Source organism: Pseudoalteromonas sp. APC 3355 (assembly GCF_030407615.1).
Classification (GTDB): Bacteria; Pseudomonadota; Gammaproteobacteria; order Enterobacterales; family Alteromonadaceae; genus Pseudoalteromonas; species Pseudoalteromonas distincta.
The window spans coordinates 1-57671 of sequence record NZ_JASDDB010000003.1 but is presented as its reverse complement, the minus strand read 5'-3'; the positions used below and the strand labels follow the sequence as shown (position 1 = coordinate 57671).

Sequence of the window (57671 nt, the reverse complement as noted above, 5' to 3'; positions counted from 1 at the left end):
GTTTCTTAATTTCAGGCTCACTCAAAGGAGACTCATTACTTATTTGAACTTCTTCGACTAAACTAGGTAAGTTTAATAAGGTTTTAGCGCTACTGTAGAGCCTATCAAGTATTTGCTTTTCTTCACTTTTTGATAGTGAAAATGGAGCTTGCGCACAAGTATTTATATTTTCATCGAACTGCTGCATAAATTCAGGAAGGCGTTTGATAAGTGAATGCGAAGCAAATAATCCCAAAGGTACATATCTAAAAAATTCTTTTTGGTACCCGTCTTTATTAATCCCGAGCTTAGAGGCTGCTAATTCAAAATCGTCTAAATCAAGTAGGATTCTATCAATCCGTTTATGGTGCATTACATTTACTATTTCTTCTAATGAATTTACTTCTACCTCAGCAATAATATTCTGAGTTTTAAACCAATTTGCTTGATAACTTCCTCTTACTGCACCATAACGCATTTTATTTTTTGGTTTATTAATGCTCTCTGGGTGAGTAAACCAGTACCAGCTTTCTAAAAAGATGGGGGATGATATACGTCCATAAGCTTTCATTTCAGGCATTAAATGGGTTGTGAAATATCCATCTAAGCGCTCTAACTTTACTTCTCGACGTGCACGTAACCATGGCAAGGTTTGTAGCTGAAAAGGGGCTCCCATTTCAAATAAAATACACTCGACTTGGTTGACTGCATTATTAGGTGCTGTGGTAGGTAAGTTTGTCCCAAACTGGAGAGGCTCAGTTAAACCTAACAAAAAAGTGAAAAGATATGCGGGCATAATCCATTGCTAAATAATGTACAAATTAAAATAAGTATAGTCACGCATATTAAAAAAAGCATAAATTTTTTTACAAAATTTTGTACCTTATCAATGGCTTCAATATTTAAATCTATGATTTATTGCTATTAACTTACAAAAAGCACGCTTAAATATTTAAATTAATGCATTTATATCTAGGGTCTGTTTATCTTTGCGGATAAAAATTTGTTCACACTAGGTGCTATTTAATTGCGGCGCAAGATTTATGACCTAGTGTGCTCGATAACTGCACCTGCGTTATTCTAATTGCTTACATCCATGTAAAAATAAGTAAAAACCGAGCAAAGCTTCCGCGCCCTGCTCACGCCCCTACCCTACGTCCATGAAGGCAACCAAGAGAAAATAGCGCCTAGGTAGAACCTTTTGACGGCTGTTAATTTAACCTTGAAGATTCAACAGATCCTAGCCTTTTGTTATTAACCTAAGGTATACCGAGTCTTCACTTAACGACTAAAAACAAAAAACTCACTGACTCTAGCGCTTAAATTTAGTTTCTAAAATTACAGAAGATGTTGTGCGCTCCACCCCATCAAGATTTCCTATGTCGTCCAACAAATGACTAAGCTGTTCTAAATTTTGAGCTTGGACCACCGCAATTAAATCAAACTCACCACTTATGGCATATAGCTGTGAAATTGCATCAATTTGCTTAAGCTCAATGTTTGTTTTAGTCGTTAATTTTTGTCTTACTTTTATAGACACATGAGCTGATACCATTTTACTGAGGTAGTCGTCACCGTAATCAACGCTATAGCCTTTAATTACACCGGTTTCTTCTAATTTGAGCATTCGGCTCTGTACTGTTGAACGAGACAAGTCAAGCATTCGTGCAAGATCAGAAATACTCGCTCTTGCATTTGTTTTTAGTACAGAAAGTAGCTTTTCATCTTGTGGAGTTATCATAATGGTAATTTTCTTCGTTATTTTGACTTTTATTTTAATCATTTTTCACAAAATAGCACTGCAATTTTCACTGCTAACCTTCGATAATGGCACCTAACAGAAATAATAACGTGTTTGCTGAAGAATAAAGGCTATATTCTTCTTTGAGTTAGCAACTAATCTTTTATCTAAGCCCATTAAATTTAGGTGTAAAAATGCAAGTAACAAGAGACTTATTTAACGACGTAATGGTACCAAACTATAACCCATCAGCAATTATCCCAGTTCGTGGTGAAGGTTCACGCGTTTGGGATCAAAATAATAATGAGTTCATTGATTTTGCAGGTGGTATTGCCGTTAACTGTTTGGGTCACTGTCATCCTGCATTAGTTAAAGCATTAAAAGAGCAAGGCGAAAAAATTTGGCATTTATCAAATGTTATGACCAATGAGCCAGCACTTCGTTTAGCTCAAAAAATAGTTGAAGCAACATTTGCTGATAAAGTTTACTTTGCAAATTCAGGCGCAGAAGCAAACGAAGCCGCGCTTAAATTAGCTCGTCGTTATGCATTGGACGTATATGGCGCTGAAAAAACGCAAATTATTGCATTTAATAAAGGTTTTCATGGTCGCACATTCTTTACAGTAACTGTGGGCGGGCAAGCGGCTTATTCAGATGGCTTTGGTCCAAAACCAGCTGACATAGTACATTGTGATTTTAACGATATAGCGGCATTTGAAGCGCTGATCACCGATAAAACATGTGCTGTTATGATGGAACCATTACAAGGTGAAGGCGGTATTATTTCACCAACAGATGAATTTGCTAAAAAAGTACGTGAACTTTGTACTAAACATAATGCGTTACTTATTTTTGATGAAGTACAAACGGGGGTTGGTCGCACAGGCGATTTATACGCTTATGAAGGTTTAGGGGTTGTTCCTGACATTTTAACAACGGCAAAAGCATTGGGTGGTGGTTTTCCTATTGGCGCTATGATCACTCGTACACCTATTGCTGAGCATTTAAAAATTGGTACTCACGGCTCTACTTATGGCGGAAACGCACTTGCTTGTGCTGTGGCCGAAGCGGCATTTGATACAGTAAATACACCAGACGTACTAAACGGTGTTAAAAAGCGCGAGCAATTATTCCGTGACGGATTAAACGCAATTAACGAAAAATACAACGTATTTAGCGAAGTACGTGGTAAAGGCTTATTAATTGGCGCAGTACTAAATGACAAATTTGAAGGCCGCGCACGCGACTTTTTAGTAGCCAGTGCTAATAATGGTTTGATGAATCTTGTAGCGGGTATAAATGTAATTCGTTTTACACCGTCTTTAATTATTCCGTTTGAAGATATTAAAGAAGGCTTAGCGCGCTTTGAAAAAGCCGTTAGCGACGTAGTAAACGGTTAATATAGTTTAAATTAGCACGCCTACTGGCGTGCTATTGGAGCAAGCAATAAATGCAAGTATTACGTCCTATTACTGCCAATGATTTTGACGCGCTTAAACAAATAGCGATTGAATCCGGTCATGGGTTTACCTCTTTACCTGTGGACGATACACAGCTTAAAGAAAAAATTGAACGTGCTGAAAAAAGCTTTGCCAAAAACATTAACCAGCCACTTGATGAAAGCTATTTATTTGTTTTAGAAGACAGTGAAACAGGTGACGTTATTGGCACAACCGCTATAGAAGCCGCAGTAGGTTTATCGGTGCCTTTATATCATTATCATTTGGGTAAAACAGTACACCACTCGCCTACTTTAAATGTATATAACACCGTTGATATTTTAAGCATGTGTAACGACTACACTGGTTGCTCAGAAATATGTACATTATTTTTGCGCGAAAATAGCCGTAAAGGCCTAACGGGTCGATTTTTATCTCGTTCACGCTTTTTGTTTATGGCTCAGCACAGCGAGCGTTTTGCCGATACTGTTATCGCAGAAATGCGCGGTGTTAGCGACGAAGACGGTCATTCTCCTTTTTGGCAATGGCTACAAGAGCACTTTTTTAGTATCGAATTTCCACAAGCGGATCACTTAGTTGGCTTAGGCGATAAGGTGTTTATTAGCGAGTTAATGCCTAAATACCCTATTTATGTGAACTTGCTTAGTAAAAAAGCCCAAGCAGTGATTGGGCATGTGCATGAAAAAACGAAACCTGCGCTAAAATTATTAGAAAAAGAAGGTTTTGAGCACAGAGGCTACGTTGACTTATTTGATGCAGGCCCAACGGTTGAAGCAAAGCTTGGTAATATTCGCAGCATTCGCGACTCTCAAGTTTGCCCTGTTACGATTGGTGAGCTTGATCACATATCACAAAATAGCTCTGATACGCTGGCTGTATGTAATCAAGGCGTAAGTGGCTTTAGAGCAACATTTACCAAAGACGCACATTACAATCATGCAAAACATACTCTCGTCATTAGCCAAGATGTGGCTAAAGCACTTAATTTAAGTCAAGGAGATGCAGCGCGATTTTTCCGCCTGTAAATTATTTATGAATACACACCTAATTAATAACCAGTGGCATGTGGGACTTGGTCCAGCATTTGAGTCAATCAATCCAAGTAATGGCGATGTGGTATGGCAAGGTAATGGCGCAAACGCTGATCAAGTAGATTCAGCTATAAAAGCAGCCAGAGCAGCACAGGTACAATGGGCAGACAAACCGCTTGAAGAGCGTATCGCCATTTTAGAAAAGTTCGCAGCACAATTAAAAGAACACAGCGAAGAATTTGCTACTATTATTGCACGCGAAACGGGTAAGCCATTATGGGAAACCCGCACCGAAGTGGGCGCAATGACAGGCAAAGTAGCTATATCTGTAAAAGCGTACCATGAGCGTACAGGTACAACCGAAAACCCAATGCCCGGTGCTAAAGCGTTTATTAGACACAAACCGCATGGCGTTGTGGCTATTTTTGGTCCGTATAACTTTCCGGGACATTTACCAAACGGGCATATTGTTCCTGCAATTTTAGCAGGCAACACCGTGGTATTTAAGCCATCAGAATTGACTCCGCACGTTGCAGAATTTACCCTCTCACTTTGGTTAAAAGCAGGTTTGCCAGCGGGTGTTATTAACCTTGTCCAAGGTGAGATTGAAACAGGTAAAGCGCTTGCTTCTCATAAAGATATAGATGGCTTGTTTTTTACCGGTAGCTCAAACACAGGCCACTTATTACATAAACAGTTTGCAGGACACCCTGGCAAAATTTTAGCACTTGAAATGGGCGGCAATAATCCTCTTATTGTAAAAGATGTGAGCGATATAAGCGCCGCTGTACACGATATTATTCAATCAGGCTTTATTACCTCAGGTCAACGTTGTACGTGTGCACGTCGCTTATTTATTGAAAAATCAGCCAACGGCGATGCTATTTTAGAAAAGCTAATAAGCGCAACTAAAAACATAGTTGTAGACGACAGTTTTGCTACAGAGCAGCCTTTTATGGGTGCAATGATAAGCGAAAAAGCAGCACTGGGTATGGTTGCCGCGCAAAGTGAATTAGTCTCAAAAGGTGCACAAATCCTTGTTGAACTTAAGCAATTAAAACCAGGCACAGGTTTTGTAAGCCCTGGCATTATTGATGTAACAAGCATTACTGACATGCCAGATGAAGAGCATTTTGGACCGCTTATTAAAGTGTATCGTTACAACGACTTTGACAGCGCAATCATTGAAGCTAACAACACAAGCTTTGGTTTATCTGCAGGTTTACTTAGCGACAGTGAAGATGATTACACTCACTTTTTAAAGCGTATTCGTGCAGGGATTGTTAACTGGAACCGCCCTATTACGGGTGCCTCAAGTGCAGCTCCATTTGGCGGTATTGGCGCCAGTGGTAATCACAGAGCAAGTGCCTATTACGCCGCTGATTATTGCGCATACCCTGTAGCATCTGTTGAGTCAGACAAAGTGAGCTTACCGCAAACCCTAGCGCCGGGCTTGATAATTGAATAAGCAATAAAACCAAATTTTAGATTTAAGGATTTAACATGCATACTGATGTAAACACATTATTTGAGAACCTTTGGGAAAACTACTTAAACGTAACACCATCGGCAGACAAAATTCATGACCTTTTAGGGTCAACGCAAAAAGATGACATCATTAACGATCATATTGCGCTGCGTACATTTAATATTGAAAAAGTGGGTCTTGAAAAGCTCGCAGCTCACTTTTTAGCAATTGGTTACAAAGAATGTGGTGAGTACCACTTTGAAGCTAAAAAACTTTACGCAAAACACTATGAGCATAGCGATCCTAATCAGCCAAAAGTATTTATCTCTGAACTATTAGTTGAAAAATGCTCGCCTGAGTTACAAGCCATCGTAACCGACATGGTTGACAAAATTGATGAAAGCGCAGTAACAGCAGAGAACTTTTTGTATTCAGGCACGCATTGGCAAGTAAGCACTGATACTTATAAACAACTGCTAGCTGAAAGCGAATATGCAGCGTGGATGTCGGCGTGGGGTTACCGTGCCAATCACTTTACCGTAAATATTAATACGCTTGCTAAGTTTGATAACATTTATGATGTTAACCAAGCTCTAAAAAATGCAGGTTTTTCACTTAATACATCAGGCGGCGAAGTTAAAGGCTCACCAGAGGTGTTACTAGAGCAATCGTCAACACTTGCTGATGAATACTCTGTTACCTTTAGTGACGGGGATATGAGCATTCCTAGCTGCTTTTATGAGTTTGCTATTCGTTACCCTAAAGCAGACGGCGAGCTTTATACTGGTTTTGTTGCAGCTTCAGCTGACAAAATATTTGAAAGCACTAACGCGCGATAATTACATTTAAAGTACTTTAATTTAAAAGCCCGTTACGGGCTTTTTTTATGTCGGTAAGTTATATTGATTAATTATAAAAATAGCGGTTTATAATCGTTTTCTAACTTTTCAAACGACAAGTCGCCAATAAAACGACCGAAGCTCAACCAAGTTGCCAAACCGCGTAAATCTTTAAAGTGTGGTGGTACAAATTGTGGGCTCTCTATTACACCTAAATCATGAAGCTGCGATATTAATCTAAAATCATCTATCGATATTTTACCTACCAGTAATAAAGGGAGTCTATCGATTCGACCAAGCTGTATTGCAACGCGTATTAAGTTATAAACCAGTACAAAGCCTTTAATGTAGGCAATATCTTTTGTAAAAGGCAAGCCTGTTGGCGTACTGCCTCTAAATACACGCTGCGCAAGTGTGTAGCTGTCATCTTTTGATAAACCTTGCGCTACGTAATCACGGTAAATGTCTACAAACTCAGCACCATCTATTACCTTTGTAACTGCTTGAATACGATTCACTAATTTAGATAAACGCCTTGGAGTCGATTTTAATGTAATAATTTCGGTTAGTACGGCTAAACCTTCTTGGGTAATAGTGGAGCTTGGCGTACCTTTACTCAAACACGTTAAATAAGGCTGAGCTAAACCATTTTGAGTGGTACCTACGTGTATCCACCCTTCGTGAACTTCTAAAATATCAAGTTCGCGCTGAGAAAACTTAACATCTTGATTAAGCTTTATATTATTAGCACCTGCGGCTGCATCACTAACAATACCATCGCTAAGCATTACCTCTACATTTATGCCTGCCATACTAGCGGTTACTTGCTCAGACAGAATACGCACTGCATCAACAGCATCAATATTTTTAGGGTCGTCAGGCAGTATGTCGGCTATAAGTAAATTTTGCAGCGGTTTATCTAGCATATTAGCTAGCTCAGAAAGTGAGGGCTCACCGGCATGAAATAAATCTTTAGGGTGACCAAATAACTCCACCGATAAGTCATGAAACTCTGGTGTGCCACGATACTCAAGCATACTTAATACTGTTTTATACTCTGTGCACATTTTTCCCATGTATTGAGCTATGGGGTTTAACTGCCCCAATTGGTTAATAATGTTACGGTGCAAAGTAGAAAACGCTTGGCGTAACTCGCTAGGTACAAAACCAAGATCGCGCTGTTGATAGTATGCACGATCGATCAGTGGATTTTTTTGACATTTTTGTCTAAAAAACTCCTCTTTAGTTTGTTTATCCCAATTAATAGCATCGAGTATCCTAATAGGCGTTTGCAATGCAATTAATTGATCCGATAACTCACGAGTTTTTAGTAGTAACGCCTTGTCTATCATGGTGTAAGCTCAACAATAAATGAATTTTGAGCATAATTTAAAAAGGCCAAATTACAAAGCAATATCACATTTTTTTAGCTATTGTTTTTAAGATGATCGACCCTCATATCTATATCGTATTAGCTTTTTAATAAAAGGTATAAAACATGAAAAACGAAATCGACAATAAACAGATTTTAGCCGTATATGAACGCATAATTCAAAAAGGTGAAATGACTGATGAAGGCAAACATTATCAGGGAGTTACTGCATATTCAGACGTAGACGGTTACACCGTATATCTACAAGGTAGCGGTGTAGAACTGCGCTTTGGTTTTCATAATACTTACCACCTTGACTACGAACATGAAAAGCATAAAGACGACTTTTTGAAAAAATTATATAACATTGCAAACGAGAGCTAATGCACCCACGAAAACTAAGACACCGCCCGACCAGTAAGCTCAATACTACTTTTATTAATCAAGTAGTAGAAGAGCTTAAAGCTAATCCAAGTAAAGTCTCTATTATTCAAGACAACCTAGAACAATACCGTTCTCAAACTCATTTAAAGCGTGGTTTTTTACTGGCTATAGAGCGCTTTGATTGGGTATTTGAAGCAAGCAAAGATATTGATTTCATTTGCCAGCAAATTTTAGCTGATGACTACATTGGCAATAGACTAAGACGTTACCCCCTACTTTTTAAAGGCGTTATTAATAATGCCTGACCTTTCAATACCAAGCGCTTTAAAACGATAAAACCACAAAGTTTACTCTCCATATAAATTTATTAGAGCACTAAGCAATTGCAGGTTTAGTGCTCTTTTGTATCAAAATAATACTATTAGTACTCTAACTATTATTGTTCTAATAGTTTTTTGACATTTTATTCATTTATTGCTGTAAACAAATCATTACTATTATTAAATTTAAAAATTAAATTCGCAAACCACTGTTTTAAATAAAATTAAACAAATAAAAACCGAATCTTCTTTGTCCTATTAATTGCTCTTTTATTAATGATTAATCTACATTTTGGCATCTAGGTATTTACTTCAGCCTTGAATTGTTAGAGCTATTACCTTAAGCTTATGTTTATTGAACGTTCAATTAATAAAAATTATGCCTAAAGTCGGAATGGAACCTGTTAGACGTCAGCAGCTAATTGACGCAACTATAGAGTCAGTTGCTACTAAGGGACTTCAAGGCACAACGATAAACAGCATTAGTAAAAATGCAGGTTTATCATCAGGTATCATTAGCCATTATTTTGGTGGAAAGCAGGGGTTAATTGAAGCCACGGTTAGATACTTACTAACAAGCTTAAAGCAAGGCTTAATAAGTAAAGTAAATCATCAAACCACTGCCACTGAGCGTTTAATGTTTATTATCGAAGCCAACTTTGCGCTCGTACAACAGCGTAATGATACAACCCGAACGTGGTTAAGTTTTTGGGCGCAATCGATGCACGATGAAGAATTACACAGACTACAAAACGTAAACAGTAAACGCTTGCAAAGTAATTTAGCATTTTCTTTTAAGCAATTAATGCCTATTGAGCAAGCAAATCAAGCTGCAGAACTTAGCGCCGCAATGATCGATGGCCTATGGTTAAGAGCAGTACTGAGTAAATCAGACAATAATCAGTTTAAACACAGTGAAAAGTTAGCAAAGAGCTATGTACTTTCACTTATCAAGCAATATGGAGCCTAGCGTGACTACACCTGTCTATCAAAATTTTATTAACGGCCATTTTCTTGCAAACCAGAGCGGCAAAACATTTGATGTAACAAACCCAGCAACGGGTGAGGTTATTTACGCAGTAGAAATTGCCGACGAATTTATTCAAAACGCAGCCATTGCCAGTGCAAAGCAAGGTTTTGCACAGTGGTCAGCAATGACACCTATTGAACGTAGTCGTATTTTATTAAAAGCAGTGGCTATTTTACGCGAGCGCAATGATGAGCTGGCACTTGTAGAAGTACTCGACACCGGCAAACCAATGCAAGAAGCAAATTGTGTTGATATTGAAACCGGCGCTGATGTAATTGAATACTTTGCAGGCCTTGCGCCAGCACAAGTAGGCCAACAACAAATGGTTGGTGATGACTTTTACTACACACGTAAAGAGCCATTAGGTATCTGTGCGGGTATAGGTGCATGGAACTACCCACTACAAATTGCATGTTGGAAGTCGGGCCCTGCCCTTGCTGCTGGTAATGCATTTATATTTAAACCATCTGAAGAAACACCACTTGGCGCTATTAAACTTGCAGAAGTATTTGTTGAAGCTGGTGTACCTGCAGGTGTGTTTAATGTTGTTCAAGGCGCAGGCGATGTAGGCCAGTGGCTAACGCAGCATAGCGATATTGATAAAGTATCGTTTACGGGTGAAGTAGGCACAGGTAAAAAAGTAGTAGCGAGTGCTGCCGGTACGTTAAAAGATGTCACGATGGAACTTGGTGGTAAATCTCCACTATTAGTATTTGATGATGCCAACATAGAGCAAGCGGTTAGCGCTGCTATGTTAGGTAACTTTTATACGCAAGGCGAAATTTGTACTAACTGTACACGTATTTACGTTCATAAAAATGTATATCAGCAGTTTATTGATGAGCTTAAAGCGCGCACTGAGAAAAACATTATTGCTGGCGACCCACAAGATTTAAATACAAATTTTGGCGCACTTATCTCTAAAAAGCACCAAGAACTAGTGATGAGCTACGTTAATAAAGGCATCGAAGAAGGTGCAACGCTATTAACTGGTGGTACAACGCTTTCACCTGAATCTGCACCTAATGGCTATTTTGTAGCACCGACTGTGTTCATTGATTGTAATGACGATATGACAATCGTTAAAGAAGAAATATTTGGCCCTGTAATGAGCGTGCTTGTTTTTGACGACGAAGACGATGTTATTGCACGCGCTAACGGGACTCACCTAGGCTTAGCTGCAGGCGTATTTACTAGCGATATTAAACGTGCGCACCGCGTTATTCATAAGTTACAAGCCGGTATTTGTTGGATTAATGCATACGGTAACTCACCTGCTGAAATGCCAGTTGGCGGTTATAAGCAATCGGGTATTGGCCGTGAAAATGGTATACAAACTCTTGATCAATACACGCAAACTAAGTCTATTTATGTTGGTATGGCCGACATAGAAAGCCCATTTTAAGGCGCCTTACTATGAGTAATCATTACGACTATATTATTGTTGGCGCGGGTTCGGCGGGTTGTGTTTTAGCAAACCGTTTATCTGAAGATTCAAGTAACCGCGTATTACTACTTGAAACTGGCGGTAGCGATAAAAGTATTTTTATAAAAATGCCAACCGCGTTATCTATTCCTATGAATAGTGACAAATACGCATGGCAGTTTCATACGCAGCCTGAGCCTCATTTAGATAACCGTGAAATGCATTGTCCTCGAGGCAAAGTATTAGGCGGCTCGTCATCTATCAACGGCATGGTATACGTACGTGGCCATGCAAAAGATTTTGACGAATGGCAGCAACACGGTGCAAACGGCTGGGATTACCAATCGTGTTTACCGTATTTTCAAAAAGCAGAAAGCTTTTATCTTGGTGAAAATACTTACCGTGGTGGCAAAGGCCCGCTTGGCGTTAATAACGGCAACGAAATGAAAAACCCGCTTTACCGCACCTTTATCAAAGCAGGTGTACAAGCCGGTTACGCGTCTACAGATGATTATAATGCATCGCAGCAAGAGGGTTTTGGCCCAATGCACATGACCGTAAAAGACGGCGTGCGCAGCTCTGCTTCGCGTGAGTATTTAGACCCTGTTAAATCGCGTAGTAATTTAACGATTATTACAGGTGCACTAGCACAGCGCGTGATTTTAGATGGTAAAAAAGCCACAGGCATTGAATACAAAGTAAATGGCGACGTTAAAACTGCACATGCTGCAAAAGACGTTATATTAAGTGCAGGCCCTATCGGCTCTCCACATATTTTACAACTCTCTGGTATTGGTGATACTCAAGCGCTTGAAAAAGCAGGCGTTGAAGTACAGCATCATCTACCAGGTGTAGGTCAAAACTTACAAGATCATCTTGAGTTTTACTTTCAATACAAGTGTAAGCAACCTATCACGCTTAACGGCAAACTAGGCATTGTTTCAAAAGGGTTGATTGGTGCGCGCTGGTTATTAACGCGTTCGGGTTTAGGTGCAACGAATCATTTTGAATCGTGTGCGTTTATTCGCTCAAAACCAGGTGTTGAATGGCCAGATATTCAATATCACTTTTTACCAGCGGCTATGCGTTACGATGGTAGAAGTGCATTTGCAGGTCATGGTTTTCAGGTACATGTTGGTCATAACAAACCAAAAAGTCGCGGTAGTGTCACTATTGCTTCTGCGAACCCTGAGCAACCACCAACCATTTTATTTAATTACCTTGAACACCAAGACGATATTGAAGGCTTTAGAGCGTGCGTTCGCTTAACACGCGACATAATCGAACAAAGTGCCTTTGATGAATACCGCGATGAAGAAATTCAACCAGGTAAACATATTCAAACAGATGAAGAAATAGATGCCTTTGTACGCCAAGCCGTAGAAAGTGCCTACCACCCTTCTTGCTCATGCAAAATGGGTGAAGATGATATGGCCGTTGTTAATTCAAATACGCAAGTACATGGTATTGAAGGACTACGTGTTGTTGACTCATCTATATTCCCAACAGTTCCTAACGGAAACTTGAATGCGCCTACTATTATGGTTGCCGAAAAAGCAGCTGACATAATTTTAGGTAAAGAACCATTACAGAAATCGGATGTGAATGTTGCCATAACAACAAATTGGCAAGAAACACAACGTAGTTCGGAGATCTAACTTTAGCCTCATGCTCAGGTTTAGCCTCGTCGGGCTAAACCATTGCGTGCCTTGCAGTGGCACACGATGTAAATAGGTTACGTTGTGTTAATGCGAGAATAAAACAATAAAATACGGAGTGCTTATGAATTATTTTTATTCATTATTGGAGGGTAACAATGACTATTTGGCTTAATGCAGGCATCATTTTTACCTTACTTGCTATTATCACTATTTTAATTAAATGGGGTAATGTTCGCGTAGTAGGTGTAACACCAGTTCGAACCTTTACGTTTATAGCAATACTATTTACTTCTGGCCTTGATGTTGGCCTTATTATGTTTCCTTTAACTGAGTTTGCAGGTTATGCAGACATAAAAGCAAGCCCAGAATACGCGTTTGCAAATCCACTGGCTATTGAGTTTGGCTACTGGGGATTTTTGATCTGGGGATTTTACTTTCTTACGTGCTTTTATTTCTGTGTAATAGAACCTAAAGTGAAATTTTTCGAAATTCCTTGGGTTAAATTTATCAATAACGTTGTAATTATTGGTACATGTGCATTTACCGCTTATTTACTGCTTACAAACCTACCATGGTATTTACCCGAATTAGGTGATGGAACAAGTATAGTTTCTGAGTTTTATTTAATTGTATTCGCGGCTATCTGTTTTGCTGTGTATTCAAGTACTGATATTAAATATGTACGTATTTTAAGTATTTCTACTACGTGGTTATTCTTAGCTTTAATCGCCTTTATGTGGGCTGGCGCATTTGTGATTGGTGATAGTCAAATGTCAGCATTTACAGATAACTTAGGTTCTATTGGTACTTACTTTGCAAACATTAATGAATTTGTTTTACCGCTTAATGATTACCATGAGTTTTACTTATTTTGGTGGTTTGCGTGGAGCATAATGATTGGTCAATTTACATCACGCTTTGTTGGTGGACTTAAAACATACCAAGTATTAGCTGCAATGTTGATTTTCCCTTCTATTCCTATTGCGATTTGGTTTAGCGTACTTTATCACTACCATGAAGCGGGCATCCCAACTCAAGGTATTAAAAACTTCGCTATGGTATTTGTAGGTATTGTATTTGTAATTAACTCACTTGATTCGCTAGTGCGTTTATATACAGATAACCTAAACTTTACCGTAAAGCGTTTTGGCAAAATGAAATACATAATCGGAAATGTTGTTGCTCTATCATTACTTACATTATTGTTTAAATTAGAATTTTTACAAATTCAGTGGGTAGGCGCATTAGTTATCGGTTTGTTCTTTATCTGTGCAGCTTTTATTGGTTACAGTAAATTTAAAACAGTAACAAATATAGATAGCTCACCAAAAGCAAACGCAATTGATTACACAAAAATAGACACAGTACACTAGGGATTAATAATGAATAACAAACTAAAACAACTTGTAGTAGCACTACCATTTGCACTTTTATCAACAACTGCAGCAGCTGATTGGTCAACAACAATCACTGCAGCGTCTGACTACACTTTTAATGGTGTAACACAGACTGATAGCGACCCTGCAATTCAAGGCAGCTTAGATTATGCCTTTGATAGTGGTGTTTACGCTGGAGTTTGGGCTTCAAACGTAGATTTTGGTGACGATACTGATTTTGAGCTTGATGCTTACTTAGGTAAATATGTACAACTTGATGAGCAATTTAGCGTTGATTACGGTATCGCTTATTACACTTATCAAGGTAATAACAGTGACGGTAACTACGCTGAAGCTTACACTAAGTTTGGTTATGCAAGTGAATACGGCCAAACTGAGCTTAACTTTTGGTATAGCTGGGATTACTTTGGAACAGGTGCGGGTCATGTAATTTCAATGGTTGCTCACACTTATGAACTAGCTCCAAATCACGCACTACGTGCAAGTTTTGATATTTCAAACTCACTTGATGGTGAAAAGTGGGCTTGGGATACAAACCAGAAAAAATCGTACAAGCACTACCGCCTAGCTTATCAAACAAGCTACGAAGGTTTTGGTATTGAAGTGGCTGCTGAAAACACTAGCTTAGATTACGATTATGCTGATGAGCGTATTGTACTTGCTGTTTCACGCACATTTGATCTTTAATACATTAATTACTGATTAAACAAAAAATGCCACTCTATTTAGAGTGGCATTTTTATTTGTAAAATAACTAACTAACTAACTAACTAACTAACTAACTAACTAACTAACTAACAATATCCCACGCACTTGTACCTGATGCAGAAAGATTGCTGGTGTTATTACGTAATACTTTATTGCCTACATTAACTGATGACTCAGGACGGCTCACTAAATATCCCTGAACTGAACTCACACCCATTTTTTTAACAAGCTCAAACTGCCCTATTTCTTCAACGCCTTCAGCTACAATTTTAAGGCCCAGCTTTTGCCCAAGCTCACTAATTGTATTTAATATATCGTTATATTTTTGGCTTTTATTGGCTTGAGCTATAAACGAGCGATCAATTTTAATAACATCAATTGGTAAATCCGCTAATGTACTCAACGAGCTAAAACCTGTACCAAAGTCATCAATTGCAATAGTGATGCCTTCTTCTCTTAATCTACTTAGCTCTTTGATTATTCTAGGACTGGCTTGAATAAATGTTGATTCGGTAATTTCTAGCATTAAAGACGTCGCCGGTAAGCCGGTTTTTTTTAGCTTCTTCATTATCCAATCATAAATATCACGGTGCTTTAACTGAATGCCCGAAACGTTAACTGATATTTTAACTTTGCGCATACCTGCATTATGCCATGCAGCCATTTGCCGGCACGATTCAAGCATAATCCAATCGCCAAGCTCTAATATTAAATTCGACTCTTCTGCTATTGGAATAAATTCTGAAGGGGGGATCATACCTTCAACTGGGTGGTCCCAGCGTGTAAGCGCTTCAAAATAATCAATCATACAATCTTCAACATGTACAATTGGCTGAAAAGATAAGTAAAAATCTTTACACGCGAGCGCTAAACGCAATTCTTCGAGTAAATAATGGTAACGGCGCATTTTGTTACCCATTTCTGGCGAGTAAACTTTAAATATTCCCTTACCATCACTCTTAGCTCTATACATAGCAACATCAGCTAGTTGTAAAAGTGCTTGTGGGGTTGACGCGCTTTCTGGGTAAGCAGCAATACCAATACTCGCACTAATTTTTACTATTTTATTGCCAAGCACAAAGTCTTTTTCAAGCTCACTTAGCACGTGCTTCGCTATGTCAACAACTCTGTTGCTATCATCAAGTAGTTCTATAAATATGGAGAATTCGTCTCCTCCTAATCTTGATAAGTTTTGCTCTAATTGATTAGCGCTATTAATATTGCTTAACTTATGGTGACGTAAAACATTTGCAAGTCGACTGGCCACTTGAACTAATATTTCATCACCAAAACTGTGGCCAAACGAATCATTTACTTGTTTAAAGCCATCCAAGTCGATAAATAGAAGCGCACACTTGAGATCTTCCTGATTAGCATGATTTATTTGTCTGTCTATGTGTTCAATATATGCATGGCGGTCAATTAACAGCGTCAGTTTGTCTTGACAAATACTTGTTTGAGTTTGTTTTACATAATTAACTACGTGTGAATTTAAGCTATTTATAGATTGACTTAAGCTGCTTACACCTAATGGGTTCTCTGCCGGTTTAACTTGTAAATTAAATGCAGTAAGTAAGCTATTGGCTTGGTGATTGAGCTCCGCTATTTGATTTTTATAATGACGTTTTCTACGTTCTCTACGTAAGTAGATACCTGAGCCAAATATCAATATACATAAAAATAAAAAGTTCATGGGTGATGAGAGCGTCATCATGATTAACTTATTAGAATCAGCTGCTACAAATTGGGTATCAGTGGTTTTGATAAGTAAGAAATCAGCTGTTGGCTGCTCAATTATATAATGGCCATTTAAAATGGGATTATACCAAGGAGCCATATCAAGGGAGGTATTCGTGATCTCGAAACTTCGTATATCAATATTAGTCTGAAATAGATTTATACGGTTGATCTGATTAGTTAACTCTATGTTTATGCAGAAACAAAATAGAACTATGATTAAGAAAATAAAACCGAGCGGCTTAAGTTTATTCATAAAAAAAATCCATCTATTTTGCTTCTCCTATCAAACATATTACCAAAAGCGGATTATATCGCTTGCATTTAGTACTACGCAAGCATTGATATAATCCTAAGCCATTAGAATAACAAAAAATTGTAACGATAATGGATTAACTAACTATATCTACGTATAGTATAGGTGGGATTAATAAAAATAAACAAAAACGTTTCAATTGTTTAAAATTTAATACATGCGGTATATAAACTTTGTCGTTTTTTCTGCCGCATTAATCTATGCCTCACCACTACAGCTTTAAGTACTTATATTTACTCAACCTTACTCGCATTTGCTCCGCTGTCGTACATCATTTAAAAATTATTCTTGCGCATTATGCATTGCTACTCAAACTGGTAGGAATTATCGCTAATAAAGTTATTATTAATGTTTAAAGCTGCCATGCATAGCTAACTTTTGTAAATAAGGTACGCTGATCTCGCTCAATATTTTTAAGAGAATCGTCTTGGTAACCTCTATCTGAGTAACCCAAATAAAACAGTGTTTGCGCATTAATTTTATATGAGTAAACAAGCTGACTACCATAGTCTTTGTTAATTTGGCTAACTTGATAAAAGTAGGCATTTTCGTCTCTATCAATATCTTCAAATTGTAAAATAAGCTTAAGAATTGAACGCATACTAAATTTATAATGAAGCCTAAAATCAACTAAGTTAGCTGTAAATACACGCTCCCCTTGTGGGTTATCTAATTGGCTGTAGTTATGTTTTACATCGAGCTGCCAATGGTCGTTAATGTCCCACACCATTTGGGTTTGGGTGTCAAACGCATCACCTAATTGCTCATTTGCATAATCAATGCGGCTAGCGTATTCAACATATAATGATAACTTTAAATCTTTAGTGGGTTTAAAGCCCGTATAAATAAAACCAATATTTTGATTATAAAAATTGTCATTATAATTTTCATAACGGTGTACTAAACCAATTTCAAAAATAGATTGTTTTTGGCCTTTAAAACTCAAAAAGCCTTCGTATTCTTCTTCAAGTAAATCGCCATTTTGCGCCCACGTTTTATCCCAGTCAGCTTCGTATGACCATGAGGTAAGTAAATCAGACTCATCTCTGTACCATGTTTGTCCGCCACCAAAGCCTACTTTTTCATAATCGACTTTAGCTTGATAACCTAAATCAGTGCGGTAGTCCTGCCCAATATTTTCATAAGATGCAAATAATTTGTAATCACGTTTATCGCGGGTAAATTCTAGAGCATAAGCTTCATCTGATTGAGTTTCGGATAGATTATAATTTTGAATTAAAAATTCAGAGTTACGAGTATCAGCAGATGATACTTGATACAAAAGAGTATCCGATTGATTAAACCAGTAGCTACCATCCACTGATAATACAGTGTTGTGATAGTCATCACTCTCTCTGTGCGTGCTTGAAATACCAATAGTACCTTGCTGACCTAAGTCATATTGATAACGCCCTGCGGCTGCATTCGTTTTTTCGTTTAAGCTTGCAAAGCCAGAGCCCTGATTCGTTGGCAGTAAAATATTACTATTGTCGTCATCAGCTAGCATTAGCGCATAACTATGATCGCCCGTTTTACCCGTCAGCTTTGCACCTAAAGTAGGCTCTGCAATTGTACGTGTATATAAAAGCTCAAATAAGCTACTTTTAAAGTAAGAAGCACCATCTAAAAAGAAAGGACGTTTTTCAGCGTAATAAATTGAGAAGGTTGTATTTACATCAAGCTCTAAAGAGTCAGTTTCTACTTGCGAAAAATCAGGATTAATTGTCGCGTTTAAAACAGCATCTTTTGTTAAACCCCAGCGTAAATCTAAACCCACTTCAGTATCTATATCACCCTTATCCCAATCACCTGGCAACGCAGATTTATTATCGTTACGCAGTGTGGTTAATGTAGGTGTTAATTGGATATTTTTACTTGATTCAATGTCACTAAATCCAACTAACTTATCAAACTGGCAAAGGCTGCATTTCACATTTCTATCAAACCCCATATTTGATAGCTGATATAGCACATCACGTTGGTAGTTTCTCATTACAGAAAAACCCCACGTTAGCTCATTTTTATTTTCAGGAAAACGCAGTGCTTTAAAAGGAATACGCATTTCAACAACATAACCTTTGTCGTTAATTTGTCCTGCGCTATCCCAAATAGCATTCCATGAGGTATCAGAACTCCACCCATCGGTGTCGGTCATTCGTATATCGCCTTGCGCGCCCAGCGGGTTCACATGGAATTCATAACCACTGCGTTCATCATTAAATGTATCAATAACAAGAATAACTACGTCGTCTTCCCATAGCGTATCGCGGTCACGAAGTGATGCACGAATTTGCTCAGGGTTAGGATCCTCAGCAATAAAACCAACATATAAGTTAGTGCCATCTTCGTAAATAAAGGCATCAGTTTTTACAGGAGGAGTGCCTTTTTCGTTAGGCTCATCTTGGTAGAGTAAAGATACACGTGTTGCATTTTGCCAGTGCGCCTCATCCATAACACCATCAACGGTGATATTTGAATCAATACGGGATAAGGATACTTGCTGTTTTTTAGCCGCTACATCAAGGCTTGAAAGTAATAAAGCAAAACTTAAAAATAGGAAGGTAAACTTTTTTATTATAGTTATAAAGTACTGCATAAACATCCATTTAGACTGTAATTACTCATAATGAGCAACTTAAGCTGAGGATTGTAATTTATCCAGGTACATTTGTTAATACTTTGAAATGAAAAATTAACTATTTAATGATAAAGGAGTAACTAATTGTTATGTATTATGTTTCGAGTAGTTTAAGCTTATCGTCTATGCCATTCCATACATCAGCGTCCTCTGGTGCAGGTTTAACCTCTGTAATGCGCGGCCAGACCAGTGCAAGTTCAGCATTTAATTCAGTAAACTCTTTTTGAGACTCTGGTAGCTCATCTTCTTGGTATATCGCATCAGCTGAACACTCAGGGACACATAAACCACAATCGATACAATCAATCGGGCTAATTGCTAAAAAATTAGGGCCTTCAAAAAATGCATCTGCTGGGCACACTGATACGCAATCGGTGTACTTACATTTTATACAATTTTCGGTGACAACAAACGCCATACTATTTTAATACCTAAGATTTTGAACAACAGTTGTGGATCATACCCATCCACTCCAAAAATACAATAAATAAGTGCCATATCAGGCTATTTTAACGTAAAATGCGCGCCTAATGTTTGCACACTCGTTGTGCCCTGCATCCCCTTATTGTGAGCGGTAATAATACCCCGCTATGACACCTAAAAGAGATATAAATGATACGTTTAACCGAAATAAAGCTGCCACTTGATCATGACGAAGACGCAATTGGTCAAGCAATTGTAAATAAACTCAAAATCCAACCTGAACAATTGCACAGTTTTAATGTGTTTAAACGTGGTTATGATGCACGTAAAAAATCAGCTATTTTACTTATTTATACACTCGATATAGAAGTTGATAACGAAGCCGAGCTACTCGCAGCATTTGAAAAAGACCAACATGTAAAAGTAGCACCAGACACAAGTTATAAATTTGTAGCCCAAGCTAACAATAATATCAAAGAGCGCCCTGTCGTGATTGGTTTTGGTCCTTGTGGTTTATTTGCGGGCTTATTACTTGCTCAAATGGGCTTTAAACCCATTATATTAGAGCGCGGTAAAGAAGTACGTGAACGTACAAAAGACACGTTTGGCTTTTGGCGTAAACGCACACTTAATACAGAATCAAATGTACAATTTGGTGAAGGTGGCGCAGGTACATTCTCAGACGGTAAGTTATACAGCCAAGTAAAAGATCCAAAGCATTATGGCCGAAAAGTCATTACTGAATTTGTAGAAGCAGGCGCACCCGATGAAATTTTATACGTAAGTAAGCCACACATTGGTACGTTTAAACTTGTCACCATGATTGAAAAAATGCGCGCTCGTATAATAGAGCTTGGCGGCGAAATTCGCTTTAGCACACGTGTTGACGATATCCATTTAGACGACGGGCAAGTAACAGGTTTAACACTTTCAAATGGCGAGCAACTAAACACTCGACATGTTGTATTAGCCGTTGGCCATAGCGCACGTGACACGTTTGATATGATCCACAAAAAAGGGATTTATGTTGAAGCAAAGCCATTCTCAGTCGGTTTTAGAATCGAACATAAACAATCAATGATCGATGAATGTCGTTTTGGTACAAATGCAGGAAACCCAATTTTGGGCTCTGCCGATTATAAACTTGTTCATCACTGTGACAATGGCCGTACAGTTTACAGCTTTTGTATGTGCCCAGGTGGCACAGTAGTCGCTGCAACCTCTGAAGAAGGTCGCGTTGTTACCAATGGTATGAGCCAATATTCACGAAGTGAGCGCAACGCTAACAGCGCTATTGTGGTAGGTATATCACCAGAGCAAGATTTCCCTGGTAATCCACTTGCTGGAATAGACTTACAACGCAAACTTGAAGAGCAAGCGTATGAGCTTGGTGGTAGCAACTACGATGCACCAGCACAGTTAATTGGAGATTTCTTAAAAGGTAAATCATCTGCAGACTTAGGTGAAGTACAACCCTCTTACACTCCTGGTATTAAGTTAACTGACTTGAGTAAAGTGTTACCACAATTTGCAATTGATGCCCTTCGCGAAGCGATACCAGCGTTTAATAAACAAATTCGTGGTTTTTCAACTAACGACGGTTTATTAACCGGTGTGGAAACACGTACTTCGTCGCCTATTAGTATTAAGCGTGATAAAACATTCCAAAGTATTAACACCAAAGGGCTTTACCCTGCAGGTGAAGGCGCAGGTTACGCTGGCGGTATTTTATCAGCGGGTATTGATGGTATTAAAGCAGCTGAAGCAGTCGCACTGTCTATGTTAGAAAACGCTTAAACCTCTTTTTTAAGCTGTTTATCGAAAAGCCTCACTTTGTGAGGTTTTTTTGTGCTAAATATATAGAAAATAATAACAACTCAAGCACCTCAACAATGATCAAAACATTTACCTTTTCGTTGCTTAGTGTATTAGCAATTTTTAACGCTAAAGCACAAGAGCTAAAAACCATCGATGAAATCCACACTGCATATAAAAATAATTCTATTAATGCACAGCAACTCACCCAAAGTTATATAGAGCGAATTAATAAACTTAACCCACAATACAATGCAGTTATTAGTATTGAGCCTACAGCTATTGCTCAAGCTAAAACGTTAGATGAACTTGCCGCCAAAGGCACTTGGGCAGGTCCATTACACGGAATACCTGTACTTCTTAAAGATAATATAGAAACGAAGGGCACACTTCCCACAACGGCTGGCTCTTTAGCACTTAAAAATAACGTTACTGATAATGATGCTTTTGTTGTTAAACAACTACGTAATGCGGGCGCTATAATTTTAGGCAAAGCTAATTTAAGTGAATGGGCAAATTTTCGTTCATCCTATTCATCGTCAGGCTGGAGTGCCGTAGGCGGACAAACACATAATGCGCACGATGTAACACGTAATCCATGTGGTTCTAGTGCAGGCTCTGCTGTGGCAGTCGCACTTAACTTTGCGCCCATAGCATTAGGGACTGAAACAGACGGTTCAATTACGTGCCCTGCCTCAGTAAATGGAGTTTATGCAATAAAACCGAGTATGGGCCAAGTATCACGCTCAGGCGTTATACCTCTTTCTAGCAGTCAAGATTCAGTAGGGCCGATGGCGCATTCACTTAAAGATGCACTGCTGGTTTTATCAGTTTTGCAAGGTGAGGACTCCCTTGATGCAACAACTACAGGGTTTGAATTAAAAGCAGGTAATCTAAAATCAAAATCGTCACTTATTATTGGTGCGCTACCTAGCGATAAGTTTACAGTTGAAACGCAGCGCCTTTATGCCAAGCAGTTACAAGCATTACAACAGGCTGGGCACACTGTTATAAATGTAGATATTACTGATAACTTAGATACGCTATTTGCTGATGAATACTATATTTTACTTTACGACTTCAAAGCCGAAATTAATCACTACCTCGCAAGCACTCCAACACAAGTGGCTGTTAAAAGCCTAAAAGCACTTATTAATTTTAATATTCAAAATAAAAAAACAGAAATGCCCCATTTTGAGCAAGACATCCTAGTTCAATCGCAGGCTATTGATTTAACTAACAAACAAAAATATCAGGAGACTAAAGAACGCTATCGCACTTTAGCAACGACAGCCATTGTTAATGTATATAAAAACAACAAGCTTGATATTGTTATAGCGCCTACAGTATCACCGGCCTGGAAAACTGACTTAGTTAATGGTGATAATTTTAATGGCAGTAGTAGTTCGTTATCTGCTATTGCTGGCACAACGCACATAACCCTACCAGTCGGAAAAGTAAGTGGTTTACCGGTTGGTTTGTCCATAATAGCAAATAAAGAGGACGAGCAAGCGGCTTATTTATACGCAAACATTATTGATGAGGTGTTATCACCAGGCACAAAAAAACCTGAGTAAACTCAGGCTTTTTTAAACTAAACGGCGTTAACTATGACTTTTTAAGTGACAGTTTTTCGCCTTTTAAGCTTTTACGAACGCTTGAAATACGTGAGCGATTTACTGCTCTCGCTTCACCGGTTGCTTGTCCTGATAACTTGTTAGAACGTGTACGGCGTAAATGCGCTGGCTTTTTACCAATTTTATCAATTAGCACTTCGCGATTACTTACTTCGTAACCTTCTAAATATACACGTTTGATTTTTTGACCGATTAACGTTTCAATTTCAAATAATGTATTTTCTTCTTCGCGGCTAACAAATGAGATTGCTTGGCCTTGGCGACCAGCACGACCTGTACGGCCAATACGGTGAACGTAATCTTCTGCAAGCCAAGGTAAATCAATATTAATTACACGAGGTAAGCCATCAATATCAATACCACGAGCAGCGACTTCTGTAGCCACTAATACGCGTACCTTGCCTTCTTTAAATTCACGTAAAGCACGACGACGGTTACCTTGAGATTTATCACCGTGGCAAACGCCTGCCGGAATACCATCAAGGTTAAGCTCTTTAACAAGCTCATCAGCTGTTTCTTTCATGTTTACAAATACAAGCACTTGTTGCCAGTTTTTCTTACCAATCAATTCAGAAAGTAGCTCTTGCTTACGACGTTCTTCAACAGGGTAAACAACATGCTCAACAGTACTTGCTGTACTGTTAGTTTGATCAACACGCACTATTTCAGCTTGTTTTAATACTTTAGATGCAAATTGTTTAATTGCTGCAGGGAAAGTAGCAGAGAAAAGTAAAATCTGGCGCTCTTCTGCACAGCTTTTAATCACGTTTTGCATGTCTTCAATAAAGCCCATATCAAGCATACGGTCGGCTTCATCAAGAACAAGGTGCTTAACACTTGCAAGGCTCAAGTTACCTAAACGAATATGATCAAATAAACGACCTGGTGTTGCAACAACAATATCCACACCTTCTTTTAAAGCGTTTGCTTGGCCGGCGGTACTAACCCCACCAAATAAACTAACGACTTTAAGTGATGTATGCTTTGCAAAATCTCTAAAATTATTTGCAATTTGCTCTGCAAGTTCACGCGTTGGAGCAAGTACTAACGCATGAGGTGCATTCGTTGTGCTGAGTTCAGACTCAACCAATTTTTGGATGATAGGTAAAGCAAACGCGGCAGTTTTGCCGGTACCAGTTTGTGCACTGGCTAAAACGTCTTTACCTTTACGAACAGCAGGGATTGCTGCGCGCTGAATGGGCGTAAGAGTGTGATAGTTAAGTTCGTCCAACGCCTGGATGATTTCAGGAGCGAAACTAAAAGATTTAAAATTCATGCTGTATAACCTACGGCCACATTATCAAGGGTCGCAAATTATACAGCAAAAACGAGTCAACAGTTAGCTTTAAACTGGATTAAAAGCTAAAAATTAGTTTGTTAAGTCATTAAAATATTGATTATCAACTCAAGAAAGCGTTAATACCTCATTTTGTTTTAATAACTGTGCTTTACCACCGACAACTTCACGTTCGTTAAGCTCATTTATTAATGGCAAACCTACTTTTTGTTGCTCATCACTAAGCGGTAAATACGGTAATCTAAATACTGGATTTACTGCACCTGTCATCATCATCGCAGTGTTAATAGCAATAGGGTTTGGCTCACAGAACAACCAGCTCATTAATGGTTGTAATGACGTATTTAACTCATCATTTTTAGTATCCATTAATTGGCGAAACAACCCAGGAATAAGGTTAGAAGTAACCGAAATAACACCGTGAGCTTTGTGTACATGACGAGCGTCGTGTGCTTCATCGTCGTTACCCGACCAACACGCAATGCCTTGCTGCTCATAGCGTGCAATGCGCTCATTGCCGCCACATTCTTTAATACCAATTAGGTTCGAGTGCTGTGCTAATGGTTCAATAATATCAGGTGTTAGGTCTTGGCCTGTGCGACCGGCTACGTTGTAAATAAAGGCAGGTCCAATATCAAGTACTCGTTTAAAGTGCTCTTTAACACCCGCGATTGACGTACGTCCATAATATGGGTTAATTTGCAGTGCTGCATCCATACCGCTGGCAAAGCCATATTTAGTTGCTTTAATCGCTTCACGGGTGTTGTTACTACCGGTATTACCAACAATAACCAGTTTGTCACCATACTTGTTTGCACTGTGCGCTATAAGCATTAAATGCTCTTCCCAGTTCATTAACTGGCCTTCGCCTGTTGTGCCACCAACTACAATGCCATCAACGCCCGCTGCAATTTGTATTTCAACGAGTTCATCGTACTTTGCGAGATCAATTTCACCGTTTGCTAAGTATGGCGTTTTAATAGCTGTAATAAGGCTTGCTTGTTTAATTTGGTCTAGGGTGCGCATAAAAATTCATTATTTATAAAACTTGCGCTATTTGTAACATACTTGCCAGTATTTTTGGAGGTATAAGCGCACATTTAATTATAAAATCGCTTGTGTTATTGAGTTTGGTAATACAAAATGAATAACTGTATATATAAACAGTATTTTATTTTTAACGATACCAGAGGCTTTATGCGTTTATCTGACTACTTAGCAACTCATTTTTATAACACCGATGAACTGTGCCAAGCATTAAACATAGATGCAGATACACTTTTAGCTTGGCAAGAGCGAAGTGTGTTCCCCAAACCAAGTTACTGTATTAAAAGTCAACTTAGCTGCAGCTCATATTCGGGTTTGTATGAATGCGAAGAGTATGACGACTATTATCCGCGCGGCTGTGTTAATTGGGGGCAAGGTCTTTTAAAACAAAAAATAGAATCATCAAGCCATGCATTTAATTATTTTGCGCAGCAATATACTGCAAGCCTAACTAAACTCGCTCAGCAAGGATTTACGTTTAGCGAAGAGCTATTTGGCTGTGAAATAGACGAGCACTTACAGCAAGTTTGGCAACAGTTTTTATGCAGTAAATATGGCGTACTTACTCAAAATGGATTAATAGACGAAATAGTCTCGGTAGACATTGGCAGGCTATTAGTTGACGACATTACAGAACTGCGCAGTAAAGCGAGTTTAAGCCAAGAAGAAAGAGCGCTACTACACCCCGCCATGAAGCTTTTAAACAAAGCGTTAGGGCATGGCGCCGATCATGAAAAACAACATACATTACGCACCCGCTATATAGATGCACTTATTTTAAAATACGATTTATCTATTAAATAGTTTTGCATTAGTTTAATTATTTTAGGATTATTTGACGAAAAACAAGATCTGTTAACTTAATTGTTACGCAAAATATAATTTAAAGGCACTGACTCAATGACAATCAAAACACAAATAAGTGTAATTTCTGCTGTAATCACTATCCTATCTTTTAATACACCAGCTAAAGCTAACCACGAAATAGTAAATGACGACATAATAAAAATACAGCGTGCAGCGCTTGCTAAAAACACCGCTAATAAAGGTTTTGGGCCACAATCTCCACGCAATATTGATAATTATAAAGGCGAAAACACGGCAGTTTTCTCTCATGCCCCAACTTCATCAAATATGAACTTATGCAATATACACTTTCATAAAAATGCTGAACATGCCGGTGGCGAATTTAGCAAATATGCAGGAAATGGTAATGGAAAAGGTTTTCAAAGTGGCTACTTATATTCAGGCTCTTTAACTAAAGGTGAAAGTAAACCAGCAAAAATTGAAATTTGTCCAAGCGATCACGGCGCGCTATTAGTTGGCGATACCATTGAGGTTCATAACGTTCATACGTCAGCAATTGTAAAACCAGGCCCTACCTTGGGGAGTTGTTTAAGTGATTCGATTAAAAATCCGCAACTACGTGTTGAAGCTCAAGTATATGTATTAGTAAACGATGCTAACGCACTTGATTTTGCTCAAATAAGCGCCGTGTCATCTGTTAATGGTTACTATCAGGCTATTGCTACACCTACAAATACGGGTAAACCGGTTGTTTATAGCGGTTCAACTACTGGCCCGAATTACAACGAAGTAGGCTCTCCTTTTCAAGTAACATGGTCAGTTAAACCAAAAGTAGCAAAGGTTGATATAAACAGTGTTGGTAAATGGTGTGAAAGTAACGCCTTTGATGAAGATCATGCCCACGGCGTACGAAATCTCGTAATAAATCCTGCACTACTCTCTAAAATCAAATAATTAAAATTTAGCCAAATATAAACAACCCACTAATTAGTGGGTTGTTTAATTATGACCATTAAAATGAGTACTTCGCTTAATGGGATAAAAATGTCACATTAAATGTATTTAAATCTTCATATGTAATACATGTTTGCTCATTAGTATTAAGCTCAACCACACCACAGTAAGAACCAGTTATAAACACTTGCCCTGCTTTTAAGTTAATTCCCTTTGCTGATAAGTAATTAACCGCCCAATAAAGAGGAAGCTGCGCAAGTTCTGCAGGGTGCACACCTGCCAAGTTTAACTCCAGCTCAGTTTGCTTAACGTTGATATTTACAGTACTTGCGTTATACGCTTTGGATTTATCTATTTGCGGGCCTAAATACACGCCTTGATTGGATAGGCCATCGGCCAGTTTTTCAATGTGAGTGCTTGGAGTGTCTTCATCAAACCTTTTTTGAATAAGCTCAAGTGCTAAATGGGCGCTGGCAAATACAGTATCTACGTCTTCATTTGTATAGGTTTTATTACTTGGTAAATCGCTTTGCAAAATAAATGCAATTTCTGGTTCAATAAGCGCTTTATTGTTTGTTGTATACAGTGGGCAATTTTCAGCTTGTTTTATAGGTGCATGTAAAAGAGGCGCTAATATAATTGAGCCATCATCTAAAGGCAGCATACACTTCCAGCCATATACAGTTTGATCATTTAAATAAATCATCAACTTTTGTACTTCTATTGCATCGTCAGTCGAGTCTAGTACTAACTCTTTAGGAAAGTTTGAACGCGCTGGGTTTTCTTCTCTTTGTGCTAATAAGTGAGTAGCAATTAGTTTTAGCTGTATTGAGTTGTTCACATAAATCTCTTTAAAATACGTTACTGGTTAAGCAGTAAATAGGAAGGATTACATTATTAATGCATTAGCTTAGGCATTAGAACATCATGTTAAATGCCTATAATTAAAATTGTATTTAAAACAAAGCGTGGTAATTATTTAAGTATCAATAGATTTGAGCGAGCGTAAAAACAGTCCTAAACCGCCAAACGCTAAAATTATAATAACGATCAAATCAAACGACGTCATAGTTCGCATACTAAATCGAACACTCGATATAACACCAAATATTAGTGCGGTTAACGAGCCAAGAGATAGCACCCAGCCTAAAATATTTTTAGAATTATAAAAAATCAGACCCACACCAAAAATAAACGGGATCATAACCATGCCGCCTGTAACGCCAAAGCCACCTAAAGCATTAACACTATAAATGCGAGAACTTAGTCCAAAATTAGAGGTCACCGAAATTGCGTTTAGCAGCATATAAAAGCCACCGCACATCATAATTAAACCAATAAAAAAATGCCCAATACCACCAGAGCTTCCACCCGCACCTTTCATTATTAATTATTCCTTTTATATTTTTAACTTAATAGTTTTAGATGGTAATTGCTCGAGTATTAACATTGACCGAAATATACATAATCAATGAGTGCACACGCGAAAATACTTATCGCGTAATTACATGCCAAATAACATAAAACCAAGACAAAAAACCGTGCAAAATTGCCCATAACACAGACTCATTAGCACTCCATGAAATAGCAATTGCTAGGGCCGTACCAAAAGAGACTCCATATTTTACTATCTCATTTCTTGAGTTTCTCATTAATTATATTCCTAGTTTTTAAATTATTAGCTGCTTGATTTGCTTACTAAAACTGACAGTTCTTTACCATCAATATTAATACTTGCTTCTTTACCTAGTTCAACAACTAAAGAGGGAGCCATATGTTTTCCACCTAGTTTTAGGTCAGTTGCTAAACTAACAGTAAAATCATCAATTGGCGTTACTGTAAGAGCAAAACTATACGAATTATCAACTGAAACTGACGCCTCTTCATTTGAATTGACTACTAAAACAGGTGAACCAATTAAGTTTTTATTATCATAAAATTTAGCATTAACTACAAAACTACCATTAGCTTGTGCAAATGAGGCAAAGCCTAACAACGCTACTATTGCGATTAATTTTTTCATTATTATCTCCATATAAATTATACAGTTTAAAGCTGTTAAGGCTTTATTGGCTGTGATTTTTTAGCTAGCAATTTACCAGCTAATGATTAAAAACTTATGTTTTAGCTCTGATGACATAACCAACGCCCAGCGAACTAATATAGAACAACACTCCAAATACACTAATATCAATGAGTAGCTTTAGAATGTCAAAAGTATCTGTAAACACAAGATACTCAAAAGAAAATAAATGAAATATAACTTTTGATCCAAAATACGCAGTTAATAAAGGAATTACAAAAATAAGAATAGATTGATTAGATTTATTAATTTCCATACCCATGTCTCCATTATTAGTTTAATTAACTCAGCTCTAAAAATATAACACACAAAAAATATATAAATAGTTTGCTATTTTGAGTCTCTTATTCAGTACCACTCGAACTATTTACGGCTGACTAAAATGCCATATTATATTTCTATAATTTACACCAGAGAACTTTAATGTAAACAACAAATTAAATAGGCTATTTATTAGAGTGGGTTGTGATACCAAAACGACTTTAATAAAGTTATAAACCTCTTTTGATTTCGACGCACTGTGCATTAACAAAAAAGAGTCCTAATAGGTTTCATTGATATTGGCGAAGTTGAGTATTTAGGCAGGTTGGAGTGTAAGAATAAAAGGTGATGTAAGTTAACAGCACCTATTTGAGTATTTACTTGGTTACACGTAATTTAGCTAAGTATTTTAATACGTACCATAATAGGCACTGTAAAAAGAATTTAACCAATTGATTTATATACATCAATACTACTATTGGTTAAAAGCCCAGTAACTTGCGTACCAAACGCTTTAAAGTGTGGCTCGTTTTTATGCGCTTCAAAGTGCTCGTCAGACGCCCACTGTTCGCTAACAACGTAATCGGTATGTTCATTATCACTTTTTACCGATAGTTCATAACGTAAGCACCCTACTTCTTGGCGCGATGACTTTTGTAAGTTTTCAAGTGCTGTAAGCATTACATCTGCATCAATATTTTTGCACGACAGTGCAGCTATAACCGTTAACATGTGTATTCCTTTTTAAAAGTTAAGGTGTAGATAATCTACACCTTAAAATATTTAGTTTAACTTTGCGTTTGAGGTAAGTTTACTGATCCCACTGCGGCGCAAAGTCTGGTGTTGCTTGGCGGTCGCCACAATCAAGACCATCAATGCGGGCTATGTCTTCATCATCTAACTTAATATGGTCGTTAAAGTTATCTTCTAAATTTTTGCGCTTAGTTGATGATGGAATTGTCGTCATGCCGCTTGCGTTAACCCATGCTAAAACAACTTGTGCTGGACTTGCATCGTGCTTTTTAGCAATGTCGATAATAGTTTGATCTTTAAGTACTTTACCTACTACAAATGGCATATACGCAGTTACATGTATATCGTGCTGAGCACAAAATGCGCGTAATTTAGTATTAGTTAAATATGGGTGAACCTCAACCTGATTGGTAAATATTTCACGCGAGTCGAGTGTTTGCATTGCTTCATTTAAGTTTGCAATGGTGAAGTTTGATACACCAATGTGCTTAGTTAAACCAAGCTGCTTCGCTTTTAGTAATTCAGTGAGGTATTCACTCATTGGCTCGTCGTTAGCAGGCGATGGCCAATGAATTAGCAGTAAGTCGACCGAATCAACTTGTAGCTTTTCAAGTGACTTTTTAACGCTTGGGATAAAGTCGCTTTTATTTAATTTGTTATTCCACACTTTGGTGGTTAAGAATATTTCACTGCGCGGAATATTACTATCTTTTATGGCTTGGCCTACTTGCTCTTCGTTGCCATAAATTTGTGCAGTATCAATATGGCGAAACCCAACTTCGAGCGCCATTTTTACTGAGTTATAGGCAGTGTCGCCCTCCAAACGGAATGTTCCCATACCTAGTTCTGGCATTTCTATTACACGTTTTGTCATGGTTTATCCTTATAAAATAATCGGTTAAAAATACAAACTTCACTAGGGCGTGTTGTTCTTTGTGGATTGAAATTTGTTCAATCTAGGGGCGATTTAATCGCGGCGCGAGGTTTGTAACCTAGTGGGCTAAGTAAAAACCGAGCAACAAAGAGTTAATCGCTCCTAGAAAGAACCCAACGGGCAGTGTATGTTTGGTTTTTATGCTGCGTTATCGCCTATTTATGGGGAACAACCACACTACATAGGCTCTGCCTTGCCTAAAAACCAAACTTACTACTGCAAATTCAACAACCAAAGAGCAACACGCCCTATAGTTTTACGAAATACACCTTTTACTTCTTATTAAGACTGTCACTTAAAATTCTATGACCTCATAACAGGTATGAGGTCATTAATTTTAGTTTCAAGGTTAACAGAAGATACTTTATGCTTGCTGAATTTCACGTTTATCAAGCATACCGCTGTAGCGTGTAACACCAAGTGCTAAAACAGAGATAACGGCGCCTATCCATGCTGTATCTTGCAGTGTCATGTTCTCTACTACACTACCGCCAATAATTGAGCCAAGTGCAATACCAATATTAAATGCGGCTATGTTTAAACCTGATGCAACATCTACCGCATTGGGCGTGTGCTTTTGTGCTTGCTTTACTACATAAAGTTGCAAGCCTGGCACATTACCAAAAGCAAATGCGCCCCATACTAAAATAGTAAGTACAGCAGCAATTTTTGATTCCATCGTAAAAGTAAATATCAGTAAAATAATACTCAAAGCGCTGAATATAATGCTCAGTGCGCTAATTGGGCCGCGTTTGTCGGCCAACTTTCCACCCCAAATATTACCTACCGCTACCGATACACCGTAAACAAGCATTATTAAGGCAATAGCCGAAGGCGCAAAACCTGTTTGTTGCTCTAAAATAGGTGCTAAATAAGTAAACGCTGTAAACGTGCCGCCATAGCCCAATATCGTCATTAAATACACCAGTAATAAACGCGGTTTTACGATTACCTGTAGTTGCTCTTTAAACGTCGCTGGTATTGATTGTTTTAAGTTTTTTGGTACTAAAATAGAGCTGCCGATTAATGCAATTAAACCTAATACCGACACAACTAAAAACGTTGCACGCCAACCAAAGTGTTGTCCAATCCATGTACCTAGTGGCACACCAGTTACGAGTGCTACAGTAAGCCCGGTAAACATAATGGCTATTGCACTGGCTTCTTTGTCTTTGCTTACTAGGCTAGTGGCAATCATCGATCCGATTGAAAAAAACACACCGTGGGCAAGCCCCGTTAAAATGCGCGCAAGTATTAATGTTTCGTAACTTGGCGCTTGCCATGCAAGTAAGTTACCTAAAACAAATAAGCCCATTAAGCTTATTAGTACCACTTTACGATTCCAGCGACCCGTTAAAGCCGTTAGCACCGGCGCACCGATGGCAACGCCAACCGCATATAAACTTACAAGCAAACCTGCTGAAGGTAGGCTTACGCCTAAGTCGTTTGCAATGGTGGGTACTAATCCCACTATTACAAACTCAGTTGTTCCTATTGCAAATGCGCTTAAGGTAAGCGCCCACAAAGCCAATGGCATAGTTATATCCTCATTAATATTTGAAGAATGTAGTTTGGCTAAAATATCGTTTGCAAAAAATAGCATTAGTGACAAAATACTTTTGTTAATAATGCAAAGATGGTGTTGGTATATTTATGGCTGTTCATTCAAAAACTGAAGATTTAGAAACGTTTATAACGGTAGTAGATTGCGGAAGCTTTTCGGGGGCGGCTAATTTGCTCGATCAACAGGTGGCTAAAGTGTCGCGAGCTGTATCACGCCTTGAAAATACACTGCAATGCACTTTGCTAAACAGAACAACACGCCGATTAGAGCTTACCGAAGAAGGCCATACTTTTATAAAATATGCGCGCGAAGGGTTAAATACGCTTTATACCGGTGAAGAAGCCATAAAGCTTTTAAAACAAGCGCCAAGTGGCAAGCTGCGAATAGATGCGGCAAGCCCTTTTGTATTGCACCAACTTACGCCTTTAATTGGCGAATTTGCCAAGCAATACCCTCAAATAACGCTTGATATAACCTCACACGACAGCATTATTGATTTACTTGAACATAAAACCGATTTAGCCATACGTATTGGTGATTTAAAAGACTCAAATTTACATGTTCGTAAACTTGGCAGCAGCCAGTTACGTATTGTAGCCAGCCCAGAATATATAAAAAACAACGCAGCAATTACACAAATAGATGACTTACAAAATCACAAGATAATTGGTTTTAGTGACTTCCCTAAATTAAACAATTGGCCGTTAGTAAAGCCCGCTTTATTTACGTTTTCGCTAAGCGCAAGCAGCGGCGAAACAGTGCGCCAACTATGTATTGCAAACCAAGGTGTGGCGCTACTTTCTCACTTTATGATTGGCAATGACCTAAAAACAGGTAAATTAGTTGAAGTGTTACCCAGTGCAGTTAGCTCACCTAATAACCGAGAGGTTGTACAAGCCGTGTATTATAAAAATAGTGCTGTATCGTCTCGCATTACAGCATTTTTAGATTTTATAAAACCTAGGCTTAGTTTATAAATTTTAGGCATTGATGTGCTTATCAAATATTTCACATTATTTTTTGACGCTTTTTAATAATCAAAAAGTATAAATAATAAAAGTAGTAATTAAAGGTATTAATCAAAATGGATTCTTTAACGCAGATAGCATTAGGCAGTGCTGTAGGTTATGCGGTATTAGGCAATAAAATAGGTCGAAAAGCCGTTTTATGGGGAGCAATTTTAGGCACACTCCCTGATTTAGATGTATTTTTGCCATATGGTGGCTCTGTAGAAGCATTTACTTATCACCGTAGCTTTAGTCATTCGTTATTAATACATTTATTAATTAGCCCGCTCATTGTATGGCTAATATTAAAAATACACACCGGAATGCAAATTTATAAAGTACGCTGGTTTTGGCTAGTATTTTTAAGTTTATCTACACATGCCATATTAGACAGCCTAACGGTATACGGTACACAACTACTCTGGCCTTTTACTGAGTACCCCTTTGCGGTTTCTAGTGTGTTTATTATTGACCCCGCTTACACGCTTCCTTTATTAATTGGCGTAATATGTACGCTAATACCCAAAATACAAGCAGCAACGGCTTATCGTATAAATTCAGCGGCCTTAGTTTTAAGTAGTCTATATTTATTTTGTGCTTTAATTTTAAAAGTAAGTATTGATGACAAGGTGAAAACAGCACTCAACAACAGGCAAATACCAGTAAATGCGTATATTAGTACGCCTGCCCCGATAACCACTTTGCTGTGGCGTATTGTTGTGATGTCTGACGGACAATACTACGAAGGTTATGCATCAGTATTTGACGCGCCCAGCGATGTTACATTAACGCCTTATCAAACAACGCCTTCATTGTTAAATAATATTAGCGATGAATGGGCTATAAAACGCTTGCAGTGGTTTACTAAAGGGTTTTATTCGGTGCGCCAACAGCAAAGCAGTATTGTACTTTCTGATTTACGTATGGGCATGGAATGCAACTATGTGTTTAATTTTGTAGTGGGTCAAAAAAATGATTCAGAGGTGAGCATTGGTAACTTTGAAAAAATAAGTCAAAGACCAAACTTAAACAATCTTCATAAAATATGGGACAGGATTTGGCAACCAAATGTGTCTTTAGCATCACCCGCTGCAAAAAATGACTGCAATAGCCAATAACTACCTATTATAAGATTCGTACTAGCATGAGGAAGTTAAGTGAAGTTCAAGCAGCAATTAAACTAAATAGATCACTAAAGTGATTGCTGCTTTTTTTGCTGATACATTGCAACATCAGCATCTTGAATCATATCCTCAACCGATTTACCTGTATCGTATTTAAAGTGTGTTACCCCTACACTGTAATCGATTTTATAAGGCTTATTTAAGGTATTATTGGCATGCGCAATTGCATCCGCAAACCTTTGTAAAACAAACTCAGCTTTTGTTTCATCTAAATCACTTAGCATTACTACAAACTCATCTCCGCCAAGTCTGCCTATTACTTCACAATTACAAAATGAACTAAGCATAATTTGCGCAAATTTATTCAATACAAAATCGCCTTCGTGGTGTCCATAAACATCATTAATTTGTTTAAACTTATTAAGATCAAACAATATAAACGACATTGATACTTTGTTTCGCCTACATACATTTAGTGTATGCTCAGCAAGGTTCAAAAAGCCACGCCGGTTAGAGATTCTTGTTAACTCGTCAATTGTAGCTAGTTGAATTGATTGAATCTCTTGCTCAACCAACGTACCTAAATCTCTTAGTAATTGTTTTTCTTCATCATTAAGGTGTCTAGGTTTATTATCGGCAAGGCATAAAGTGCCTATAATAACCCCTTGCCTTAATTTTAAAGGAAAGCCAGCATAAAAGCGTACTTTAGGATCGCCTGCAACAAAAGGGTTATCAAAAAACCTTTTATCTTGAACTGTATCTGGGATTATTAAGAGCTCGTCTTGATTTATAGTATGGCCACAAAATGAGGTTTCGCGAGGAAGCTCAGGCGCATCAAGCCCCTGCCTAGATTTAAACCATTGGCGGTCTTCGTCAATCAAAGTAACCAATGAAATAGAAACATTAAACATGCTCTTGGCAATACGAGTAACACGATCAAAGCGCTCTTCATGCGACGTATCTAGAATTTTTAATGTTTTTAACGCATGTAATCGCTCTGCTTCGTTACTTGGGATCTCAGGTTGAATCATTAAAGCTCAATTAATTTTAAGTGTTTTATGAATTACGAAATGGGAGCGAGTATTTTCGAATATATAATCCGATAAACTTATTTAAATTATAAATAGTCTGTCTATTAAAACTAGAACATTACCTTAAAATAGCAATAAATACTTATGAATATCAGTAAGTCGTACCTAAATAAAGATAAGATTAAATCCGCAAAAAATTATGATGAAAACAGGTGGGAGTAGTGGTTGATACAACATTGCTACTTTCTAATTAAAAAGTAGTAGTGGCTATTTAATTTTATTTAAATAACCACTGGATTTGGCATACTTACAAAAATAAACACTTTAATTTTGGTGCTCATATTGTCCACGGTAAACTTCAAATACTTTTAAAACAGTATGTTGCTCTTTAGTTAGGTTATCAAACCAAGTATCAAACAGCTCATCATCTTCTTGCTCGCTTAGTGCCATATACCTTGCTAGTAACTCTACAATATCATTGTGGTTGCAGGTTAACGGATTTACTTGTTGCGCCAAGGTACTGTGGTCGCGCTCTCTTAGGGTTTCCATCACCCCTTGGTCAATTTGTTCTTGTTGTTGTGTTGCGTCACTCATACATAACCTCTGTAATAACTTTATAACCGTATTTGTTAACGTTTTAACTCTTAAATATAGTTATAACAGCCTAAACGCCAATAGCCAGCATTTTTGATTCAAGTGCTTATTTTTTGATTTATTTGCGCAAATAGCCAACAATTACGGCCTTTTTGGGGAACATTTAAATAATTTGCAATGGGAGAATAAATACGTTAAATTAAAATGATATACTATCACATATCATTTATTGAGGCGTATTATGAAACCAAATATTCATCCTGATTACCACGTGGTTGCTTTTCACGATACTGCTGCCGATTCTTACTTTATTATTGGCTCAACCATTAAAACAAGCCGCACAGTAGAAATAGACGGTAATACTTATCCATATGTACCTATTGACGTATCAAGTGACTCACATCCATTTTATACAGGCAAGCAAAAAACTGTTGCTACAGATGGCCGTGTTGCACAGTTTAACCGTCGTTTTAAAAGTTTATCGACCGTTAAAAAGGAAAAGGTATGAAAGTATTAAGCTCCCTAAAAAGTGCGAAGCAACGCCCGGGGTGTCAAATTGTAAAACGCAAAGGCCGCGTATTTGTAATTTGTAAAAACAACCCACGCTTTAAAGCAGTACAAGGAATGAAAAAGAAATAAGTTAAACGGGGATGCTCAACATATAATTAGGTAGCTTGTTAAAGCTACCTAATTTAGGGAGGATTATTTTACCACTACTGAAAACTCTGGCACTGCCTGAATTACTTTTTTTACCGTACAGGTATTAACGGCTGCAATAAGCGCCTTTTTATATTTATCAGGAAAACCGTCTGGTAGGTTAATCTCAATTGAAAATAACTTTTTACCGTTATCATCTACATTTTCATTATTTTGAGTAAGCGTCATACCTTGCGTTGAAATATCACGCTGCTCACAAAATTTACGTGCATAAAAACCTGCACATAAAGCCATACTTACTAAAAAGTAATCAAACGGTTCTGGATGCTCTGCGTTGCCACCAGCGTTTACACTTTGATCGCTGATTACTTCTAGGTCGCCAAATTTAGCGCTTTGCTTTTGGCCTTCTAACATTGAAACTGAAATTTCCATTGTGTTTCCTTATATTTATTGCTGCAGATACTTTTAACGCAATTAGCTTAAAAGTAGCGACTAAAGATACATATAGTTTAGGTTTATGAACCGAACAGTAATTCAAAGAACCCTGGAGGCTCATGTAGCTCATGATATTTTTTACGTAAATTATCTATATTTTTTAACGGTTCTTTTGCTGCACTTAGACCCTGCTCATTCGCTGCTTTTTTTGCAAGCTCAGCTTGGGCAATTACTTTATCAAGGCCCTGCAATGACTGCTCAGGCTTTTTGTAAAACTTACCTGTTTTACTTACTTTTACTAGCTTTATAAATTCATCAATCGCAGTATTAAATTCACTAAGTTGAGTTGCCTGTACTGCTTGTTTATACGCAAGGCCCGTATTTTTCATATTTATTTCAAGATCGACAGGTTCCTCGGCTAAAACCAATGAGCTAAATAATAACGCAATATTTAATAAGAAATATTTCATGAACAACCTTATGAGTGAAAGACGCCGAATTGTATCAATTAAAGTAAAAAAAGTAACTCTACTACTCTAAACTTTGGAAGCTATCTGTAAAGCCCCTTTACAGTTTGTATTAGCGGTGGAAGACAGAACTTAATCTTGAATTTATGAAAATAAATTATCAAGCTAACCCTATACGATACAAACCTCAAAAGTAACAAAATAATCCCTAAAAACACAACTATAAAACCATAAAAATAAACATATAAATATTTATACCTTTAAAAATCAATAAGTAAAAAACAACAAAAAAGACAAACAAGATACAAAATATAAACACATTGCCAATAGAGCAAACAAGAAGTTAACCGAAACATTTTAAACCATTGTTTTAACTACATTTTAACAACCCGCTTGTCTTCTTTATTTGTAGGTTCAGCGATAATCCATTGCCTAAAAAACTGCAAGTGTTAAATCTGGGTGCGCAATGTAAATTTTGTATACAAATAATTACTAACATGAATTTTATATTGCACTTAAGTTTAAAAAAACAACTAATTCATCTAGGGGATAATATGAAATCTTATAACCAGCTCTCAAGCGGCATAAAAACAGCTCTCTGTTTAAGTGCAATTGGTTTGGCGCATACTTCTATTGCAGCAGATGCTGAGGATACAAAAATAGAACGAGTTGAAGTAACAGGTTCAAAAATCAGCCGAGTTGGTGCAATTGCACCTGCACCTGTAACTGTAATTACTGGTGAACAACTTCTTAATACTGGTGCAGTGAATATCGGTGAAGCGTTAAATAAACTACCAGCACTAGGTAACACATATTCTTTAGCAAACTCAGGCCGCTTTATTGGTACTGCAGGTCTAAATATTCTTGATTTACGTAACATGGGTACTGACCGTACGCTTGTACTTGTAAATGGTAAACGCCATGTTTCGAGCTCAGCAGGCTCACAATCTGTTGACACTAATACTATACCAAGCGTATGGGTTGAGCGTGTAGAAATTGTAACAGGCGGTGCATCTGCTGTTTACGGTGCTGATGCTGTAACAGGTGTTGTTAACTTTATTTTAAAAGATAATATTGAAGGTTTAGACTTTACTGTAACTAAAGGCGTTTCAGATTTAAGTGATTACAACAATGAAAAGGCAACCTTTTCATATGGTAAGAACTTTGATGATGGCCGTGGTAATGCTGCATTTGCAGTTGAATACTCAGCTCAAGACTCTTTAAATGCGTTAGATCACCCTTGGACTGATGGTTCATACTCAAGTCTACGTAACCAAGCCCAAAACGATTCTAATAAAGACGACCCTAATTTTCCTGATAAGATTTATACGCCAAATGCTGGTTACTACGCAATTAATAACGCAGGCGTGTTTAGCCTAGGTAATGGTTATGTAAATACATTTAATGCAGATGGCTCTCATCGTGACATTTATACTGGTGACAACGTTGACGGTCTTCTATGTGCAGATTGTGATTCGTTTAACCTAGCCCAGTTTGACGAGATACAACCAAAATTCGAACGTTACAATGTTAACTTTAAAGTTAACTATGATGTAACAGACGATTTAAATGCTTATTTTGAAGCCAAATACGTAAACAGTGAAGGTGAAAGCATTGGCCAACCCGCATTTTTCTTTGGCGATCCACGTAATACCATACAAATTGATAACGCATATTTAGACCCAAGTGTTAAAAAGCTTATGGAAGAAGCTAACGATGGTGAAGGCGTAGAATCAATAAATGTACTTCGTATGATGACTGATTTAGGTCGTCGCATTGAAAACAATACACGCGAAACAACACGATTTGTAGCTGGCCTTAAAGGTACGGTCTTTAGTGATTGGGATTTAGATGCATCTATTGTACGTGGTAAAACAGAATTAGAACGCGTCAATGGCGCTAATATGATTCTTGAAAATTACTCTAACGCACTTGATGCGGTAGATGATGGCAATGGTAATATTGTATGTAGAAGTGAAGCAGCACAAGCTGAAGGCTGTGTTCCTGTAAATATTATGGGCTTTGGTGCGCCAAGTGATGAAGCAATTAACTACATAAATACTGTTTCTACAGGTACATCTGAAATCACTCAAACTGTAGTATCTGCTTCTTTGGCCAATGGTGGATTATTTGAATTACCTGCAGGTTATGTAGGTATGGCTTTTGGTGTTGAATACCGTAAAGAAGAAAGTGAAACAAAAGAGCCAAATAATGCTGAAGGCACATTCTTTAATGCACTTGGTGAAGACAAAGGCGACTTTGATGTAAGTGAAATTTTTACAGAAGTATCAATTCCACTACTTTCTGATATGCCATTTGTTCAAGACTTAGTGCTGGATGCAGCTGTACGCTACGCTGATTACAGCACAATTGGCGATGCAACTAGCTGGAAATTAGGGCTTGATTGGACTCTAAACGATGAGCTTCGTTTTCGTCTAACACAATCAGAAGCGCTAAGAGCGCCAAATATTGGTGAAATTTTTGGTGCACCGAGCCAAACTTTCTACAGTGTCGACGATCCTTGTCAAGCTGATAACTTAAATGATTTACAAAACAGTAGTACACGCCGTGCCAACTGTGCTGCATTAGGAGTGCCAGAAGGTTTTGATTCTGACTATGATTCACAAACACTTGAAGGTTTACAAAGCGGTAATCGAGATGTGAAGGGTGAAGAATCTACAAGTACTACTATTGGTCTAGTTTACCAACCAGAGTTTATTGAAAACGCAACACTTACTATAGATTACTGGAAAATTGAGCTTGAAGATGCAATCTCGACTATCAGTGCGCAAGATATCCTAGATCGTTGTGTTGATAGCGGCTCAGGTATTTCAAATCAATATTGTAGTCTTATTACACGTGATGCAAACAGTGAGATTTCGTTAATTCAAAACTCAGTGCTTAATGTATCAGGTCAAGAAGCATCTGGTGTTGACTTTGAATTAGGTTACGACTTTGATGCGCTTGAAGGTAGCTTTAAAACACGCTTTATTGGTACATATTTGATTGAGCGTAAAGAGTTCCCATTCCAAGATGAGCCTAGCGACTACATTGAATATGCGGGCGTTACAGGTGAAGCGCAATGGCAAGCTAACTTAAATATAGAATATAGCTACGAAAACTTATACACATCTTTGAGCACTCGTTATATCGAAGAAGTAAGCTTATACACAGATCAAGATTTAAGCGATAACCCCAATCCAAATAGTTTAACTACTTTTGGTACATACATAATTACTGACATGACAGTCGGTTATAACTTTGATAATGGTGTTGGCTTAAAAGTGGGTGTAGATAACCTATTCAATCGTGAGTTACCTTATGGTACACGTGGTGATGGTAGCGGAAGTGCTAGCTACGATAATATAGGGCGTTTTGGTTACATTACTTTTTCATATAAAATGTAAGTTTTATTGTTAATAAAAGGCCCATAAACTGGGCCTTTTATACTTTTCAAAGATGAAATTTACTCATTTTAGATTTAGTAGCAACAAAAATAGCGTATTTTCAATTACTTCACGACAACATAAAATTACATAAATAAAACATTAAAGACTAATAAACCTTCTATTAAAATTTATTAATTAACTAACCTTCTCCTAAAAAATAAATATGAAAGCCTTGAAAAAGTTCATTATTAATACTCAAATGAAAACAAAAAACACTACATGATAATAAAAAGTGCATAGACAATAAAAAACCTTATTTTTAGTTACAAATTCATATCAAATAATTAAAATTATAAATGCAAAAAACGCAATAAACTGAACTTTATAAAAATTGATACAGAAATAACTCACTTGAATCCATCAAGCTACCTCTCTTCTATTACTGGTTTCCCCGTGCAATAATCGCCGACCTCATAAAAAAGTTATAGGTTTTTATCTAATACAGACTGTATTAAGTAAAAATAAATATTGTTTTAAATTACTATAAAATGTCCTTTGGGAAACACATGAAACGTCATAATTTACTTTCTACTAGCATTAAATGTGCATTAATTACTGCTGCTGCAACAGCAAGTAATTCTGTGCTTGCACAAGATGAGCAAGCAACAAAAATTGAACGCGTTGAAGTAACGGGTTCACGTATTTTACGTGAAGGTGCTATTGCACCTGCACCAGTAACAGTTATAAGTGGCGAGCAGCTAATTAATACAGGCGCTGTAAACATTGGTGAAGCGCTAAACAATTTACCAGCACTTGGCAATACATATTCTATGGCTAACTCAGGCCGTTTTATTGGTACTGCTGGTTTAAATATTCTTGATTTACGTAACATGGGTACAGACCGTACCTTAGTACTTGTAAATGGTAAGCGTCATGTATCAAGCTCTGCAGGTTCTCAAGCTGTAGATACCAATACTATTCCAAGTGTATGGGTTGAGCGTGTAGAAATTATCACTGGTGGTGCATCCGCTGTATATGGTGCTGATGCAGTAACAGGTGTTGTAAACTTTATACTAAAAGACAACATTGAAGGTATGGATTTTAGTGTTACCCGAGGTTTTGCCGATTTAAACAGCTACAACAACGAAAAAGCGACGTTCTCGTACGGCTCTAATTTTGATAACGGCCGTGGTAATGCAGCTTTTGCTATTGAGTACTCAGGCCAAGATTCATTAAATGCACTTGACCACCCTTGGACTAGTACTTCGTTTAGTAGTTTACGTAATCAAGCCCAAACAGATGCAAACAAAGATAGCGCAGCCTTCCCTGACAAAATCTTAACACCTAATGCTGGTTATTACGCAATTAATAACGCCGGTGTTTATGCACTTGAAGATGGATATACTAATAGCTTTAACGCCGACAGTAGCGCTCGCGACTTATACATAGGTGATAATGTAGATGGCTTGTCGTGTGCAAACTGTGATTCGTTTAATCTTGGTCAATTTGAAGAGATTCAACCTGAGTTCGAGCGCTACAACGTAAACTTTAAAGTTAACTACGATGTTACCGACGACTTAAATGTCTACTTTGATGCAAAATACGTAAACAGCCAAGGCGAAAGCATAGGCCAGCCTGCATTTTTCTTTTTCGACAGCGACAATAGCATTAAAATCGACAACCCTTACCTAGACCCAGCCATCAAAGCACGTATGGAAGAGGAAGGTGTTGATTCGATCATGGTTAACCGCATGATGACCGACCTTGGCCGCCGCATTGAAAACAATACGCGTGAAACAACGCGCTTTGTTACCGGCTTAAAAGGTACTGTATTTGAAGATTGGGAATTAGATACATCAGTTGTTTATGGCCAAACTGATCTTGAGCGTGAAAACGGCGCTAACATGATTTTAGCCAACTACTTTAATGCACTTGATGCCGTTGAAGATACAAATGGTAACGTAGTATGTCGTAGCGCTGCTGCACAAGCTGACGGCTGCGTTCCTGTAAACATTATGGGTTTTGGCGCACCATCTCAACAAGCTATTGATTACATAAATACAGTATCAGTTGGTACCTCAACAATTAAGCAAACGGTTGTTTCTGGCTCACTTGCTAATGGCGCTATTTTTGAATTACCAGCAGGTTATGTAGGTGTTGCATTTGGTGCCGAGTACCGTAAAGAAGAAAGCGAAACAAAAGAGCCAGATAACGCAGAAGGTACTTTCTTTAACGCACTGGGCGAAGATAAAGGTTCGTTCAACGTACGCGAAGTATTTTTTGAAGCGACGATGCCAATTTTAACTGATTTGCCGCTTATTCAAGATTTAGTATTTGACACTGCAGTACGTCATGCTGACTACAGTACGATTGGCGAAGCCACTAGCTGGAAACTTGGCCTTGATTGGACTGTAAATGATGAGCTACGTGTACGTGTAACACAATCTGCAGCACTTCGTGCGCCAAACATTAGTGAAGTATTTGGTGCAGCAAGTCAAACTTTTTACAATGTAGACGACCCGTGTCGCGCTGAAAACTTAGGTGACTTATCAAACGGTGCAACACGTACTGCAAACTGTGCCGCATTAGGCGTAGCGAGTGACTTTAATTCAGATTACGATTCAGCCTCTTTAGATGGTTTAAGCAGTGGTAACCGCGATGTTAAAGGCGAAGAGTCAACAAGTACAACTGTAGGCATTGTTTACCAACCAGAGTTTTTAGAAAACGCACTACTTACTATTGATTACTGGGAAATTGAACTTGAAGATGCAATTGACACAATTAACGCGCAAGACATTCTTGATCGCTGTGTTGATAGCGCAACAGGTATAAACAATCAGTACTGTAACTTAATTACACGTAATGCTAATGGTGAAATTACTTTAATACAAAACTCTGTATTAAATGTTGCTGGCCAAAAAGCATCAGGGATAGATTTTGAACTAGGTTACGACTTTGACGCGCTTGAAGGTAGCTTTAAAACCCGCTTAATTGGTACTTACTTAATTGAACGTAAAGATTACCCGTTCCAAGACGACCCTAGTAACTACATTGAATACGCAGGTACTACAGGTGAAGCTAAGTGGCAAACTAACTTATCTGTAAGTTATGTTATGGATAACTTTTTCTCAACAGTTGAAACACGCTTTTTAAGTGAAGTAGATTTATATACAAATGTTGAGCTTGAAAATAACCCGAACCCAAGTAATCAAATGTCTTACGGTAAATACTTTATTACCGATATGACTGTTGGTTACAACTTCGATAGCGGCTTAGGCATTAAAGTAGGTGTTGATAATCTATTTAATCGTAAACTTCCGTACGGTTCACGTGGTACAAGCGCGGGTAGCGCAAGTTACGATAACATTGGCCGCTTTGGCTACATTAACTTAAGCTACAGCTTATAATTAATAAAATAACTTATTAGGGCGTGTTGATCATTGGTGGGTGAATTTGCAGCAGTATGTTTGGTTTTTAGGCAAGGCAGAGCCTATGTAGTGTGGTTATTCCCCATAAATAGGCGATAACGCAGCATAAATACCAAACATGCGCTGCCCGAAGGGTTCTTTCTAGGGGCGATTAACTCTTTGTTGCTCGGTTTTTACTTAGCCCACTAGGTTACAAACCTCGCGTCGCGATTTAATCGCCCCTAGATTGAACAAATTTCAATCCACAAAGATCAACACGCCCTAGTTAAAACAAAGGCTCGCAGTGCGAGCCTTTTTAATAGGTCTTATTTAATATTACTCAGCCACACGCTTTGGTATGGTTCTAGCTCTATTGTTAATTGGCTTTCTTCAATCGTTTTATCTGCCACCAAATCAAACCACTTTTGGGTGTTAATTAAGTTTAAGTCGGCTAATGTAAGTGTTTGTGGTTTATCGCTAATGTTATAAACACAAAATATGCTTTGGCGTCTGTCTATACTTTGTCGCCAAAAACCAAATAATCCCCCCGCTAAATGCAGCGTAAACTGTGTAGCATTTGGGTGAAAGGCACTTTGCTTTTTGCGTACTGCCAATAAGCTTTTTATGCCGTTAAACACTTTATGATGATGACTGTACTTTTCACCAATTGCCGCCAGTAGCTTTGACTCTTGCCAACGATGGCGGTTAATAGCACGGTTATGCTGTGAATTTTCAAAGCGTTCGTAATCGTTAGTTGTACCCAACAAACTATGAATATAAAGCCCTGGGATACCTTCAAGCGCAAACATAATTGCGTGAGCACACATAAACCGCTCCAGGCCAAACTTATCTGGGCCATTGTGCGTCCCTTGGAGAGCATCAAATAAAGCAATATTTAGCTCGTACGGTGTATGCGTGCCATCGTTACTGGTTCGCATAGATACACGACCACCAAATTGCATAGTGGTACTTACAAGTGACGCCACTTCACTGGGTTGCAATAAACCTTCAATTGGTCTGAGCCCTATTCCATCGTGCGAGGCTATAAAATTAAAGTATGCCGTACCATTTTGCGCAGGTGGCATGCTCATCATCCAATGCTTAATTGCAGTGCTATCGCCACTAAGTAATGTATGAAGCAATAAAGGCGGCAGTGCAAAGTTATAAATACTGTGCGCTTCGTTGGCATTACCAAAATAAGACAAGTTTTCTTGATTTGGAATATTGGTTTCGGTAATTATAACTACGCTCGGCTCTGCGTGCTCAATAAGTGTTCGCATTAGCCTTACGGCTTCATGTGTTTGCGGCAAGTTAATACAACTTGTATTAAGCTGTTTCCACAAAAATGCGACCGCATCAAGTCTAAATAAACGCACGCCATTGTCTAAATAATGGCGAATTATTCCCACAAACTCTTTAAGTACCTCGGGGTTTGCAAAATCAAAATCAACCTGATCGTGACTAAATGTACACCACACGTGTTTTTCGCCGCTTGGCGTAGTTACAGTATTTAATAACGATGAGGTTCGCGGGCGTACAACTTGGCTTAAATCATCCGTTAAGCTCGCCGTTTTGAAATAATCTTTACCCGGGTGTAAATCATTTAAAAAGTTCTCAAACCATACACTTCTGCTTGAGCAATGGTTAATAACCAAATCCGCCATTAGCTTTACATCTTTAGCGATATTTTGAATATCTCCCCAATCACCCAAGGACTCGTTCACTTGCACGTAGTTCATTACGGCAAAGCCTTCGTCTGAGCTGTACGGGTAAAATGGCAATATGTGCAGCGCATTTAGTTGCATATCACATTGCTCTTTTATAAATCTGTGTAGTGTTTTAAGCGGTGCCTCCATTGGGCTCGATACGGCAAATTCGCTATCATCGTGTTTAATAATAGAGTCGCCATAAGCAATCAATACTATATCTTGTTCATCCCATCGGTTTGTATGGGGTGTCGGGTCGCGCAGTGCATTGCTACCTAATATAATTTTAATGAGTTGCTGAGCAAGCTCAGTAACCGATAAAGGCAGCTCAACACCCTCATAAATAATATGAAGATGTTGCTCTACTCGTTGTAAAAATAATTCGCTAACTGTGCTCACATGCGCCCCTAATATTTATTGTTTAGACTTATAGGCTAGTTAACCTGCACGCAGGTTAACTATATTCTTCGTTATCTAGCTCTACGGCTTCTTTTAAGCGCTCAAGTACGTCTGGCATTGCTGATACAACACGGTTCCAACTTGGCACAAATGGCGCTTCCATTGGGTTTTCTAAAAAGTGTTGCCCTGCTTCCATAATATTTTGTGCAAACATTTCCACTGCTTTTTCTTCTTGGTGTACATCAAGCGTTAACCCGTTCATTAGCGCGTCGTTATGATACGTTTCTATAAAATCTAGACCAATACGGTAATAAGTTGCTTTTAATGAACGGATTGTTTCGCTGGTAAAAGTAACACCTTGAGTCGCCAGCTTTCTAAACAATGCCTTAGTAATATCAATCGACATTTTAGACAAACCTGCACTTTGATCATCAAGTGAAAGTTCTTGGTGTTTATGATCGTAATTATCGGCAATATCTACTTGGCACAAGCGGTTATGCGAATAGTTACGATACATTTCACTCAGTACACCTATTTCAAGGCCCCAATCACTTGGGATACGAATATCGTTTAATACATCGCGTCTAAACGAAAACTCACCTGCAAGTGGGTATCTAAAAGAGTCCATATATTCAAGGTAGTCGGTATTGCCTAAAATTGTTTTAAATGAGCGAAGCAATGGCGTTACTAATAAGCGCGATACACGGCCATTAATTTTGCCATTAGCAGTACGCGGGTAAAACCCTTTACAAAATTCATAGTTAAAGCGCGGATGCGCAACGGGGTAGATTAAGCGAGCAAGTAGGCTTCTGTCGTAGGTTAAAATATCGCAATCATGTAGCGCGATAGACTCTACTTCTGCTGTAGCTAATTTATAGCCCATGCAATACCACACATTACGCCCTTTACCCAGCTCACGTGGTGCAACACCTAGCTCTTGTAATTCTTTATCAAGTGCTTGTAAGCGTGGGCCGTCGTTCCATAATACTTTATGGTTTTGGTTTAGCTCTTTAAAAAAGCCAAGTGCATGGCGATACTGTGCTTCGTCGGCTCTATCTAAGCCTATCGTAATTTGTGATAAATATGGTACTTCGCGCAACTCGCTAACTATATTTTGCAGCGCAGGGCCTTCTAGTTCACTAAATAGCGAAGGAAGTATCAACCCCATAGGGCGCTGCTTACTAAAAGTAAGTAGCTCTTTTTCTAGGTCTTCTATTGGTCTGTCGGCAATATTATGTAGTGTTGTAATAATGCCATTTTGATAAAAATCAGCCATGAGATGTTTGCTCCTCAGAAATACTTAAAATACTGCTAATACACGGCAACGACGTTATTTCTTCAATCCATCCCAGCGGTGCTGGTGATTGAGAGTATCGTGCTTTGTTGTGCGACAATTTAACCGGCTTTTTACTCGCCGGATTGGCAATAATAATGGCGATATTTGCGTGCTCTAACATTTGCTTATCGTTATCGCTATCACCCAGTGCTATAACCGTGAGAGGCTTTCTGAAATGATGGGTAAACTGTTTAACTAACCACTGCTGTGCAGCGCTTTTATCGGTATTTTTGGCAATATGAATGAAGCGTCCGCCAATTTTTATATCGTAGCCGAGTGCTTCAACATCGTTTACAAAGGCTGTGAGTAATTCGTCATTGCCATACCAATAAAGAGGGTCTGAATAATCGCGAGTTTGTGCGCGTCTTGCTTGTGCATCGTTTAGCCCGGTAAGCTCTGAAATTTGCTCACTCGATAAGTCACTAAACAATTTGTAATGCGCTTTATAATCCGCCTTTAAAGTATTTAAATCATTTAATAAACTCGATAACGGCTTTGCCATTGCGTAGCACCAATAAGCGCCTACTTTTTTACAACCAATGGGTTTTAATTCAAAATAGTCTTCTGGAATAAATACTGCTGCACCGTTTTCGACAATAAAAGGTTGTTGAATATTTAAATCGTTTTTAAGCTCTATAACTTCGCAAAAAGTTTTGCTGGTATTAAACACCACAGGAATATGCGCATTTTGCAGCTGCTGTAATAACTCACTAATATTATTTGTATTGTAATCGGCGTGATCGAGTAATGTTCCGTCCAAATCTGTAAAAATAATAGGTTGAAGGGTGTCATCACTCGTTAGGTGCATACCGCTAATATCTCGGTTGCTATCAAGTTCAATTAAAGCATTTGCTTTAGCGCTCAGTGTGTTTAAGTTCTCACGCGTAATGCGCTCAAAATGAGAAATAAAATACACCAATTGCTCGTTAGTCATGGTGCCTGAGCCTGCACCTTTTTTGGCTATTAGCTTTTGTTCTTGCTCTTGTCGCCATGTAAAAACATCACTAAAACTCGGTGCTTTTAGCATAACTGTATAATCAATTAGGTTAAAAACGGCTTTATATTCGTTTGCCAAACAGCTATTTACACAGCGGCGCCAAACGCCTTCTTTATCAAACTGTTGCTCTAACTCGTTAAGCGGCTCACTTAATGAAAACAGCGGTTGTGGCTCACTGCCCACGCACCACCCTTCTAAAATAACAATATCAACTGGCTTTTCATTTGTTAGCCAATCACTTGTTGGCACGCAGTCGTCTTCGTGTTTATTAAAACGTGGAAGCGGTACGTTTACCTCTCCTGCCAGTAAATTAGTTATTGTGCTATTCATTAACGCTACGTCGTGAGTACCCGGTACTCCGCGAGTAGTAAAAAGAGGATGTACGTCTTTGGCAAGCTCAGTACGTGCTTGTTTTGCTAAATAAAAGTCATCAATTGACAATGCTACACTGTTAAGTGGTGTGTTTTTAGAAAACCACGTAACTAAAAAATCTGCGAGTGTTGTTTTTCCTGAGCCCTGGCATCCATTTATGGCAACAAAAATAGGAGTATTTGTTTTTTTAGATTCGAGGATGTCATGCGCAAGTGGAACAAAATATTGCTCACTCAAATATTGATACTTTAAAGGCAGTTGGTGTTTTGCTAAAAACGGGGTTATATCCACAATATTGGCCTCTGACATAGTAACTCCTTTGCATACGATGCGTTCTGGAAATTAAATGCAGGTAATAGACCATTATTATTTTTGTATATTTATTAGTAGGTTAAAAAAATAGCGCATTGAAAATGCGCTATTTTGGTGCAATATTTTTAACTTACGTGCACTATTAACTCTCTTGAGGCTGCGCCTTAGGTAATACAAGATTGAGTACAATGCCTAAAATAGCGCATAAACTTACGCCCTCCAAACTAAATTGGCTACCACCTATATGCATACCGCCAATACCGCACACCAAAATAAGTGCAACAATACTTAAGTTACGTGGTGCTGTTAAATCATCGCCCGACTTAACTAATGTATTTAGACCCACTACAGCAATAGAGCCAAAAAGTAGAATCATAATGCCGCCCATTACAGGTACAGGTATAGTCTGTAAGCCAGATCCCATTTTAGCAACAAAGGCTAAAATAATGGCGATAATGGCTGTCCACATCATTACTTTAGGATTGAAGTTTTTGGTAAGCATAACTGCTCCAGTTACCTCTGAGTAAGTTGTGTTAGGCGGGCCGCCAAATAATGATGCAGCAGACGTCGCAAGGCCATCACCAAACAAAGTACGGTGAAGCCCAGGCTTTTTCAAAAAGTCTTTATTGGTTACTTGGCTTATAGCCATCATATCGCCAATATGCTCAATTGCAGGTGCTATTGCTACAGGCACCATAAACAAAATAGCCTGCCATTTAAACTCAGGCCATGTGAAGTTTGGTACAGCAAACCACTGTGCGTTAGTTACCGCGTCAAATTGCACAACGCCCATTGCAAGCGATAAACAATAACCCGCTACAACCCCTGCCAGAATAGGTATAAGCTTAAATACGCCTTTACCCCACACTGCAAAAATAAGCGTAACCACTAACGAGAACAACGAAATATAAATAGCGCTGCTGTAATCAATAATTTGAATACTGCCGTCGCCACTTTTACCCATCGCCATATTTACAGCAACAGGTGCAAGCGCTAAACCAATAACCATAATTACAGGGCCTACAACTACAGGCGGTAAAATTTTATGAAGCGTTGCAACGCCCTTAAATTTTACTAATAAACTTAAAAGCATATAAGCAAAGCCCGCTACCATTAAGCCGCCCATAGTGGCCGGCACGCCCCACATTTGCACAGCGGCAATAATGGGTGCAATAAAAGCAAACGATGAAGCTAAAAATATAGGCACTTGGCCTTTAGTCACTACCTGAAACAGCAAAGTACCAATGCCAGCGGTAAAAAGCGCAACATTAGGATCCAAGCCCGTTAAAAGTGGCACTAATACCAGCGCACCAAATGCTACAAACAGCATTTGCGCGCCTGTTAAAATAGTTTTTATTGAAAAGGTGTCATTATTTTGCACTTAAAGACTCCTAAACAGTACCGAATATTTTGTCGCCCGCATCGCCTAAACCAGGGATAATATAGCCCTTTTCGTTTAAGTGGCTATCTACAGAGGCTGTAAATATTTCTACGTCGGGATGTGCTGTAAGTGTTTTTTCCACACCTTCTGGTGCAGCTACTAATACAATTACTTTGATTTCTTTACAGCCTGCTTTTTTAAGCATATCGATTGTGGCAATCATTGAGCCACCGGTTGCAAGCATAGGGTCAATAACTAAGCTTAAGCGTTCATCAATATTACCAACAAGCTTTTCAAAATATGGTACTGGCTCTAGCGTTTCTTCGTTACGTTCAAGACCAACAACACTTACTTTAGCGGCTGGTAATAACTGCATAACACCGTCCATCATGCCAAGACCAGCACGCAAAATAGGCACTACGGTAATTTTTTTACCTTTAATATGCTCTACTTTTAATTTATTGCCATCCCAGCCTGTAATTTCGTTATCTTCTAACTGTAGGTTTTTAGTTGCTTCGTAGGTTAATAAGGTTCCAACTTCAGAACATAATTCACGAAAGCTTTTAGTACTAATACCATGCGCTCGCATTAGGCCTAATTTATGTTGAACAAGAGGGTGAGAAATAACGTGAATTGCCATAATATAAACCTACTGATACAAGAATTTGCAGTATTTTATATTAAAAAAGGTCATTTGACCTGTAGTTTTAAAGAGATTTTCATACATCGTGCCAAAATGTATTGTTTTGCTTGATATTTATGCAAGAGATTAGCAAAACCTGTTTATTAAATGTTACCCGCTAACCAGCTGTTTACTTGCTGTTGCATATAACTATTTATTTTTTGATGCTCGGGGCTCCACCCAGCTAAAAATCGATAAAAGTCAGCCCATGCAGCAGGCCATAAAGCGAGCCAATCGTCAGCTACTTTACTTGCTGGTGCCCAAGGGTGATAAGCTGTAATAGCAGCCTTTAAATTGTTAAAATAATACACAAGGTACTCATCAGCGCACTCGTGTAATTGTGCATCACTCAAGCAACTGGTCATAAAATACATTACATCAATTATCCCAGAACCTGCACCTATATACTGAAAATCATAACCGAGTATTTCATCGCGCTCATTTGCTGCAAAGTTAGCAAGTTTTGCATCGCCATGAATCAGCGTTTTATACGTACAACTTTGTAGCTGCTCATCTATTTTATGTGCAGCATTTTTAATATCGGACTTTTTATCAAGGTTATCTTTTAGTTTATTAAACTCATCTGGGCGCGTGCTTAAATGCCAGTAGTTGCCTTGCTGCCATAACCCTTCAGCGGGTTTACTTAAGTTAAACGCATGAAAGTGTGCAAGCCACCTTAATATAGCTTTAACATGTTGTGGCCCTGCTTGAGTAAACCCATGTTTGGTGAAATCCTTAAACACCAGCGCATATTCATCATCTTTATTAATTACACCTATACATTCAATACTTTGCGCATGTACTGGTAAATGCTGGCTATAAAGCTTATAAAATGTGTATTCAACACTATATGAGTGCTGCTTTCTTTTAAGCGCAAATTCGCTTTGTTTAATTTTAGGATGGTTTATATAACTGGGTATTTTAATCGCTTTAATAACGCAGGCTTTATCATCAAGCTGGCACTGCACAATACTGCCACATCCACTCCAAAGTGATGTAAGCGTATCGCCAATTTCAATGTGCTTAAAGTGAGGTTGTAATAAAGGAATGTAAAATGCCATAGCTATATTAAGTAATTAAGTTTTTTGTAGTTTAACATTAGTGGACGTTTTTAATAAAACTAAGGCATAAGAAAGCTCCACTTGGTTTTATACAAGTTTGTATGTAAATAGTGGCCAAAATCACTATGCCACAACACTTTGATTTTAAAATTAACTGGATAAAACCATGTCTTCCTAGGTTGAGTATATTTAGGCATTTTAGCCTCTTCAAAGTGATGAGGAGGTGTCCACTAAAACGGGTGAGGAGCAATGTCCTGCTTGAATGGTTTGTTATGTAACCTTTATACCACTTTCCTCAAAAAACTTTTCTAATTTACTTTTATTAATGTTTGATAGAAAAGCAAAAGATCTAAAGGTAATACCGACTTTAGATTTAAAGTCTATTAGGTGACCCAGCGGACCAAGATTATAGGAGCGTATTTCTTGAAGTGAATCAAGTGCAATGTCATCTTTAAAAAAGCCATAACCGTAAAAGTACAACCTATTTTGATGAATTTGAAAAACAGGCTTACTTAAGGCTCTAATAGACCAAACCCAAAGGATAAAACCAACACCAAATAAAATAATCAAAGTAAAATCTAAACGATAGTTAAGCAAGCTAAGTAATAATTCATCATCACTCCTATTACGAGCCTCTAAGAAATAAACACCTAAAAAGGTTCCTATCGGAACTCCAGGTATTACCCAGATGTACATTAAGAATGCTTTCCACATTGGATAACGTTCTGTGGACGAGTTTCTCCAGAATTTCACGATTCTTCCTTGGTTACATAACGCTTACATAAGCGGAAAATTATAGTTGGCTAAAATTTTGAGGAACGAAAAAGAGCCAACTGTAAATTTTCCGTTTGATGTTCTTGTTAGTTGCAAATAGTCAATTTAACCTTTGTCTACTTTTTGCTTTTTCTTGAGAGAAAAACCAAATACTGCACCTACCGCCATACCAAAAAGAACACCTAATAAAATATTCTGGATGATAATTCCTATTGCAACACCTATTGATATGCCAATAGCTAAACCAAACTTTATCGGGTTTTTTACCGCACCTGTTTTATTCCAATTACTCATCAGAGTTCCCTTTGCAACTAACGCCTCAGTAAGTGGCGCATAAATAGTTGGCTAAAATCAGCGACGAAGGAGCGTAAGCCAACTGTTTAGCGTCCATTCTTGACTGACTTGTTACATTCCGCGTGAACTACGTTTTTATTGTTTGACCAACATTATCTTTACTTTGTTGGATCAACTTATTTTGTCGAGCTTTATTATCAGTAACCCGGTCATAGGAACGAATATTTTCTTTGTAACTCCAAAAAGCAAGACGAGAAGGTTTTGATGGTAAAGTTTGCGATAACAAGCCTTTCCAATATTCTTCATCCCAACATTCTATTCCATCAAATTCCAACCCTGAAGTTCCCGGGTATACATTGCTTTGCCAGTACCCTAACTTACTAAACCCCTCATCTGTATAGATTGACTCTGGATCACCACTGCTAAATAAATGAAATATTGTGTTATGTGAATTTAATGGAGCATCTTTAGTATCAAAAGTATCCCCAAACATCATTTTGTGTTGGCCATTAAACTTAAACTTCAAGCAAACTTCTTTTGACTTAGCAATATCAGCTCTTCTATTTATTGAGAAGTTTGCGTGTTTACCATGATCTTCTCCATATATTTCTTTATTTTTCAAAATCGACAATGCATCGTCTATCGATGTCCAATGATATAAAACTTCGAAAAGTCCAATTTTTCCTGAAGGGATGTCTTTTAACGTCATTTAAACTAATACCAGTGTTGAAATACATTCCTATGTTTGACAGGAATGTAACGCCGCAAACAGCTGCGGCTTTGTAGTGGATTGTTTTGCGGTAGCGTAGCGTTAAACCGTAAAACAAGGAACGGAAAAGCCGTCAGACTGATTTGCTTTGTTATGTTTTGACACTCACACGTAATTTACTTGTTAAATATTTATAGTGAAGCCCATTAGCTAGCAAATCCACTCTTTCGGGATTTCCGCTATTGCCTCTTCAGATCCTTCTATATCCCAAATATGTTCCCACCCACCCGATGAGTAATTTTCAATTCGTACCGAATCCTTCCACTTCTCGAACCACTTATGCATAAAGATAAAGTCTTTGTCATCATCTACGTGGTCGATATATATGGTAACTTTCTTCATATTTCTCTTAGAACATAACGCCACCAGCAACCGCGAGCGAAACGCAGTGTAGCGAGTCGAGGCAGAGCGCTTTTTGCGCTGCAGGGTGTTGGGTGGTTTTGTTATGTGCTTGTTTAAAAGAACCATTTTGATGCCGAAAATTATAAAGCTAAACAAACGCAAAGTACGCCAACTTTGAAATTACTTATTTTACTCTAGTGATGCCCAGTAAACGACATCGCGAAAATCTTTTTTTGCACATTCTGTGAGCCTAGTTAATTCTTGCAAGTCACCTTTGCTGAGCTTAATTATCGCTGACCATGTGTTATCTAGGTTCATCTGTGACTCAGCCATTACATGTTGGAGTGTAATGCTATTTAACTCTTCTAGAGCGTTTGCTTCTTGCTCTCCTGAAAAATACTCCCGCAACTCTTCTCTAATTTCTTCTCTCATGCTGATTACACATAACGCCGCCATTACGCGGCTGCTTTGTAGTTGATTTTTTGTGGCAGTCTATTTCGCCACAAAAAAGCGACGGAAAAGTAGCTCGCCGTAAATGGCTTTGTTATAGCATGAACTCCCTTAGCTGAATGTGATTTCCTTCAGGGTCAGCTATATTACAGACCTTGAAAACAGGATTTGACCATTCACCCTCTAGCGCCTTACCTCCCAGCTCCATCGCCCGACGCTTTGCGTCTTCTAGGCTGTCTACTGCTACGAAAACTTTAACCGTATTGAACTTAGTATCAGGGAGCTCAACAGGTGGCACATGCACAACTATATTGAAACCTTCCCCACCCAAGCTTACCAAGTCATTTGTTTCGCGTAGGACGCGCAAGCCAAACATTTCTAGATAAAATGCTGACAATCTTTTGACGCTGCCAGCGTAAATAATGGCACCAAATCTGGCCGGACCGCTCATGCTTCTCCCTTACTAAGGATGTGAAAATTAAGTGGCTATAACGCCCCAATAAGCCGCTGAAAGGAGCGCAGCGTATTGAGGTCGGATTAATTGGTTTGTTATGTGCCTAAGTCAATCGGCAAATATATATCGGTTATCATTTCACTTTCTGATACTTCTGGGAAAAAACTAACCCTTTCAAAAAAAACAGGAAAGTCCCGAACTTCAAAATCAGAATCGAGAAGCCATTTGGAATACAGAAAGTTTACCACCGCGCCAATAGAGTCATCGCTGCCAATATGCCTAACTACTGCACATCTCCCAGTAGGGATTATTTTGCTCACGACTCCATAATCATTTGGCTCGACTTGGAAGTCAACAGAACAACAAAGATCAAACCTAAAATTTTCGGGGACTGTTACAGCAGGATCATCGTAAACCAAATTAAAGGTCTTGCTTTTATTTGGCGGAAGGTGGTTGATTTTTCTCCACTCAATGAATTTTTGTATTGTATTTCCTAACAGGTTTGGCGAACCTCGGTGCTCCATAACTGCAATTGATGTTTCAGGGAAATCAATCAGTTCCACTTTAAAATCAGGATTTTCATTCATAATTTTAGTCCTTAGCTTAATCACTGGTTCATATTTTGAACGCCAAGGAGTCCAATCAGGGGTTTTCCTAAATTCGAACGGACTTTTGTCAAAATGTTTTTTAAAAGCCCGAGAAAAAGCTTCATGACTTTCGTAACCATTCGCCAATGCAATATCAACAATCTTATCATCTACCCTATAGGCTAATTGGAAGGCTGCCTTTTTGAGTCGAAGTAATCTCACAAGCGATATTACGGGCATACCAAAGTGTGACGAAAATTGCCTATGAAAATGGTACTTCGATAAATATGCTAGCTGACAAAGCCTTTTAACATCAAGCTCCCCATCAAGGTTAGCATCAATATAATTGACTACATCTATAAACTGATCACGGTATTTGGTCATATAACTATTTCTCTCCTAAGCAACTCAATACTAGGAACTATTTAAATACGGATCTTGACCAAAGTTGCTGAGTTTGAAGGCACATAACGCTTTGCTAAGGGGCAATTGACTGTTGGCTAAACTTGCGCGAAGCGCCAAGCCAACTGTTAATTGTCCCAGTGAGTTTACGAACGAACTT

At 38.2% G+C, this 57671-nt stretch carries 53 protein-coding genes (1 of these 53 running past the window's edge); 21 read left to right on the top strand and 32 right to left on the bottom strand.

Annotation, left to right across the window (positions count from 1 at the left end):
• Positions 1–775 carry the 5' portion of a cellulose-binding family II protein gene (locus QMA08_RS06745; protein WP_290174008.1) on the bottom strand. Its footprint begins 395 nt before the window's first position, so 775 of the gene's 1170 nt are visible here — the first part of the coding sequence; the start codon lies at positions 773–775; its stop codon lies beyond the left edge, outside the window.
• A 516-nt stretch (positions 776–1291) separates the two neighbouring features.
• The gene (locus QMA08_RS06740) at positions 1292–1720 is read right to left on the bottom strand and encodes an Lrp/AsnC family transcriptional regulator (protein ID WP_002958609.1); all 429 of its coding nucleotides are present in this window, start codon (positions 1718–1720) and stop codon (positions 1292–1294) included.
• A 194-nt stretch (positions 1721–1914) separates the two neighbouring features.
• Between QMA08_RS06740 and QMA08_RS06735 the strand changes: the two genes are divergently transcribed.
• Genes QMA08_RS06735 through QMA08_RS06720 form a run of 4 tightly spaced genes read left to right on the top strand, consistent with a single transcriptional unit; the run spans position 1915 to position 6518 of the window.
• A complete protein-coding gene (locus QMA08_RS06735) occupies positions 1915–3120 on the top strand; it encodes an aspartate aminotransferase family protein (RefSeq protein WP_290174007.1) in 1206 nt (401 codons plus the stop codon).
• Positions 3121–3170: 50 nt separating this feature from the next.
• Positions 3171–4205, top strand: coding sequence for an arginine N-succinyltransferase (gene astA / locus QMA08_RS06730; protein ID WP_024595454.1), 1035 nt, complete (start codon positions 3171–3173; stop codon positions 4203–4205).
• Positions 4206–4212: 7 nt separating this feature from the next.
• Positions 4213–5679 (top strand): succinylglutamate-semialdehyde dehydrogenase, encoded by a 1467-nt coding sequence (gene astD / locus QMA08_RS06725; protein ID WP_290174006.1) that lies wholly within the window; start codon positions 4213–4215, stop codon positions 5677–5679.
• A gap of 35 nt (positions 5680–5714) precedes the next feature.
• Positions 5715–6518 carry a DUF1338 domain-containing protein gene (locus QMA08_RS06720; protein ID WP_290174005.1) on the top strand — a complete coding sequence of 268 codons (804 nt, stop codon included), beginning with the start codon at positions 5715–5717 and terminating at the stop codon, positions 6516–6518.
• Positions 6519–6589: 71 nt separating this feature from the next.
• Here QMA08_RS06720 and QMA08_RS06715 read toward each other — a convergent pair whose 3' ends face one another.
• The gene (locus QMA08_RS06715; RefSeq protein ID WP_002958615.1) at positions 6590–7870 is read right to left on the bottom strand and encodes a flavohemoglobin expression-modulating QEGLA motif protein; all 1281 of its coding nucleotides are present in this window, start codon (positions 7868–7870) and stop codon (positions 6590–6592) included.
• A 146-nt stretch (positions 7871–8016) separates the two neighbouring features.
• On the opposite strand from QMA08_RS06715, the gene QMA08_RS06710 reads away from it, so the two are divergent.
• From QMA08_RS06710 to QMA08_RS06680, 7 genes are all read left to right on the top strand, one after another.
• A complete protein-coding gene (locus QMA08_RS06710) occupies positions 8017–8274 on the top strand; it encodes a DUF3081 domain-containing protein (RefSeq protein WP_002958616.1) in 258 nt (85 codons plus the stop codon).
• Positions 8274–8579, top strand: a complete 306-nt coding sequence (locus QMA08_RS06705) for a hypothetical protein (RefSeq protein WP_002958617.1) — start codon at positions 8274–8276, stop codon at positions 8577–8579. Before QMA08_RS06710 ends, QMA08_RS06705 begins: the two co-directional genes overlap by 1 nt.
• 409 nt (positions 8580–8988) lie before the next feature.
• Complete coding sequence (gene betI / locus QMA08_RS06700) at positions 8989–9564, top strand: transcriptional regulator BetI (RefSeq protein WP_290174154.1); 576 nt, start codon at positions 8989–8991, stop codon at positions 9562–9564.
• A gap of 1 nt (position 9565) precedes the next feature.
• The gene (gene betB, locus QMA08_RS06695; protein WP_182720910.1) at positions 9566–11029 is read left to right on the top strand and encodes a betaine-aldehyde dehydrogenase; all 1464 of its coding nucleotides are present in this window, start codon (positions 9566–9568) and stop codon (positions 11027–11029) included.
• Between the two features lie 11 nt (positions 11030–11040).
• Entirely contained in the window at positions 11041–12708 is a 1668-nt protein-coding gene (gene betA / locus QMA08_RS06690) for a choline dehydrogenase (RefSeq protein ID WP_024596000.1), read from the top strand.
• 158 nt (positions 12709–12866) lie between these two features.
• On the top strand, positions 12867–14084 hold the full coding sequence (locus QMA08_RS06685; RefSeq protein ID WP_182716610.1) for a BCCT family transporter: 1218 nt from the start codon (positions 12867–12869) through the stop codon (positions 14082–14084).
• A 9-nt stretch (positions 14085–14093) separates the two neighbouring features.
• Positions 14094–14795 carry a TorF family putative porin gene (locus tag QMA08_RS06680; RefSeq protein WP_024603578.1) on the top strand — a complete coding sequence of 234 codons (702 nt, stop codon included), beginning with the start codon at positions 14094–14096 and terminating at the stop codon, positions 14793–14795.
• A gap of 103 nt (positions 14796–14898) precedes the next feature.
• Here QMA08_RS06680 and QMA08_RS06675 read toward each other — a convergent pair whose 3' ends face one another.
• The 3 genes from QMA08_RS06675 to fdxA all read right to left on the bottom strand — a co-directional run bounded on the left by QMA08_RS06675 (position 14899) and on the right by fdxA (position 19925).
• A complete protein-coding gene (locus tag QMA08_RS06675; RefSeq protein WP_290174004.1) occupies positions 14899–16809 on the bottom strand; it encodes a bifunctional diguanylate cyclase/phosphodiesterase in 1911 nt (636 codons plus the stop codon).
• 412 nt (positions 16810–17221) lie between these two features.
• Positions 17222–19465, bottom strand: coding sequence for a carbohydrate binding family 9 domain-containing protein (locus QMA08_RS06670; RefSeq protein ID WP_002958625.1), 2244 nt, complete (start codon positions 19463–19465; stop codon positions 17222–17224).
• A gap of 136 nt (positions 19466–19601) precedes the next feature.
• Positions 19602–19925, bottom strand: coding sequence for a ferredoxin FdxA (fdxA, locus tag QMA08_RS06665; protein ID WP_002958626.1), 324 nt, complete (start codon positions 19923–19925; stop codon positions 19602–19604).
• A 194-nt stretch (positions 19926–20119) separates the two neighbouring features.
• On the opposite strand from fdxA, the gene QMA08_RS06660 reads away from it, so the two are divergent.
• Both QMA08_RS06660 and QMA08_RS06655 read left to right on the top strand, forming a co-directional pair.
• Complete coding sequence (locus QMA08_RS06660) at positions 20120–21727, top strand: NAD(P)/FAD-dependent oxidoreductase (RefSeq protein WP_002958627.1); 1608 nt, start codon at positions 20120–20122, stop codon at positions 21725–21727.
• Positions 21728–21822: 95 nt separating this feature from the next.
• Positions 21823–23322, top strand: a complete 1500-nt coding sequence (locus QMA08_RS06655) for an amidase family protein (RefSeq protein WP_290174003.1) — start codon at positions 21823–21825, stop codon at positions 23320–23322.
• A 31-nt stretch (positions 23323–23353) separates the two neighbouring features.
• Here QMA08_RS06655 and QMA08_RS06650 read toward each other — a convergent pair whose 3' ends face one another.
• Positions 23354–24658: a DEAD/DEAH box helicase gene (locus tag QMA08_RS06650; protein ID WP_002958629.1), complete on the bottom strand. Its 1305-nt coding sequence runs from the start codon at positions 24656–24658 to the stop codon at positions 23354–23356.
• A 129-nt stretch (positions 24659–24787) separates the two neighbouring features.
• A complete protein-coding gene (gene dapA / locus QMA08_RS06645) occupies positions 24788–25705 on the bottom strand; it encodes a 4-hydroxy-tetrahydrodipicolinate synthase (protein WP_290174002.1) in 918 nt (305 codons plus the stop codon).
• A 171-nt stretch (positions 25706–25876) separates the two neighbouring features.
• Here dapA and QMA08_RS06640 point away from each other — a divergent pair, with 171 nt between their 5' ends.
• Both QMA08_RS06640 and QMA08_RS06635 read left to right on the top strand, forming a co-directional pair.
• The gene (locus QMA08_RS06640) at positions 25877–26530 is read left to right on the top strand and encodes a DUF6058 family natural product biosynthesis protein (protein ID WP_193227148.1); all 654 of its coding nucleotides are present in this window, start codon (positions 25877–25879) and stop codon (positions 26528–26530) included.
• A gap of 96 nt (positions 26531–26626) precedes the next feature.
• Positions 26627–27487 (top strand): delta-class carbonic anhydrase, encoded by an 861-nt coding sequence (locus QMA08_RS06635; RefSeq protein WP_290174001.1) that lies wholly within the window; start codon positions 26627–26629, stop codon positions 27485–27487.
• A 76-nt stretch (positions 27488–27563) separates the two neighbouring features.
• On the opposite strand, the gene QMA08_RS06630 is transcribed toward QMA08_RS06635, so the two are convergent.
• The 8 genes from QMA08_RS06630 to QMA08_RS06595 all read right to left on the bottom strand — a co-directional run bounded on the left by QMA08_RS06630 (position 27564) and on the right by QMA08_RS06595 (position 33055).
• The gene (locus tag QMA08_RS06630; RefSeq protein ID WP_290174000.1) at positions 27564–28328 is read right to left on the bottom strand and encodes a 2-keto-4-pentenoate hydratase; all 765 of its coding nucleotides are present in this window, start codon (positions 28326–28328) and stop codon (positions 27564–27566) included.
• A 138-nt stretch (positions 28329–28466) separates the two neighbouring features.
• Positions 28467–28871 carry a hypothetical protein gene (locus QMA08_RS06625; RefSeq protein ID WP_002958658.1) on the bottom strand — a complete coding sequence of 135 codons (405 nt, stop codon included), beginning with the start codon at positions 28869–28871 and terminating at the stop codon, positions 28467–28469.
• A gap of 109 nt (positions 28872–28980) precedes the next feature.
• The gene (locus QMA08_RS06620; protein WP_007378675.1) at positions 28981–29139 is read right to left on the bottom strand and encodes a hypothetical protein; all 159 of its coding nucleotides are present in this window, start codon (positions 29137–29139) and stop codon (positions 28981–28983) included.
• A gap of 26 nt (positions 29140–29165) precedes the next feature.
• Positions 29166–29510: a hypothetical protein gene (locus QMA08_RS06615; RefSeq protein ID WP_290173999.1), complete on the bottom strand. Its 345-nt coding sequence runs from the start codon at positions 29508–29510 to the stop codon at positions 29166–29168.
• Positions 29511–29604: 94 nt separating this feature from the next.
• Complete coding sequence (locus QMA08_RS06610) at positions 29605–29826, bottom strand: hypothetical protein (RefSeq protein ID WP_039487563.1); 222 nt, start codon at positions 29824–29826, stop codon at positions 29605–29607.
• Between the two features lie 449 nt (positions 29827–30275).
• Positions 30276–30563, bottom strand: coding sequence for a putative quinol monooxygenase (locus tag QMA08_RS06605; RefSeq protein ID WP_024605502.1), 288 nt, complete (start codon positions 30561–30563; stop codon positions 30276–30278).
• Between the two features lie 79 nt (positions 30564–30642).
• Positions 30643–31458 carry a 2,5-didehydrogluconate reductase DkgB gene (dkgB, locus tag QMA08_RS06600; protein ID WP_290173998.1) on the bottom strand — a complete coding sequence of 272 codons (816 nt, stop codon included), beginning with the start codon at positions 31456–31458 and terminating at the stop codon, positions 30643–30645.
• Between the two features lie 424 nt (positions 31459–31882).
• Positions 31883–33055 carry an MFS transporter gene (locus QMA08_RS06595; RefSeq protein ID WP_039487557.1) on the bottom strand — a complete coding sequence of 391 codons (1173 nt, stop codon included), beginning with the start codon at positions 33053–33055 and terminating at the stop codon, positions 31883–31885.
• A gap of 116 nt (positions 33056–33171) precedes the next feature.
• Between QMA08_RS06595 and QMA08_RS06590 the strand changes: the two genes are divergently transcribed.
• Positions 33172–34059 (top strand): LysR family transcriptional regulator, encoded by an 888-nt coding sequence (locus QMA08_RS06590; protein WP_290173997.1) that lies wholly within the window; start codon positions 33172–33174, stop codon positions 34057–34059.
• 107 nt (positions 34060–34166) lie between these two features.
• Complete coding sequence (locus QMA08_RS06585; RefSeq protein WP_290173996.1) at positions 34167–35207, top strand: metal-dependent hydrolase; 1041 nt, start codon at positions 34167–34169, stop codon at positions 35205–35207.
• Between the two features lie 74 nt (positions 35208–35281).
• Here QMA08_RS06585 and QMA08_RS06580 read toward each other — a convergent pair whose 3' ends face one another.
• Positions 35282–36244 carry a sensor domain-containing diguanylate cyclase gene (locus QMA08_RS06580; RefSeq protein WP_290173995.1) on the bottom strand — a complete coding sequence of 321 codons (963 nt, stop codon included), beginning with the start codon at positions 36242–36244 and terminating at the stop codon, positions 35282–35284.
• 324 nt (positions 36245–36568) lie between these two features.
• Entirely contained in the window at positions 36569–36838 is a 270-nt protein-coding gene (locus QMA08_RS06575) for a hypothetical protein (RefSeq protein ID WP_039487544.1), read from the bottom strand.
• Positions 36839–37079: 241 nt separating this feature from the next.
• Between QMA08_RS06575 and QMA08_RS06570 the strand changes: the two genes are divergently transcribed.
• Both QMA08_RS06570 and ykgO read left to right on the top strand, forming a co-directional pair.
• On the top strand, positions 37080–37346 hold the full coding sequence (locus QMA08_RS06570) for a type B 50S ribosomal protein L31 (protein WP_290173994.1): 267 nt from the start codon (positions 37080–37082) through the stop codon (positions 37344–37346).
• The gene (ykgO, locus tag QMA08_RS06565; RefSeq protein ID WP_002958669.1) at positions 37343–37477 is read left to right on the top strand and encodes a type B 50S ribosomal protein L36; all 135 of its coding nucleotides are present in this window, start codon (positions 37343–37345) and stop codon (positions 37475–37477) included. Before QMA08_RS06570 ends, ykgO begins: the two co-directional genes overlap by 4 nt.
• A 63-nt stretch (positions 37478–37540) precedes the next feature.
• Here the strand turns inward: ykgO and QMA08_RS06560 are convergent, their stop codons facing one another.
• Positions 37541–37927 carry an OsmC family protein gene (locus QMA08_RS06560; RefSeq protein WP_182753230.1) on the bottom strand — a complete coding sequence of 129 codons (387 nt, stop codon included), beginning with the start codon at positions 37925–37927 and terminating at the stop codon, positions 37541–37543.
• Positions 37928–38010: 83 nt separating this feature from the next.
• Positions 38011–38400 (bottom strand): cytochrome b562, encoded by a 390-nt coding sequence (locus QMA08_RS06555; protein WP_154902890.1) that lies wholly within the window; start codon positions 38398–38400, stop codon positions 38011–38013.
• A gap of 551 nt (positions 38401–38951) precedes the next feature.
• Here QMA08_RS06555 and QMA08_RS06550 point away from each other — a divergent pair.
• Complete coding sequence (locus tag QMA08_RS06550; protein WP_290173993.1) at positions 38952–41804, top strand: TonB-dependent receptor; 2853 nt, start codon at positions 38952–38954, stop codon at positions 41802–41804.
• A 548-nt stretch (positions 41805–42352) separates the two neighbouring features.
• Positions 42353–45193, top strand: coding sequence for a TonB-dependent receptor (locus QMA08_RS06545; protein ID WP_290173992.1), 2841 nt, complete (start codon positions 42353–42355; stop codon positions 45191–45193).
• Between the two features lie 326 nt (positions 45194–45519).
• Here QMA08_RS06545 and QMA08_RS06540 read toward each other — a convergent pair whose 3' ends face one another.
• The 12 genes from QMA08_RS06540 to QMA08_RS06485 form a co-directional block, all read right to left on the bottom strand.
• Positions 45520–47298 carry a sugar phosphorylase gene (locus QMA08_RS06540; protein ID WP_002958672.1) on the bottom strand — a complete coding sequence of 593 codons (1779 nt, stop codon included), beginning with the start codon at positions 47296–47298 and terminating at the stop codon, positions 45520–45522.
• A 55-nt stretch (positions 47299–47353) separates the two neighbouring features.
• Positions 47354–48574, bottom strand: a complete 1221-nt coding sequence (locus tag QMA08_RS06535) for a glycosyl transferase (RefSeq protein ID WP_002958673.1) — start codon at positions 48572–48574, stop codon at positions 47354–47356.
• The gene (locus tag QMA08_RS06530) at positions 48567–50312 is read right to left on the bottom strand and encodes an HAD-IIB family hydrolase (RefSeq protein WP_290173991.1); all 1746 of its coding nucleotides are present in this window, start codon (positions 50310–50312) and stop codon (positions 48567–48569) included. Before QMA08_RS06530 ends, QMA08_RS06535 begins: the two co-directional genes overlap by 8 nt.
• Before the next feature lie 145 nt (positions 50313–50457).
• The gene (locus tag QMA08_RS06525) at positions 50458–51696 is read right to left on the bottom strand and encodes a uracil-xanthine permease family protein (RefSeq protein WP_002958675.1); all 1239 of its coding nucleotides are present in this window, start codon (positions 51694–51696) and stop codon (positions 50458–50460) included.
• Positions 51697–51706: 10 nt separating this feature from the next.
• A complete protein-coding gene (upp, locus tag QMA08_RS06520; protein WP_002958676.1) occupies positions 51707–52336 on the bottom strand; it encodes a uracil phosphoribosyltransferase in 630 nt (209 codons plus the stop codon).
• Positions 52337–52482: 146 nt separating this feature from the next.
• Complete coding sequence (locus tag QMA08_RS06515; protein WP_290173990.1) at positions 52483–53439, bottom strand: phosphotransferase; 957 nt, start codon at positions 53437–53439, stop codon at positions 52483–52485.
• 270 nt (positions 53440–53709) lie between these two features.
• On the bottom strand, positions 53710–54192 hold the full coding sequence (locus QMA08_RS06510) for a hypothetical protein (RefSeq protein ID WP_182747281.1): 483 nt from the start codon (positions 54190–54192) through the stop codon (positions 53710–53712).
• Positions 54193–54318: 126 nt separating this feature from the next.
• Positions 54319–54507 (bottom strand): hypothetical protein, encoded by a 189-nt coding sequence (locus QMA08_RS06505; RefSeq protein WP_182712307.1) that lies wholly within the window; start codon positions 54505–54507, stop codon positions 54319–54321.
• A 127-nt stretch (positions 54508–54634) separates the two neighbouring features.
• Positions 54635–55216: a hypothetical protein gene (locus QMA08_RS06500; protein ID WP_290173989.1), complete on the bottom strand. Its 582-nt coding sequence runs from the start codon at positions 55214–55216 to the stop codon at positions 54635–54637.
• A gap of 591 nt (positions 55217–55807) precedes the next feature.
• The gene (locus tag QMA08_RS06495) at positions 55808–56050 is read right to left on the bottom strand and encodes a hypothetical protein (RefSeq protein ID WP_290173988.1); all 243 of its coding nucleotides are present in this window, start codon (positions 56048–56050) and stop codon (positions 55808–55810) included.
• Positions 56051–56162: 112 nt separating this feature from the next.
• A complete protein-coding gene (locus tag QMA08_RS06490) occupies positions 56163–56519 on the bottom strand; it encodes a VOC family protein (RefSeq protein ID WP_290173987.1) in 357 nt (118 codons plus the stop codon).
• A 98-nt stretch (positions 56520–56617) separates the two neighbouring features.
• On the bottom strand, positions 56618–57493 hold the full coding sequence (locus tag QMA08_RS06485; protein WP_290173986.1) for an AraC family transcriptional regulator: 876 nt from the start codon (positions 57491–57493) through the stop codon (positions 56618–56620).
• Positions 57494–57671: the final 178 nt, after the last annotated feature.

Excerpts from the sequence above, each read along its gene's own strand:
- QMA08_RS06570 (WP_290173994.1), top strand. The coding sequence starts at position 37,080 with ATGAAACCAAATATTCATCCTGATTACCACGTGGTTGCTTTTCACGAT.
- QMA08_RS06680 (WP_024603578.1), top strand. The coding sequence starts at position 14,094 with ATGAATAACAAACTAAAACAACTTGTAGTAGCACTACCATTTGCACTT.
- QMA08_RS06705 (WP_002958617.1), top strand. The coding sequence starts at position 8,274 with ATGCACCCACGAAAACTAAGACACCGCCCGACCAGTAAGCTCAATACT.
- ykgO (WP_002958669.1), top strand. The coding sequence starts at position 37,343 with ATGAAAGTATTAAGCTCCCTAAAAAGTGCGAAGCAACGCCCGGGGTGT.
- QMA08_RS06495 (WP_290173988.1), bottom strand. The coding sequence starts at position 56,050 with ATGAGAGAAGAAATTAGAGAAGAGTTGCGGGAGTATTTTTCAGGAGAG.
- betA (WP_024596000.1), top strand. The coding sequence starts at position 11,041 with ATGAGTAATCATTACGACTATATTATTGTTGGCGCGGGTTCGGCGGGT.
- QMA08_RS06610 (WP_039487563.1), bottom strand. The coding sequence starts at position 29,826 with ATGGAAATTAATAAATCTAATCAATCTATTCTTATTTTTGTAATTCCT.
- QMA08_RS06605 (WP_024605502.1), bottom strand. The coding sequence starts at position 30,563 with ATGTTAACGGTTATAGCTGCACTGTCGTGCAAAAATATTGATGCAGAT.
- QMA08_RS06555 (WP_154902890.1), bottom strand. The coding sequence starts at position 38,400 with ATGAAATATTTCTTATTAAATATTGCGTTATTATTTAGCTCATTGGTT.
- QMA08_RS06515 (WP_290173990.1), bottom strand. The coding sequence starts at position 53,439 with ATGGCATTTTACATTCCTTTATTACAACCTCACTTTAAGCACATTGAA.
- fdxA (WP_002958626.1), bottom strand. The coding sequence starts at position 19,925 with ATGGCGTTTGTTGTCACCGAAAATTGTATAAAATGTAAGTACACCGAT.
- QMA08_RS06615 (WP_290173999.1), bottom strand. The coding sequence starts at position 29,510 with ATGAAAAAATTAATCGCAATAGTAGCGTTGTTAGGCTTTGCCTCATTT.
- QMA08_RS06535 (WP_002958673.1), bottom strand. The coding sequence starts at position 48,574 with ATGGCTGATTTTTATCAAAATGGCATTATTACAACACTACATAATATT.
- QMA08_RS06590 (WP_290173997.1), top strand. The coding sequence starts at position 33,172 with ATGGCTGTTCATTCAAAAACTGAAGATTTAGAAACGTTTATAACGGTA.
- dkgB (WP_290173998.1), bottom strand. The coding sequence starts at position 31,458 with ATGACAAAACGTGTAATAGAAATGCCAGAACTAGGTATGGGAACATTC.
- QMA08_RS06660 (WP_002958627.1), top strand. The coding sequence starts at position 20,120 with ATGATACGTTTAACCGAAATAAAGCTGCCACTTGATCATGACGAAGAC.
- QMA08_RS06580 (WP_290173995.1), bottom strand. The coding sequence starts at position 36,244 with ATGATTCAACCTGAGATCCCAAGTAACGAAGCAGAGCGATTACATGCG.
- QMA08_RS06560 (WP_182753230.1), bottom strand. The coding sequence starts at position 37,927 with ATGGAAATTTCAGTTTCAATGTTAGAAGGCCAAAAGCAAAGCGCTAAA.
- QMA08_RS06735 (WP_290174007.1), top strand. The coding sequence starts at position 1,915 with ATGCAAGTAACAAGAGACTTATTTAACGACGTAATGGTACCAAACTAT.
- QMA08_RS06675 (WP_290174004.1), bottom strand. The coding sequence starts at position 16,809 with ATGAATAAACTTAAGCCGCTCGGTTTTATTTTCTTAATCATAGTTCTA.
- QMA08_RS06685 (WP_182716610.1), top strand. The coding sequence starts at position 12,867 with ATGACTATTTGGCTTAATGCAGGCATCATTTTTACCTTACTTGCTATT.
- QMA08_RS06490 (WP_290173987.1), bottom strand. The coding sequence starts at position 56,519 with ATGAGCGGTCCGGCCAGATTTGGTGCCATTATTTACGCTGGCAGCGTC.
- betI (WP_290174154.1), top strand. The coding sequence starts at position 8,989 with ATGGAACCTGTTAGACGTCAGCAGCTAATTGACGCAACTATAGAGTCA.
- QMA08_RS06550 (WP_290173993.1), top strand. The coding sequence starts at position 38,952 with ATGAAATCTTATAACCAGCTCTCAAGCGGCATAAAAACAGCTCTCTGT.
- astA (WP_024595454.1), top strand. The coding sequence starts at position 3,171 with ATGCAAGTATTACGTCCTATTACTGCCAATGATTTTGACGCGCTTAAA.
- QMA08_RS06585 (WP_290173996.1), top strand. The coding sequence starts at position 34,167 with ATGGATTCTTTAACGCAGATAGCATTAGGCAGTGCTGTAGGTTATGCG.
- QMA08_RS06500 (WP_290173989.1), bottom strand. The coding sequence starts at position 55,216 with ATGACGTTAAAAGACATCCCTTCAGGAAAAATTGGACTTTTCGAAGTT.
- QMA08_RS06715 (WP_002958615.1), bottom strand. The coding sequence starts at position 7,870 with ATGATAGACAAGGCGTTACTACTAAAAACTCGTGAGTTATCGGATCAA.
- astD (WP_290174006.1), top strand. The coding sequence starts at position 4,213 with ATGAATACACACCTAATTAATAACCAGTGGCATGTGGGACTTGGTCCA.
- QMA08_RS06740 (WP_002958609.1), bottom strand. The coding sequence starts at position 1,720 with ATGATAACTCCACAAGATGAAAAGCTACTTTCTGTACTAAAAACAAAT.
- QMA08_RS06670 (WP_002958625.1), bottom strand. The coding sequence starts at position 19,465 with ATGCAGTACTTTATAACTATAATAAAAAAGTTTACCTTCCTATTTTTA.
- QMA08_RS06545 (WP_290173992.1), top strand. The coding sequence starts at position 42,353 with ATGAAACGTCATAATTTACTTTCTACTAGCATTAAATGTGCATTAATT.
- QMA08_RS06505 (WP_182712307.1), bottom strand. The coding sequence starts at position 54,507 with ATGAGTAATTGGAATAAAACAGGTGCGGTAAAAAACCCGATAAAGTTT.
- upp (WP_002958676.1), bottom strand. The coding sequence starts at position 52,336 with ATGGCAATTCACGTTATTTCTCACCCTCTTGTTCAACATAAATTAGGC.
- QMA08_RS06625 (WP_002958658.1), bottom strand. The coding sequence starts at position 28,871 with ATGAAAGGTGCGGGTGGAAGCTCTGGTGGTATTGGGCATTTTTTTATT.
- QMA08_RS06640 (WP_193227148.1), top strand. The coding sequence starts at position 25,877 with ATGCGTTTATCTGACTACTTAGCAACTCATTTTTATAACACCGATGAA.
- QMA08_RS06635 (WP_290174001.1), top strand. The coding sequence starts at position 26,627 with ATGACAATCAAAACACAAATAAGTGTAATTTCTGCTGTAATCACTATC.
- QMA08_RS06710 (WP_002958616.1), top strand. The coding sequence starts at position 8,017 with ATGAAAAACGAAATCGACAATAAACAGATTTTAGCCGTATATGAACGC.
- QMA08_RS06575 (WP_039487544.1), bottom strand. The coding sequence starts at position 36,838 with ATGAGTGACGCAACACAACAACAAGAACAAATTGACCAAGGGGTGATG.
- QMA08_RS06650 (WP_002958629.1), bottom strand. The coding sequence starts at position 24,658 with ATGAATTTTAAATCTTTTAGTTTCGCTCCTGAAATCATCCAGGCGTTG.
- dapA (WP_290174002.1), bottom strand. The coding sequence starts at position 25,705 with ATGCGCACCCTAGACCAAATTAAACAAGCAAGCCTTATTACAGCTATT.
- QMA08_RS06530 (WP_290173991.1), bottom strand. The coding sequence starts at position 50,312 with ATGTCAGAGGCCAATATTGTGGATATAACCCCGTTTTTAGCAAAACAC.
- QMA08_RS06720 (WP_290174005.1), top strand. The coding sequence starts at position 5,715 with ATGCATACTGATGTAAACACATTATTTGAGAACCTTTGGGAAAACTAC.
- QMA08_RS06655 (WP_290174003.1), top strand. The coding sequence starts at position 21,823 with ATGATCAAAACATTTACCTTTTCGTTGCTTAGTGTATTAGCAATTTTT.
- QMA08_RS06595 (WP_039487557.1), bottom strand. The coding sequence starts at position 33,055 with ATGCCATTGGCTTTGTGGGCGCTTACCTTAAGCGCATTTGCAATAGGA.
- QMA08_RS06620 (WP_007378675.1), bottom strand. The coding sequence starts at position 29,139 with ATGAGAAACTCAAGAAATGAGATAGTAAAATATGGAGTCTCTTTTGGT.
- QMA08_RS06485 (WP_290173986.1), bottom strand. The coding sequence starts at position 57,493 with ATGACCAAATACCGTGATCAGTTTATAGATGTAGTCAATTATATTGAT.